This is a genomic window from Stenotrophomonas sp. B1-1 (assembly GCF_010894375.1).
In the GTDB taxonomy this organism is placed as follows: Bacteria; Pseudomonadota; Gammaproteobacteria; order Xanthomonadales; family Xanthomonadaceae; genus Stenotrophomonas.
This window is the reverse complement of the sequence record NZ_JAAIUZ010000029.1, coordinates 57,672-115,342: the sequence shown is the minus strand read 5'-3', so window position 1 is coordinate 115,342 and position 57,671 is coordinate 57,672. Positions and strand designations below refer to the sequence as shown.

The 57,671-nt window shown below is 66.5% G+C and carries 49 protein-coding genes and 3 tRNA genes (2 of these 52 cut by a window edge); 9 read left to right on the top strand and 43 right to left on the bottom strand.

The window, feature by feature from the left end:
• The 5 genes from pheS to thrS all read right to left on the bottom strand — a co-directional run.
• Window positions 1–200: the 5' portion of a phenylalanine--tRNA ligase subunit alpha gene (gene pheS, locus G4G00_RS19415; protein ID WP_108753678.1), read on the bottom strand. 796 nt of this gene lie to the left of the window's left edge; the window shows 200 of its 996 coding nt (coding positions 1–200); it begins with the start codon at window positions 198–200; its stop codon lies beyond the left edge, outside the window.
• A gap of 196 nt (window positions 201–396) precedes the next feature.
• A complete protein-coding gene (rplT, locus tag G4G00_RS19410; RefSeq protein WP_005410435.1) occupies window positions 397–756 on the bottom strand; it encodes a 50S ribosomal protein L20 in 360 nt (119 codons plus the stop codon).
• 11 nt (window positions 757–767) lie between these two features.
• Window positions 768–965 (bottom strand): 50S ribosomal protein L35, encoded by a 198-nt coding sequence (gene rpmI, locus G4G00_RS19405; RefSeq protein WP_002811096.1) that lies wholly within the window; start codon window positions 963–965, stop codon window positions 768–770.
• Between the two features lie 254 nt (window positions 966–1,219).
• Window positions 1,220–1,762 (bottom strand): translation initiation factor IF-3, encoded by a 543-nt coding sequence (gene infC, locus G4G00_RS19400; protein WP_108750197.1) that lies wholly within the window; start codon window positions 1,760–1,762, stop codon window positions 1,220–1,222.
• A gap of 48 nt (window positions 1,763–1,810) precedes the next feature.
• Complete coding sequence (gene thrS, locus G4G00_RS19395; RefSeq protein ID WP_108750198.1) at window positions 1,811–3,712, bottom strand: threonine--tRNA ligase; 1,902 nt, start codon at window positions 3,710–3,712, stop codon at window positions 1,811–1,813.
• Between the two features lie 423 nt (window positions 3,713–4,135).
• On the opposite strand from thrS, the gene G4G00_RS19390 reads away from it, so the two are divergent.
• The 3 genes from G4G00_RS19390 to G4G00_RS19380 are packed head-to-tail and all read left to right on the top strand — an operon-like array spanning window position 4,136 to window position 6,265.
• Window positions 4,136–4,432 (top strand): hypothetical protein, encoded by a 297-nt coding sequence (locus tag G4G00_RS19390; protein ID WP_108750199.1) that lies wholly within the window; start codon window positions 4,136–4,138, stop codon window positions 4,430–4,432.
• Window positions 4,432–4,695 (top strand): hypothetical protein, encoded by a 264-nt coding sequence (locus G4G00_RS19385; protein ID WP_108753679.1) that lies wholly within the window; start codon window positions 4,432–4,434, stop codon window positions 4,693–4,695. The genes G4G00_RS19390 and G4G00_RS19385 overlap by 1 nt, the downstream gene beginning before the upstream one ends.
• Window positions 4,696–4,705: 10 nt before the next feature.
• On the top strand, window positions 4,706–6,265 hold the full coding sequence (locus tag G4G00_RS19380; protein ID WP_108753680.1) for a PepSY-associated TM helix domain-containing protein: 1,560 nt from the start codon (window positions 4,706–4,708) through the stop codon (window positions 6,263–6,265).
• A gap of 179 nt (window positions 6,266–6,444) precedes the next feature.
• Here G4G00_RS19380 and G4G00_RS19375 read toward each other — a convergent pair whose 3' ends face one another.
• Both G4G00_RS19375 and G4G00_RS19370 read right to left on the bottom strand, forming a co-directional pair.
• The gene (locus tag G4G00_RS19375) at window positions 6,445–6,837 is read right to left on the bottom strand and encodes a VOC family protein (RefSeq protein WP_108753681.1); all 393 of its coding nucleotides are present in this window, start codon (window positions 6,835–6,837) and stop codon (window positions 6,445–6,447) included.
• 242 nt (window positions 6,838–7,079) lie between these two features.
• Entirely contained in the window at window positions 7,080–8,270 is a 1,191-nt protein-coding gene (locus tag G4G00_RS19370) for a glycoside hydrolase family 18 protein (RefSeq protein ID WP_164275879.1), read from the bottom strand.
• 199 nt (window positions 8,271–8,469) lie between these two features.
• Between G4G00_RS19370 and G4G00_RS19365 the strand changes: the two genes are divergently transcribed.
• Both G4G00_RS19365 and G4G00_RS19360 read left to right on the top strand, forming a co-directional pair.
• The gene (locus tag G4G00_RS19365; protein WP_164275875.1) at window positions 8,470–9,453 is read left to right on the top strand and encodes an outer membrane protein assembly factor BamD; all 984 of its coding nucleotides are present in this window, start codon (window positions 8,470–8,472) and stop codon (window positions 9,451–9,453) included.
• Window positions 9,454–9,622: 169 nt separating this feature from the next.
• Window positions 9,623–10,675, top strand: a complete 1,053-nt coding sequence (locus tag G4G00_RS19360; protein WP_108753683.1) for a serine hydrolase — start codon at window positions 9,623–9,625, stop codon at window positions 10,673–10,675.
• Here the strand turns inward: G4G00_RS19360 and G4G00_RS19355 are convergent.
• From G4G00_RS19355 to G4G00_RS19220, 28 genes are all read right to left on the bottom strand, one after another.
• Window positions 10,644–12,212: a winged helix-turn-helix transcriptional regulator gene (locus G4G00_RS19355; protein WP_164275872.1), complete on the bottom strand. Its 1,569-nt coding sequence runs from the start codon at window positions 12,210–12,212 to the stop codon at window positions 10,644–10,646. The two genes, G4G00_RS19360 and G4G00_RS19355, sit on opposite strands and share 32 nt — an antisense overlap.
• 179 nt (window positions 12,213–12,391) lie before the next feature.
• Complete coding sequence (pnp, locus tag G4G00_RS19350) at window positions 12,392–14,500, bottom strand: polyribonucleotide nucleotidyltransferase (RefSeq protein ID WP_108750207.1); 2,109 nt, start codon at window positions 14,498–14,500, stop codon at window positions 12,392–12,394.
• 150 nt (window positions 14,501–14,650) lie between these two features.
• A complete protein-coding gene (gene rpsO / locus G4G00_RS19345) occupies window positions 14,651–14,911 on the bottom strand; it encodes a 30S ribosomal protein S15 (protein WP_005410445.1) in 261 nt (86 codons plus the stop codon).
• A gap of 173 nt (window positions 14,912–15,084) precedes the next feature.
• The gene (gene truB / locus G4G00_RS19340) at window positions 15,085–15,993 is read right to left on the bottom strand and encodes a tRNA pseudouridine(55) synthase TruB (RefSeq protein WP_108753685.1); all 909 of its coding nucleotides are present in this window, start codon (window positions 15,991–15,993) and stop codon (window positions 15,085–15,087) included.
• A gap of 107 nt (window positions 15,994–16,100) precedes the next feature.
• The gene (rbfA, locus tag G4G00_RS19335) at window positions 16,101–16,484 is read right to left on the bottom strand and encodes a 30S ribosome-binding factor RbfA (protein ID WP_108750209.1); all 384 of its coding nucleotides are present in this window, start codon (window positions 16,482–16,484) and stop codon (window positions 16,101–16,103) included.
• A 159-nt stretch (window positions 16,485–16,643) separates the two neighbouring features.
• The gene (gene infB, locus G4G00_RS19330; RefSeq protein ID WP_108753686.1) at window positions 16,644–19,289 is read right to left on the bottom strand and encodes a translation initiation factor IF-2; all 2,646 of its coding nucleotides are present in this window, start codon (window positions 19,287–19,289) and stop codon (window positions 16,644–16,646) included.
• A 92-nt stretch (window positions 19,290–19,381) separates the two neighbouring features.
• On the bottom strand, window positions 19,382–20,893 hold the full coding sequence (gene nusA / locus G4G00_RS19325) for a transcription termination factor NusA (RefSeq protein WP_108750211.1): 1,512 nt from the start codon (window positions 20,891–20,893) through the stop codon (window positions 19,382–19,384).
• A 4-nt stretch (window positions 20,894–20,897) separates the two neighbouring features.
• Window positions 20,898–21,488 carry a ribosome maturation factor RimP gene (gene rimP / locus G4G00_RS19320; protein WP_108753687.1) on the bottom strand — a complete coding sequence of 197 codons (591 nt, stop codon included), beginning with the start codon at window positions 21,486–21,488 and terminating at the stop codon, window positions 20,898–20,900.
• A 364-nt stretch (window positions 21,489–21,852) separates the two neighbouring features.
• Window positions 21,853–21,929 (bottom strand) — tRNA-Met (locus G4G00_RS19315).
• Window positions 21,930–22,011: 82 nt separating this feature from the next.
• A tRNA-Met gene (locus tag G4G00_RS19310) sits at window positions 22,012–22,088 on the bottom strand.
• 127 nt (window positions 22,089–22,215) lie between these two features.
• On the bottom strand, window positions 22,216–23,676 hold the full coding sequence (gene nuoN / locus G4G00_RS19305) for an NADH-quinone oxidoreductase subunit NuoN (protein WP_164275869.1): 1,461 nt from the start codon (window positions 23,674–23,676) through the stop codon (window positions 22,216–22,218).
• A gap of 15 nt (window positions 23,677–23,691) precedes the next feature.
• Window positions 23,692–25,200, bottom strand: coding sequence for an NADH-quinone oxidoreductase subunit M (locus G4G00_RS19300; RefSeq protein WP_164275866.1), 1,509 nt, complete (start codon window positions 25,198–25,200; stop codon window positions 23,692–23,694).
• Between the two features lie 23 nt (window positions 25,201–25,223).
• Window positions 25,224–27,401 (bottom strand): NADH-quinone oxidoreductase subunit L, encoded by a 2,178-nt coding sequence (gene nuoL / locus G4G00_RS19295; RefSeq protein WP_164275864.1) that lies wholly within the window; start codon window positions 27,399–27,401, stop codon window positions 25,224–25,226.
• 7 nt (window positions 27,402–27,408) lie between these two features.
• The gene (nuoK, locus tag G4G00_RS19290; protein WP_006381125.1) at window positions 27,409–27,714 is read right to left on the bottom strand and encodes an NADH-quinone oxidoreductase subunit NuoK; all 306 of its coding nucleotides are present in this window, start codon (window positions 27,712–27,714) and stop codon (window positions 27,409–27,411) included.
• Window positions 27,711–28,367, bottom strand: a complete 657-nt coding sequence (locus G4G00_RS19285; protein ID WP_108753690.1) for an NADH-quinone oxidoreductase subunit J — start codon at window positions 28,365–28,367, stop codon at window positions 27,711–27,713. Before G4G00_RS19285 ends, nuoK begins: the two co-directional genes overlap by 4 nt.
• 9 nt (window positions 28,368–28,376) lie before the next feature.
• Window positions 28,377–28,865, bottom strand: a complete 489-nt coding sequence (gene nuoI, locus G4G00_RS19280) for an NADH-quinone oxidoreductase subunit NuoI (RefSeq protein ID WP_108750217.1) — start codon at window positions 28,863–28,865, stop codon at window positions 28,377–28,379.
• Between the two features lie 3 nt (window positions 28,866–28,868).
• Window positions 28,869–29,963: an NADH-quinone oxidoreductase subunit NuoH gene (gene nuoH, locus G4G00_RS19275; RefSeq protein WP_164275861.1), complete on the bottom strand. Its 1,095-nt coding sequence runs from the start codon at window positions 29,961–29,963 to the stop codon at window positions 28,869–28,871.
• A complete protein-coding gene (gene nuoG, locus G4G00_RS19270) occupies window positions 29,960–32,194 on the bottom strand; it encodes an NADH-quinone oxidoreductase subunit NuoG (protein WP_164275858.1) in 2,235 nt (744 codons plus the stop codon). The genes nuoH and nuoG overlap by 4 nt, the downstream gene beginning before the upstream one ends.
• A complete protein-coding gene (nuoF, locus tag G4G00_RS19265; protein WP_108750220.1) occupies window positions 32,191–33,531 on the bottom strand; it encodes an NADH-quinone oxidoreductase subunit NuoF in 1,341 nt (446 codons plus the stop codon). Before nuoF ends, nuoG begins: the two co-directional genes overlap by 4 nt.
• A 4-nt stretch (window positions 33,532–33,535) precedes the next feature.
• On the bottom strand, window positions 33,536–34,063 hold the full coding sequence (gene nuoE, locus G4G00_RS19260) for an NADH-quinone oxidoreductase subunit NuoE (RefSeq protein WP_108750221.1): 528 nt from the start codon (window positions 34,061–34,063) through the stop codon (window positions 33,536–33,538).
• A gap of 97 nt (window positions 34,064–34,160) precedes the next feature.
• Window positions 34,161–35,468 (bottom strand): NADH-quinone oxidoreductase subunit D, encoded by a 1,308-nt coding sequence (locus tag G4G00_RS19255; protein ID WP_108753693.1) that lies wholly within the window; start codon window positions 35,466–35,468, stop codon window positions 34,161–34,163.
• The gene (locus G4G00_RS19250) at window positions 35,465–36,214 is read right to left on the bottom strand and encodes an NADH-quinone oxidoreductase subunit C (protein ID WP_108753694.1); all 750 of its coding nucleotides are present in this window, start codon (window positions 36,212–36,214) and stop codon (window positions 35,465–35,467) included. Before G4G00_RS19250 ends, G4G00_RS19255 begins: the two co-directional genes overlap by 4 nt.
• A gap of 34 nt (window positions 36,215–36,248) precedes the next feature.
• Window positions 36,249–36,803, bottom strand: coding sequence for an NADH-quinone oxidoreductase subunit B (locus G4G00_RS19245; protein ID WP_079222612.1), 555 nt, complete (start codon window positions 36,801–36,803; stop codon window positions 36,249–36,251).
• Window positions 36,794–37,150, bottom strand: coding sequence for an NADH-quinone oxidoreductase subunit A (locus G4G00_RS19240; protein WP_079222613.1), 357 nt, complete (start codon window positions 37,148–37,150; stop codon window positions 36,794–36,796). Before G4G00_RS19240 ends, G4G00_RS19245 begins: the two co-directional genes overlap by 10 nt.
• A gap of 110 nt (window positions 37,151–37,260) precedes the next feature.
• Window positions 37,261–37,345 (bottom strand) — tRNA-Leu (locus G4G00_RS19235).
• A 51-nt stretch (window positions 37,346–37,396) separates the two neighbouring features.
• On the bottom strand, window positions 37,397–37,834 hold the full coding sequence (gene secG / locus G4G00_RS19230) for a preprotein translocase subunit SecG (protein WP_108750224.1): 438 nt from the start codon (window positions 37,832–37,834) through the stop codon (window positions 37,397–37,399).
• Between the two features lie 50 nt (window positions 37,835–37,884).
• Window positions 37,885–38,640 (bottom strand): triose-phosphate isomerase, encoded by a 756-nt coding sequence (gene tpiA / locus G4G00_RS19225; RefSeq protein WP_108753695.1) that lies wholly within the window; start codon window positions 38,638–38,640, stop codon window positions 37,885–37,887.
• Between the two features lie 702 nt (window positions 38,641–39,342).
• Window positions 39,343–40,278 carry a 2-oxoglutarate and iron-dependent oxygenase domain-containing protein gene (locus tag G4G00_RS19220; RefSeq protein WP_108750226.1) on the bottom strand — a complete coding sequence of 312 codons (936 nt, stop codon included), beginning with the start codon at window positions 40,276–40,278 and terminating at the stop codon, window positions 39,343–39,345.
• A gap of 186 nt (window positions 40,279–40,464) precedes the next feature.
• Here G4G00_RS19220 and G4G00_RS19215 point away from each other — a divergent pair, with 186 nt between their 5' ends.
• Genes G4G00_RS19215 through G4G00_RS19205 form a run of 3 tightly spaced genes read left to right on the top strand, consistent with a single transcriptional unit; the run spans window position 40,465 to window position 44,355 of the window.
• A complete protein-coding gene (locus tag G4G00_RS19215; protein WP_164275855.1) occupies window positions 40,465–42,339 on the top strand; it encodes a sulfatase-like hydrolase/transferase in 1,875 nt (624 codons plus the stop codon).
• Between the two features lie 20 nt (window positions 42,340–42,359).
• A complete protein-coding gene (locus G4G00_RS19210; RefSeq protein WP_164275852.1) occupies window positions 42,360–43,505 on the top strand; it encodes a glycosyltransferase family 4 protein in 1,146 nt (381 codons plus the stop codon).
• Entirely contained in the window at window positions 43,498–44,355 is an 858-nt protein-coding gene (locus G4G00_RS19205; protein ID WP_164275848.1) for a polysaccharide deacetylase family protein, read from the top strand. The genes G4G00_RS19210 and G4G00_RS19205 overlap by 8 nt, the downstream gene beginning before the upstream one ends.
• 83 nt (window positions 44,356–44,438) lie before the next feature.
• Here G4G00_RS19205 and glmM read toward each other — a convergent pair whose 3' ends face one another.
• From glmM to trpB, 5 genes are all read right to left on the bottom strand, one after another.
• Window positions 44,439–45,803: a phosphoglucosamine mutase gene (gene glmM / locus G4G00_RS19200; protein ID WP_164275845.1), complete on the bottom strand. Its 1,365-nt coding sequence runs from the start codon at window positions 45,801–45,803 to the stop codon at window positions 44,439–44,441.
• Window positions 45,803–46,678, bottom strand: coding sequence for an acetyl-CoA carboxylase, carboxyltransferase subunit beta (gene accD / locus G4G00_RS19195; protein WP_108750230.1), 876 nt, complete (start codon window positions 46,676–46,678; stop codon window positions 45,803–45,805). Before accD ends, glmM begins: the two co-directional genes overlap by 1 nt.
• A 186-nt stretch (window positions 46,679–46,864) precedes the next feature.
• The gene (gene trpA / locus G4G00_RS19190) at window positions 46,865–47,674 is read right to left on the bottom strand and encodes a tryptophan synthase subunit alpha (protein ID WP_164275842.1); all 810 of its coding nucleotides are present in this window, start codon (window positions 47,672–47,674) and stop codon (window positions 46,865–46,867) included.
• 1 nt (window position 47,675) lies between these two features.
• A complete protein-coding gene (locus G4G00_RS19185; RefSeq protein ID WP_164275839.1) occupies window positions 47,676–48,365 on the bottom strand; it encodes a hypothetical protein in 690 nt (229 codons plus the stop codon).
• Window positions 48,362–49,579, bottom strand: a complete 1,218-nt coding sequence (trpB, locus tag G4G00_RS19180; protein WP_108750233.1) for a tryptophan synthase subunit beta — start codon at window positions 49,577–49,579, stop codon at window positions 48,362–48,364. Before trpB ends, G4G00_RS19185 begins: the two co-directional genes overlap by 4 nt.
• 97 nt (window positions 49,580–49,676) lie before the next feature.
• On the opposite strand from trpB, the gene G4G00_RS19175 reads away from it, so the two are divergent.
• The gene (locus G4G00_RS19175) at window positions 49,677–50,561 is read left to right on the top strand and encodes a LysR family transcriptional regulator (RefSeq protein WP_164275836.1); all 885 of its coding nucleotides are present in this window, start codon (window positions 49,677–49,679) and stop codon (window positions 50,559–50,561) included.
• 143 nt (window positions 50,562–50,704) lie between these two features.
• Here the strand turns inward: G4G00_RS19175 and G4G00_RS19170 are convergent, their stop codons facing one another.
• The 3 genes in view from G4G00_RS19170 to G4G00_RS19160 are tightly spaced (at most 44 nt apart) and all read right to left on the bottom strand, a layout consistent with a single transcriptional unit that may run on beyond the window.
• The gene (locus G4G00_RS19170) at window positions 50,705–51,814 is read right to left on the bottom strand and encodes a toxic anion resistance protein (protein ID WP_108753704.1); all 1,110 of its coding nucleotides are present in this window, start codon (window positions 51,812–51,814) and stop codon (window positions 50,705–50,707) included.
• A 44-nt stretch (window positions 51,815–51,858) separates the two neighbouring features.
• A complete protein-coding gene (locus G4G00_RS19165; RefSeq protein WP_164275834.1) occupies window positions 51,859–52,560 on the bottom strand; it encodes a hypothetical protein in 702 nt (233 codons plus the stop codon).
• Window positions 52,557–57,671 carry the 3' portion of a DNA repair ATPase gene (locus G4G00_RS19160; RefSeq protein ID WP_164275803.1) on the bottom strand. The gene runs 258 nt beyond the window's last position, so only the last 5,115 of its 5,373 coding nucleotides appear in the window; the start codon falls outside the window, past its right edge; its stop codon occupies window positions 52,557–52,559. The genes G4G00_RS19165 and G4G00_RS19160 overlap by 4 nt, the downstream gene beginning before the upstream one ends.

The window sequence follows — 57,671 nt, the reverse complement described above, 5'->3', positions numbered from 1 at the left end:
AGCGCGTCACGGGCCTGGTTGATGGCTTCACCGGCGGCCTTGCGCTCGTCGGCCGGCAGGGTGCCCAGCTGCTTCAGCTGCGCGGTGATGCTGCCGCTCTTGCCGAGCAGGGCCACGCGCAGCTGTTCCAGCACGTCGGGGCTCTGTGCGGCGGCCACGTCGGCCAGCGCCTGGGTGGTGAGGGATTGGATGTCGCTCATGGGGGGCCGGAACTCCAGTCGGTCTGCCATCGCGATGCGCGAAGGGCCGACCCCTGTCGCCACCGCCGGTCCCCGCAACGCGCGCCTGCGGCATTGCCGGAACCCAAAAAAGAATGGGGAAGGACTTGCGCCCTTCCCCATGCATTGCCTCTACCTGACACCGTTCACCGTGAACGGAAACGGCATCGGGAAGGACTTATGCCGCCAGTGCGCCCTTGGCCTTTTCGGCCAGCGCAGCAAAACCGGCTGCGTCGTGCACGGCGATGTCAGCCAGGACCTTGCGGTCCAGGGTGATGCCGGCCTTCAGCAGGCCGTTCATGAAGCGGCTGTAGCTCAGGCCGTTGATGCGGGCAGCCGCATTGATACGGGTGATCCACAGCGAACGGAAGTTGCGCTTCTTCTGCTTACGGCCGATGTAGGCGTACTGCTGTGCCTTGATGACGGCCTGCTTGGCAACGCGGAAGACCTTGCGACGGGCGTTGTAATAGCCCTTGGCCAGATCCAGAATTTTCTTGTGGCGGCGACGCGCCTGTACGCCACGCTTAACTCGTGCCATTTTTCAGTTCCTCAGAGGTAAGGGAGCATACGATCCAGACGGCCGGCGTCTTCTGCACGGACGTGGTTCGTCTGACGCAGGTTACGCTTACGCTTGGTCGCTTTCTTCGTGAGGATGTGGCTACGGTTGGCGTGGCCGCACTTGTACTTGCCCGAGGCGGTCTTGCGGAAACGCTTGGCCGCTGCCCGGTTGGTCTTGATCTTGGGCATTGCAATGTCCTTGATGGGGGTGACCCTGGTTTCTGACTGATCTGGCGGTGGCCATTGCCACTCTTTCCGTCCTGCCATGATCGGCGTACGACCCGTCCTGGGTGGGTCGAGCCGGGCATGATACAGGCAAATCCGCCCCGCCACCAGCCCTTTCAACCGTTTCCGTACATTGCCGCAAAAGCAAAGGGGCGCCCATGGCGCCCCTTCACCCTGAACCATTCAGCCAGGCGCCCCGAAGGGCGGCCTGCCAGGCCTCAGGTCTTCTTCTTCGGCGCGATCATCATCACCATCTGGCGCCCTTCCAGACGCGGACGGCTTTCGATGACGATGTCCTCGCCCAGATCGGCCTCGATGCGGTTGGCCATTTCACGACCCAGTTCCTGGTGGCTCATTTCACGGCCACGGAAACGGATGTTGACCTTGATCTTGTCACCGTCTTCAAGGAAACCACGCATCTTGCGCAGCTTGATCTGGTAGTCGCCCTCGTCCGTGACCGGACGGAACTTCACTTCCTTGATCTCGACCTGCTTGGTCTTCTTCTTGGCCTCGCTGGCCTTCTTCTGCGCTTCGAACTTGAACTTGCCGAAGTCCATGATCTTGCAGACCGGCGGATCGGCCTGCGGCTGGATTTCGACCAGGTCCAGGCCTTCATCTTCGGCCATGGACAGCGCTTCGTCGCGCGACAACACGCCGATCATTTCTCCGTCACTGCCGATCACGCGGACGCGCGGCACACGGATTTCCTGATTCCTGCGGTTCTGTTTGTTGTCAGGGGTGCTGATATTACGTTCTCCCAAGGGTATCGAACCGGCCCGGGTGCCTATGCCCCCGGACCGGACCTTTGCTTACGCGCCCTCGGCCTGCAGCCGTTCGATGAAGGCCTGCAGACTCATGCTGCCCAGGTCTTCGCCAGAACGCGTACGCACCGCCACAGCCCCATTTTCCTTCTCGCGGTCACCGATGACCAGCAGGTAAGGCACGCGCTGCAACGTATGCTCGCGGATTTTATAGCCGATCTTCTCGTTACGCAAATCCGAGCTGACGCGGAAGCCTTGCTCCGCAAGGGTTTGGGTCACGCCCGTGACGTATTCAGCTTGGGCATCGGTGATATTGGCCACCACTACCTGGGTCGGCGCCAGCCAGGCCGGGAACTGGCCGGCGTGGTGCTCGATCAGGATGCCCAGGAAGCGCTCCATCGAACCGACGATGGCCCGGTGCAGCATGACCGGGTGCTTCTTCTGGCTGTTCTCGTCCACGTACTCGGCGCCCAGGCGGCCGGGCATCATGAAATCGACCTGCATGGTGCCCAGCTGCCAGGTGCGGCCGATGGCGTCCTTCAGGTGGTACTCGATCTTCGGGCCGTAGAAGGCGCCCTCGCCCGGCAGCTCCTGCCATTCCACGCCACAGCTGGACAGCGCCGAGCGCAGCGCGCCTTCGGCCTTGTCCCAGGTGGCGTCGTCGCCCAGGCGCGATTCCGGACGCAGCGCGATCTTGATCTGGATCTCGTCGAAGCCGAAGTGCTGGTACACCGCCAGCGCCTGCTGGTGGAACGCGGTCACTTCCGATTCGATCTGGCTTTCGGTGCAGAACACATGGCCGTCGTCCTGGGTGAAACCACGCACGCGCAGGATGCCGTGCAGCGCGCCGGACGGCTCGTTGCGGTGGCAGGAACCGAATTCACCGTAACGGATCGGCAGGTCGCGGTAGCTGTGCAGGCCCTGGTTGAACACCTGCACGTGGCCCGGGCAGTTCATCGGCTTGACCGCGTAGGTGCGCTTCTCAGATTCGGTGAAGAACATGTTGTCCTGGTAGTTGTCCCAGTGGCCGGACTTCTTCCACAGGCTCACGTCCAGGATCTGCGGGCAGCGCACTTCGCCGTAGCCGCTGCTGCGGTAGACCTTGCGCATGTACTGCTCGACCACCTGCCACAGTGCCCAGCCCTTGGGGTGCCAGAACACCAGGCCCGGCGCTTCTTCCTGCAGGTGGAACAGATCCTGCTGCTTGCCGATGCGGCGGTGGTCGCGCATTTCGGCTTCTTCGATGCGCTTGATGTAGGCCTCGAGCTGCTTCTTGTCGGCCCAGGCGGTGCCGTAGATGCGCTGCAGCTGTTCGTTCTGCGCATCGCCGCGCCAGTACGCGCCGGAAATGCGGGTCAGCTTGAAGGCCTTCAGGAACCGCGTGTTCGGCACGTGCGGACCGCGGCACATGTCCACGTATTCCTGGTGGTAGTACATGCCCATGGCCTGGATGTCGTCGGACATGTCCTCGATCAGGCGCAGCTTGTAGTCCTCGCCACGCGCCTTGAAGATCTCGATCACTTCCGCGCGCGGGGTCATCTTCTTGATGACGTCGTAATCCTGGGCGATCAGTTCACCCATGCGCTTTTCGATGGCGGCCATGTCTTCCGGCGTGAACGGGCGCTCGGAATAGATGTCGTAGTAGAAGCCTTCGGCAATGACCGGGCCGATCACCATCTTCACGTCCGGGTACAGCTGCTTGACCGCGTGGCCAACCAGGTGGGCGCAGGAGTGGCGGATGATTTCCACGCCCTCCTCGTCCTTGGCGGTGATGATGCGCAGGCTGGCGTCCTTGGCGATCACGTCGCTGGCATCGACCAGCACGCCATCGACCGAACCGGCGATGGTGGCCTTGGCCAGGCCGGCGCCAATCGACTGGGCGACGTCCATGACGCTGACGGGGTTTTCGAATTCGCGGCGGCTGCCGTCGGGAAGGGTGATGTTGATCATCGATAGGGCTTCGTGCGGGGCCCGCGCTGCGGGCTGGAATGCAGTCCCGGGCGGACACCCGGGCAATAAAAAAGCGCCACGAGGGCGCCTGGAACAGGGCCTTCGGGGGCAGATCAGCGATGGGCGGTGGTAGTGCTCATGTCGCACGCTCGGCCGGCGCACGGGCGCGGGCCACCTTGTTCCAGAGAGTCAGGCACTGATCTTAAACCAGCGCACGACAAAGCCCAAGCGCCTGCGCGCAGGACTGAATGGGACCTGCTGGCGGGGTGAAATAGCAATGATTACCATGTGCGGTCGGCGCAGCCGATGCCCGCCCGCCCCGCTTGCCCAGGATCCCGTGATGCGCCACCCGCCTCGACCGGCCGCCGCCGGCCCCGCCTGTGTCCCGCAGCTGTCGGTCCTGCGCCAGCACGGGAACCGCCGATGATTACCGTGGCTCTGTCCAGCCTGGGCTTCTGCAGCCTCGGCCTGCTGGCGTCGATGTTCTCTGCCGTGGCCTTCTATGCCGCCTCGCCGCACTGCCGCTGGCCGCGCCTGCGCCGCGCCGGGCGCCTGGGCCGGCAGATCGGCCTGGTGGCGGCCGCTGCCGCGCTGTGGCTGTGGATGGCCGAACTGGGCTTCGCCACCGGACTGGTGGTAATGCTGTGCGCGTGGATGCTGACCGCCCTGCTGCTGCCGGCGCTGGCCGCCTGGCACCGGCCCGGCGTGGAGCCGCGCTGATGTGGATGCGCGCCTTCGCCGGCCTGCTGGCCGGATTCCTGCTGGCCGCCGCGGCCACCGGCCTGTTGACCTGGCTGCCACCCGGGCCGTGGACCAGCGCGCTGGTTCCGGGCCTGATCGCCTTCGTGCCCCTGTGGATGCTGGCGGCGTTGTGGGCCTTCAGCTTCCGCTCGCCCACCCGCGCCTGGCTGGTCCTGTCGGCGTGCGCCGCCGCCGGCTTCCTTGCCCTGTGGCTGCTGCGTCTGACCGGCGCGGTGCAGTGAGACTTTCCGCATGAAATTCAGTTCGCAGACCCTGCGCACCTTCACCACGCTGCATACCTGGGTCGGCCTGGTGGCCGGCTTCGGCCTGTTCGTGGCCTTCTACGCTGGCGCGCTGACCCTGTTCCACCACGATCTGCCGCTGTGGCAGACACCGGGCGCCGCCTCGGCCCTGCCGGCCGGGCTGGACGATGCGCAGTACCTGCTCGATGACGTGCTGGCCCAGCACGCCGAGGCCCGGCGCCATGTCGGCATGACCTTCCCCGGTGACGACCACCCGCGGCCGCTGGCCTACTGGCAGGCCGGCGATGGCAGCTGGCGCTACGCCTGGCCGGGCCATACCGGCGGCAGCGCCACGCCGCCGCAGACCGGCCTGGCCGAGCTGGTGAACGAGCTGCATTACAGCCTGGGCCTGCCGGTGGCCGGCCTGTACGTGATGGGCTTCGTCAGCCTGCTGTACGGCATGGCCCTGCTCAGCGGGCTGGTCATCCACCTGCCCAAGCTGCTGGGCGATCTGTTCGCGTTGCGGCCGGGCCGCAACCTGAAGCAGATGTGGCAGGACGCGCACAACGTGATCGGCGTGCTCAGCCTGCCCTTCCATCTGATGTTCGCGGTGACCGGCGCCCTGCTGTGCCTGGTGTTCATCCAGATTGCCCTGCTCAATCCGCTGATCTACGACGGCAAGGCGCTGCAGGCCGTGCCTGCGGCCATGGATACCGCACCAGTGCGCGAGGCCAGCGGCGTGCCGGCCGAACCGGGCAGCCTGCGCCTGCTGCATGCGCGCGCCGTGGAAGCCGCGCGCGCGCAGGGCGTGACCGATTTCGAACCGGCATACCTGAAGCTGGCCAACGGTGGCGACAGCCGGGCCACCATCGAGATCACCGGCGAATCCAGCGGCACGCTGGGCCCATTGGGTTCGGTCGCGCTGGACGTGGCCAGCGGCGAGGTCCTGGCCACCCAGTTGCCCGGGCGTCGCGATGCCAACCACGCCACGCTGAGCGCGGCCTATGCCCTGCACTTCGGCGAGTTCGGCAATGGCGTGGTGGTCTGGCTGTACTTCCTGCTGGGGCTGGGCGGCGCCTTCCTGTTCTATTCGGGCAACCTGCTGTGGATCGAATCGCGGCGCAAGCGGCGCCAGGTCGAGCAGCCGCGTTCGGGGGTGAACATGGCGCGGGCGACGGTGGGCGTGTGCATCGGCCTGTGCGTGGCGATCTCGGTCGCCTTCATCACCGCGCTGGTGCTGGAACGGGTGGCCCCGGCCAGCGTGGACCACGGTATCCGCTGGGCCTGCTTCGGCACGTGGGCGGCGTGCGCACTGTGGGCGGCACTGCGTCGCCCGGCCCAGGCCGCGCGTGAACTGCTGTGGGCCGCGGCGATCAGCACCGCGCTGGTACCGGTGGCGCATGGCGCGCTCAACGGCGATTGGCTGTGGTTGGCCGCCGGGCGTGGGCACTGGCCGCTGTTCTGGATCGACGTGGTGGCCCTGGCCATGGCCGCCGGCTTTGCGCGGTTGGCAGTGGCCAGCCAACGCCGCGCCCGCAGCGGCGACCCCAACAGCGTCTGGGCGAATTGATGGAACCGTCGGGCATGGCCCGGCGCGCTATGCCTCGCCCCGGTAGCGTCGAGCTTGCTCGACTGCTGTTGCTCCGCGCGAAAGGCAGTCGAGCATGGCTCGACTCTACAACGGCGGGTTTGTGGCCCACACGCATTACACGGCATATCGGGTCCGAGGGCGCGGCCCGGCGCTACCGGTCATCCGGCGTCGGGATAACGACTGACTTCGATCAGGTTGCCGTCCGGATCGCGGAAGTACACCGACTCGATCGGCCCCAGCGCGCCGGTCCGTGCAACCGGCCCCTCCTCCACGACAACGGCCTGTGATTGCAGGTGGGCCAGTACATCGGCCGTTGCCGCACGCGTGACCAGGCAGAGGTCGGCACTGCCCGGCATGGGGTGTGCGGCATGTGGCTGCAGTGGCGCACTGGCAGGGTGCAGATTGATCTTCTGCTGGCCGAACTGCAGCGCGGTGCGGCCGGCACCGAAGCGCACGACGTCCATGCCCAGCACGCGCTGGTAGAAATCGCAGCTGCGCTCGATATCGGCAACGGTAATGACCAGATGGTCGAGGCGGTCGATGATGATCATGCCCGCAGCTTAGCGCGACGGCCGCAGGCCCGATGTGCGCGGTTGGGCCGCTGGCCTTGCGCCATTCCGCCGGGCATGGCCCGGCGCGCTACGGCTCGCCCCGGTAGAGTCGAGCTTGCTCGACTGCTGTTGCTCCGCGCCAAGAGCAGTCGAGCAAGCTCGACTCTACAAAGGCGCGTTCGTAGCCCAGAAGCATCAGACGGCACGCCGGGTCCGAGAGCGCGATCACCACAAGCGCGGGCTCAATCGCCGACGCGGGCCTTCTGCCACGGCGCCAGCATGGCATTGAGCAGGCTGGCCTGTTCGTCGTCGCCGGTCAGCTCCCACATGAACACGCCGGCCAGGCCCTGCGCACGCGCGAACTGCGCGCGCAGGCCGATCGAACGCGGGTCTTCGTAGCTGATGAACACCTTCTGTTCGGCGTTGTACAACCAGGGGCTCTGTGCCTGCGGCTGCCAGTGCTTCGCCCACCCGGGCTGGTCCAGATAACGCGCCTTGATCACCCGCCAGTCGCCGGCATCGACCGGTGCGCTGTAGGCCTGGTACAGACCGTCGGCGGCATCGCCGGTGACCTTGAAGCCGCGCCCATAGAACGGCACGCCCAGCACCAGCTTGTGCGCCGGCACGCCGTGTTCGCGGTAGTACTGCACCGCGCCGGCCACGTTGTTCCAGCGCCGCAGTTCCGGTGCCAGCGGGTCGGCCGGCACTTCATGCAACGGCGCATTGAAGGTGGACACCGCCGAGAAGCCCGTGCCCATGTCATAGCTCATCAGGTTGATGAAATCGAACACCGCGGCCAACGCCGGCAGGTCATAGCTCGCCGCCGGGTCGTAGGGCCCATCGGTCTGCAGGCGACCGGCGGCCAGCGCCGCGGTCAGCAGCATCGGCTGCCCTGCCTTGCGGCCGCGCGCATCCAGCGCCACGCGGAAGGCCTGCGCCAGCAGGGTCAGATTGGCGCGATCCTGCGGGCGATGGGCCAGCTCCTTCGGTCCACCGCTGACCGGGAATTCCCAGTCGATGTCCACGCCATCGAAGCTGCCTGCATGGCGTTCGAAGAACAGCGCCATGCATGAATCGACCAGGCGCTTGCGGCTGGCCGCGGTCAGCGCCGCGTCGGAGAACCCGCCTGCACCCCAGCCGCCGATCGAGATCAGCGTGCGCAGGTGCGGATGGGCTTTTTTCAGCTCGGCCAGCGCGGCGAAGTTCTGCGGCGCTTCCGCGCCGACCGTGCAGCGCCCGTCCTCGATGGTGGCGAACGCGTAGAACAGGTGGGTCAGGCGCTCGGCCGGAATGCGCGACACCGGGTAGCGCTCGGCCGAGCCTCCGGGATAGTACGCACCGAGAATGGGCGGCTGTGCCGGTGCGGCCCGTGCAACCGTGGGCAGTGCGCCGGCAATCAGCACGGCAAGGACGGCGACGGACTGGCGGAACATGGGATCTTCCAGATCAATGACGCAGCCACGTTAGCAAACGCTTGGCGCTGCGGCGCGGATGTCCGCTGATGTCGTCCGCTGGACATGCGCGGGTTGCCGCGAGCAGCCAGAGGCGGGGCCGGCCCGCGCAGAAAACCGGTCACTGCAGGACAGCATGCGACCCGTCTGCGCTATGGTGGCGCTGGAATTTCAACGGCGCATGGACATGACCGCAGACCACCCCACGGACGGCGAACTGCTTGACGACGAAACCCTGGAGAAGCTGCAGGCACTGGAAGCGCGTGCCTATGCAGCGTTCGACGACGGCGACCTGCGCGATGCAGCCAGCCTGTTCGGCGAACTCGTCGAACAGACGCCCGAGATTCCCCATCTGCACTACATGCGCGGATTGGCCCACAAATACCTGCGTGACTGGCACGCGTCGCTGCGCGACAACCTGCAGTCGGAACAACGGCGCGATGCGTTTGACGAAGCCACTGCATGGAATGCCGCTATTGCCGCGACCGGCGCCGGCGACTGGGCCGAGGCACGCCGGCAGTGGAACCGCTGTGGCATCACCCTGCCGGAAGGCGAAGGCCCGATCGAAGGCAACTTCGGCGTGGCCTGCGTACGCCTGGCGCCCTGGTCGGACGCCGAAGTGGTGTACATGACGCGCATCGATCCGGTGCGGGCACGCATCGACAACGTTCCACTGCCCGAAAGCGGCTTCCGCTTCGGCGACATCGTGCTGCATGACGGCGCATCGACCGGCCATCGCACCTACGGCGGACAGGACGTGCCGGTGTTCAACGCCATGCAGCGCCTGCAGCGGTCGGACATGGCGACCTTCACCGTGTTCGTGCACTGCGATTCAGCCGATGACGTCGCCGCCCTGGAGGCGATGACCCTGCCTGGCATCGGCATGGTCGAGGACTGGACTGCCAACATCCGCCGGTTGTGCCGCCGCTGCAGTTACGGCACCCCGCACCAGCACGACAACGAGGCCACGCCAGATGATGACGGCAGCTGGAAGCGCGAGCGCGATCTGGGCATCGCCGCCCAGGGCCGGGCTGCGGTGGAGAAGCTGCTGGCAACGTGGACAGCGGCGGGGCCGGGGCGCGTGCTGGAGGTCATCGAACAGCGCGAGCATCCGCTGAGTGATCCCGCGCCGGGCCAGGTCTGGTGGCTGGGCGAGGACGCGTAGCGTCGAGCTTGCTCGACTACTGTTGGCGCAATCTCAAGAGCAGTCGAGCAAGCTCGACGCTACCTGCAGAGGCCCGCCACATCAGGCTTTCAGAATTCTTCAGGCGGATTTCCAGCACTTCAGACGGCGCTCTGGCCGAATCAGGGCTCCCTTCAGCGGAGCCTTGCCGATGCGCACGATCACCCTTCTCATCCTGCTGCTGTGCACCACCCTGCCCTGCACCGCAGCCCCCTTGGATACGGCGCGCCTGAAGGCGCTGGAACAGGCCATCGCCCGCGATGAGCTCAAGCAGGTGCGCAGCGTGCTGCTGCAGGTCGATGGCAAGGTGGTCTACGAGGGCTACTTCAACGGTGCCGACGCGCAGACCCTGCATGACGTGCGTTCGGCCAGCAAGAGCGTGACCGCACTGCTGGTCGGCGCGGCCATCGGCCAGCACCGGCTTCCGGGCGTGCAGGCCCGCGTGTACGACTACTTCCCGGCCTACACCGCCAGCCACAGCGTTGACCCCCGCCTGCGCGCCACCACCGTGCAGGACCTGCTGACCATGAGCAGCCTGTGGGAATGCGACGACGAGAATCCGTTCTCGGCCGGCAACGAGGAGCGCATGTACGTGGGCGAACGCTGGCTGGACTTTGCCCTGGGCCTGCCGGTGAAGGGCTTCGCGCCGTGGATGCAGCGCCCCCAAGACAGCCCGCATGGCCGCGCGTTCGCCTACTGCACCGCCAATTCCTTCGTGCTGGGCGCGGTGCTCGAACGGGCCACCGGGCAGCCGTTGGCCGAATTCGCCGCCACCGCGCTCGAGCGCCCGCTGGGGATCACCGAGCGCCACTGGAACCGTTCGCCGGAAGGCATCGGCATGGGCGGCGGCGGGACCCGCTACCGCAGCCGCGATCTGGCCCGGCTTGGGCAGCTGGTGCTGGACCGGGGCCGTTGGCAGGGCCAGCAGCTGGTACCACAGGACTACATCGAGGCGATGGTGCAGGCGCAGGCGACCACCTCCGATGGCAGCGACTACGGCTACCAGTGGTGGGGCCTGAAACTGGACGCGCAGGGTGCACCGCGCACGGTGTGGGCGATGTCCGGCAACGGCGGCAACTACGTGTTCGTGCTGCCCGAACAACGCGCGGTGGCGGTAGTCACTACCCAAGCGTTCAACCGCAGCTTCGCCCACCCGCAATCGCGGCGCATCCTTACCGAGTTCCTGCTGCCGGCGCTGCACTGAGGCTGGCCAGGTCATCTGGCCGCCAGGCGGCGGCCAGTACCTGCGCGCGCTGGCGGGCGATGTCGGTATCCAGGCGCTGCAGCAGCGCCGGCCAACCGGGTGCGCCGCGCAGGGGCACGAACAGCGGCGTGGTACGCAGCCAGGCCACGTCGCGGAAACCGTCGTCGACGGCCCGCTGTAGTGCCGCCACGGCGTGGTCGGTCTGGCCCAGGGCCTGCAGCAGCAACGCCCGCTCGATGGCGGCATCGGGCCAGCCATCCCCTGCCCCTGCCTGGTCACCCAGCTGCTGCAGGCGCTGGCTGATCCACGCCGCCTGCGCCGGTTGCGCGCCATGCAGGGCCGCCAGGGTCTGGCCGAGCGACTGCTGCGGCCGCAGTTGCCGGCCCAGTTCGAAGGCCTGGGCCGCTGCTGCCGGGTCACCGGCCAACAGGGCCAGTTCCCCCTGCAGGCGGCGCAGCTGCGGGTGCGGCGTGCCACGTGCCAGGGCTTCGTCCAGCGCCTGCCGCGCCTGCTGCGGTGCGCCGGCCAGGTACAGGCTGCGCGGCCAGGCGATGTTCGAAAAGACATTGTCCGGGTACAGCTGGAAGTTGCGCGCGTGACGCTGCCCCGCCGCCTGGGTGAAGCCGAGCAGTTCCAGTTCGCGCGCGACCTGTACGTCACGGAAGCGCACGCGTTCGGGCGCCTTCAACGACAGGTTCTGGCGCAGCGCGGTGGCCAGCTCGCCGCGCTCCTGCTGCAGGTAGGCCAGCGACGCACGGCTGCGTTCGTCGCCAGGGTCCAGTTCGATGGCGTGGCGGTAGCCGGCCATGGCCTGGCGCATGTCACCCAGGCAATCCTGCGCGTAGCCCCAGAGCGCATGCGTGGCGGCCTCTTGCGGCGCCCGCTGGCGCTCCTGCTCTGCCAATGCCAGCGCCTCCCTTATCTGCGCAGGACTGCCATTGAACAGGCAGCCCTGCGCGGACAGAGCGCGTGACAGGCCGCGCCCGGCCGGCGCGGATTCCGGATCGGCCTGCAGGGCCTGCCGGTACAGGCTGATCGCCCGTTCGTTGTTGCTGGCCTGGCCGATGCCGGCGTAATAATCGGCACGCTGCAGCAGCGACTGCGCGGCGCCTGGTGGCGCGGGCCGTGACCAGAAGAACAGCCCTGAAGCGACGGCCAGCAGCGTGGCCGCCGAGGTAACCAGCGCGGTCCAGCGGCGCCAGCGGGCGCGCGGCGTGAGGGAAGTGACCGGCAGCGGCGGTGCACACAGCTGGTAGCCGCGCCCGCGCACCGAGCGGATGTAGCGGGGATTGCGGCCGTCGTCACCGAGCGCCTGGCGGAGCAGCTTCACCCGCTGGCTGATCGCGTCTTCGCCCACCACGGCCGGTGCCCAGACCTGGGCGGCCAAGGTGTCGAAATCCACGACGTCGGTGCCGTGGGCCAGCAGCACGTCCAACAGGGTCCAGCTCAGGCCGCTGACGGGCAATACCTCGCCGTCGCGGCTGACCCGTTGCGACGGGCGATCGATCTCCAGGTCGAGCAGGCGCAGGCTGTCCATGGGCGCAGCATAGCGGCAAGACCGGGGCGGAGCGCAGGCAAAGAAAAAGCGGGCCGAAGCCCGCTTTTTCATGATTGCGATGCCAGCGGTGGGGTGTCAACCAAGATTGACACCTACCCGGGTGGCGGCGGTGGGGTGTCAACCAAGGTTGACACCTACCGTCATCGACCGGAGGTCGATTACTCGGCGCTGGCGCCTTCGCCTTCTTCCACGGCCTTCATCGACAGGCGGATACGGCCCTGCTTGTCGACTTCCAGCACCTTGACCTTGACCACGTCGCCTTCCTTCAGCACGTCGCCGACCTTCTCGACGCGGTCGCTGGAGATCTGCGACACGTGGACCAGACCGTCCTTGCCCGGCAGGATGGTGACGAACGCACCGAAGTCCATGATCTTGGCGACCTTGCCTTCGTAGATGCGGCCCGGCTCGACGTCCGAGGTGATCTGCTCGATGCGGGCCTTGGCGGCCTGGGCAGCGATGGCATTGACCGAGGCGATGACGATGGTGCCGTCGTCCTGGATGTCGATCTGGGTGCCGGTTTCCTTGGTGATGGCCTGGATGGTCGAACCACCCTTGCCGATCACTTCGCGGATCTTGTCCGGGTGGATCTTGATGGTCAGCAGACGCGGCGCGTAGTCCGACAGCTCTTCGCGCGGAGCGGTCAGGCCGTGGGCCATTTCACCCAGGATGTGCAGACGGCCAGCCTTGGCCTGCTGCAGAGCCTGCTTCATGATCTCTTCGGTGATGCCTTCGATCTTGATGTCCATCTGCAGGGCGGAGATGCCCTCAGCGGTACCGGCCACCTTGAAGTCCATGTCACCCAGGTGATCTTCGTCACCCAGGATGTCGGACAGGACGACGAAGCGATCGCCTTCCTTGACCAGGCCCATGGCGATACCGGCCACCGGGGCCTTCACCGGCACGCCGGCGTCCATCAGGGCCAGCGACGAGCCGCAGACCGAGGCCATCGACGAGGAACCGTTCGACTCGGTGATTTCCGAGACGACGCGGATGGTGTACGGGAAGGCTTCCAGCGACGGCATGACAGCCAGCACGCCGCGCTTGGCCAGGCGACCGTGGCCGATTTCGCGGCGCTTCGGGCCCATCATGCGGCCGCACTCACCCACCGAGAACGGAGGGAAGTTGTAGTGGAACAGGAAGTTTTCCTTGTACTCACCGGCAACGGCGTCGATGACCTGGCCGTCACGGGCGGTGCCCAGGGTGATGGTCACGATGGCCTGGGTTTCGCCGCGGGTGAACAGCGAGGAACCGTGGGTACGCGGCAGCACGCCGGTCTTCACGGCGATCGGGCGGACGGTGTCCAGCGCACGGCCGTCGATGCGGACCTTGGTGTCCAGCACCGAGTCACGCATGGTGCGGTATTCCAGCTCGCCGAATTCCTTCGACAGCTCGGCCGGGTTCCAGCCCTCGGCGGCCACGCGGCCAGCCAGGCTTTCGACCACGTCCTTCTTGATCGCCGAGATGGCGTCGCGGCGCTGCAGCTTGTCGCGCACCTGGAAGGCTTCGCCCAGGCGCGGGCCGATGGCTTCCTTCAGGGCGCCGATCAGCACGTCGTTCTTGGCCGGGGCTTCCCAGGTCGACGGCTTGGTGCCGGCTTCGACGGTCAGCTCGTTGATCGCGTTGATGACCTTCTGCATTTCGCGGTGACCGAAGGTCACGGCGCCCAGCATCACTTCTTCGGACAGCAGCGCGGCTTCGGATTCAACCATCAGCACGGCGTTGGAGGTACCGGCGACGACCAGTTCCAGCTGCGAGTCAGCCAGTTCGCTGACGGTCGGGTTCAGGATGTACTCGCCGTTCTTGTAACCGACCTTGGCAGCGCCGATCGGACCCATGAACGGGGTGCCGGCCAGGGCCAGGGCAGCCGAGGCGCCGATCAGGGCCGGGATGTCGCCGTCCACGTCCGGGTTCAGCGACATGACCGTGGCGATGATCTGCACTTCGTTCTTGTAGTCTTCCGGGAAAAGCGGGCGGATCGGACGGTCGATCAGGCGCGAGATCAGGGTTTCCTTCTCGGTCGCACGGCCTTCACGCTTGAAGAAACCACCCGGGATACGGCCGCCGGCGTAGAACTTTTCCTGATAATCGACGGTCAGCGGGAAGAAGTCCTGGCCTTCGCGCGCGCTCTTGGCGGCGACGGCGGTGACCAGCAGTACGGTGTCGTCCATCTTGACGATGACGGCGCCGCTTGCCTGGCGGGCGACTTCGCCGGTCTCAAGCGTGACGGTGTGCTTGCCGTACTGGAAGGTTTTGGTGATTTTTGCCACGGAGGGTGTCCTTGGGGATGCTGTCTGCGAATTGGACCGTCGGCGACCCTTGCCGCCTGCGGGTGGCCGGATCGTTCCGGCCTGAATCGGGGATTGCGGTGCTACAAAACAAAACCGCGGCGCATCGCTGCGCCGCGGGGGATTCGTTGCTTAGCGACGCAGGCCAAGCTTTTCAATCAGGGCCTTGTAACGCTCGACGTCCTTCTTCTTCAGGTAGTCGAGCAGGCTGCGACGGCGGTTGACCATCTGCAGCAGGCCGCGGCGGCTGTGGTGGTCCTTCTTGTGGGTCTTGAAGTGGCCGGTCAGCAGCTCGATGCGGGCGGTCAGCAGGGCGACCTGCACTTCCGGGGAGCCGGTGTCAGCCGAGCTGCGCTTGTTGTCTTCAATGACCTTCTGGGTGTCGATCGACATTTCTTTTTTCTCTGTGATGCGTGGCCGGCAGGAACGCGCTTCGCGCACCGCCAGGCTCGCCGTGGACTACGAGGATGAAACCTGCCGGAGCAGGCTGCCGGAAAACGGCCGCGAAATTGTAACGGTCGGGGCCCGGCGGAACAAGGACCGGGGCTGAATGCGCCCCGCACCGGTTACAGGTTGAAGCGGCGCTGCGGCGCCAGCAGGCCACCGGCATCGACCTGGCCCAGACCCTGCGGGGTGCCGTCGGGCCCGTATACGGCCACCAGGCCCGGGGGCCAGGCGGCATCGCGCTGGCGCTGCCCGACACAGAAGCGGTGGGCCTGTTCGGCATCCAGCTCGACCCGGGGGTACTCGGCCAGGCCGGCCGCCAGCGGCAGCAGCAGCGCCTCCATGCCGGCCTCGTCGCCGGCCTCGACCATGGCGCGCAGCTGGTCCAGGGTCACCATCACCGGATCACGGAACGGTTCGACCCAGAGCCGGCGCAGCGCACTGATATGCGCGCCGCAGCCCAATGCCTCGCCCAGGTCACGGGCCAGGCTGCGGATGTAGGTGCCCGAGCCGCAGGTCACGCGCAGGCGCAGGCGCTCGGCCTGCTGCTCCAGCACCTCGATGGCGTGCACCTGGACCTCGCGCTCCGGCGCCTCGATGGCTTCACCGCGGCGGGCCTTCACATACAACGGCTCGCCGCCCTGCTTCAGCGCCGAATAGATCGGTGCGCGCTGGCGGATGCTGCCGGTCAACGGGGCCAGCGCGGCCTGCAGGGCGTCGGCGCTGATGGCCGGCACCGGGCGCTGCAGCAGCACCTGGCCTTCGGCGTCATCGGTGTCGGTGGTCTGGCCGAGCACGATCTCGGCGTCATAGGCCTTGGCAGACCCCAGCAGCAGGCCGGCGATCTTGGTCGCTTCGCCAAAGCACAGCGGCAGCAAACCGGTGGCCAGCGGGTCCAGGCTGCCGGTGTGGCCCCCCTTCTCGGCACGGAACAGGCGGCGCGCCACCTGCAGGGCGGCGTTGGAGCTCATGCCGGTCGACTTGTCGAGCAGCAGGATGCCATCCAGGCGGCGGAACTGAATTCGGGTCATGACAGCATTTCGTAGAGTCGAGCCATGCTCGACTGCCGCAGCGCGGTCTGCATCAGACATCGCGCAGCTGGAATGCAACAACGCCGGGCATGCCCGGCGTCGCGCGGTTATTCTTCGTCGCTCTTGCGACGCTTCTCGGCGGCCAGCGTATCGGGCAGGTCGCGCAGGATGTTGTCGATGTGCTCACCACGATCGACCGAGTCGTCGTAGTGGAAATGCAGTTCGGGCACGTGGCGCAGCTTCATGGCGCGGGCCAGGTCCATGCGCAGGCGATAGCCCAGCTCGCGCAGGCCCTTCACTGCTTCGGCCGAACGTTCCGGCATCAGCGCGGTGACGAACACCTTGGCATGGGCCATGTCGCGGGTGATTTCCACGTCGGACACGCTCACCGAGGGCAACCCGTGCTCGCGCACAGCGTTGTGCACCAGGGTGCCGAGTTCACGGCGCAGCTGGGCGGAGACACGGTCGGTTCGATGGAAGGTTTTGGGCACGCGGTCAGGCTCTTGATTTGAATGTGACCCGACCAAGGTCGGGCCCTACCAGGGATGGTAACCCGACCAAGGTCGGGCCCTACCAACGGCGGTGACCCGACCGAGGTGGGGCCTTACCGGGGTGGCGGACCGGTCCGTGAGGACCGGCCCCTTGCAGCATTACAGGGTGCGCGGCACTTCGATACGCTCGAAGCACTCGATCTGGTCACCCGGCTTCACGTCGTTGTAGGCCTTCACCGCGATACCGCATTCGGTACCGTTGCGGACTTCCTCGACGTTTTCCTTGAAGCGGCGCAGCGATTCCAGCTCGCCTTCGAAGATGACCACGCTGTCGCGCAGCACGCGGATCGGCTTGTTGCGCTTGACCACGCCCTCGATGACCATCGAGCCGGCAACGGCGCCCAGCTTGGAGCTGCGGAACACGTCGCGGACTTCGGCGATACCGATGATCTCTTCGCGGATTTCCACGCCCAGCAGACCGGAGGCCACCTGCTTCACCTGGTCGATCACGTCATAGATGATCGAGAAGTAACGCAGGTCCACGCCGTTGGATTCGATGATGCGACGGGCCGAAGCATCCGCACGCACGTTGAAGCCGATGACGGTGGCCTTCGAAGCAGCCGCCGAGTTGGCGTCCGATTCGGTGATGCCGCCCACGCCGGAGTGGATCACGTTGATGCGGATGTCTTCGTTGGACAGCGCGACCAGTGCCTGGCTCAGCGCCTGCACCGAACCCTGCACGTCGGCCTTGATGACCAGGTTGAGGACCTGCTGGCCCTCGCCCTTGCCCAGGGTCGCCATGATGTCTTCCATGCGGCTGCCAGCGGTGGCCACCAGGCGCGATTCACGGCGCTTGGTCTCACGCTGCTGGGCAACGTCCTTGGCCAGGCGCTCGTCCTCGACCACCACGAAGTCATCACCGGCTTCCGGCACGCCGGACAGGCCCAGGACCTGCACCGGGATGGACGGCCCGGCGAATTCCGGCTGCTTGCCGGTTTCGTCGAACAGCGCACGCACGCGGCCGTACTGGATGCCGCACACCAGGTAGTCGCCCTTCTTCAGGCGGCCCTGCTGCACCAGCACGGTAGCGACCGGGCCACGGCCCTTGTCCAGCGACGATTCGATCACCACGCCCGAGGCGCGGCCTTCGTCGACAGCCTTCAGTTCCAGCAGTTCGGCCTGCACGGACACGGCGTCCAGCAGGTCATCGATGCCCAGGCCGGTCTTGGCCGAGATCTCCACCATCTGGATGTCACCGCCGAACTCTTCGGCCACGACCTGCTCGGACAGCAGCTCGTTCTTGACACGCATCGGGTCGGCGCCGGACTTGTCGATCTTGTTGATCGCCACGATCAGCGGCACACCGGCCGAGCGGGCGTGCTGGATCGCTTCCTTGGTCTGCGGCATGACGCCGTCGTCGGCCGCCACCACCAGCACCACGATGTCGGTCAGCTTGGCACCGCGGGCACGCATCGAGGTGAACGCGGCGTGGCCCGGGGTATCCAGGAAGCTGATGACGCCCTTGGGCGTATCAACGTGGTACGCACCGATGTGCTGGGTGATGCCGCCGGCTTCGCCGTGGGCAACCTTGGTACGACGGATGTAATCCAGCAGCGAGGTCTTGCCGTGGTCGACGTGGCCCATGATGGTGACCACCGGCGGACGCTGCACGGCTTCGCCCTGGTTTTCACCGGTCGAGGCCAGCAGTGCGTCTTCGGCGTCGTTGTCATTGGCACGGATCGCCTTGTGGCCGAGTTCTTCGGTCACCAGCGCAGCGGTATCGTGGTCGATGGACTGGGTGATGGTGGCCATCACGCCCATCTTGAACAGCGCCTTCACCACCTCGCCGCCCTTCAGCGCGAGCTTCTGCGCCAGGTCGGCCACGGTGATGGTCTCGCCGATCGCCACTTCACGCACGACCGGTGCGGTCGGACGCTCGAAGGCGTGCGGACCGGCGTTGTTGCCGCCACGCGACATGTCACGACGGCCGCCGCTCTGGTTGCGACCACCCGGACGACCACGGTTGTTGCTGTTGTTGCTGTTGCCACGACGCGCACGGTCGGCCGCCGACAGATGCATCTGGCCGGCAAAGCGATCGCCCGGGCCACGCTCGTTGCGCGGCGCGCTGCGGTTGTTGCGGTCGTCGCTGCGCGGCGGCGGCGGCGCACTGCGCGGCGCAGCCGGAGCGGCGGCCGGCGTGCGCGGCGGACGCGGCGCGGTTTCATCGATCGGTGCGCGCTTGGGCTTGGTGGCGGCAGCCGCCTCGGCAGCCTTGGCGGCAGCCGCGGCTTCTTCGGCAGCCTTCTTTTCGGCCTCTGCGCGTTCCTTGGCCGCAATCTCTTCCTCACGGGCACGGACGATGGCTTCGTCGCGCAGACGATCCTTCTCGGCCAGGGCCTGCTGTTCGGCAAGGTTGCGGGCGCGCGACTCTTCCAGCTTGCGCAGGATGTCGGCGCGCTCTTCGTCCGGTGTCATCGGGCGAGCACCATCCTTGACGTAGGTACGCTTCTGGCGCACCTCGACATTCACGGTCGTCTTGCTGCGACCGGAATTGACCGTCACTTCCTGCTGTTTCCGGCGGTTGAGGGTGATCTTCTTTGCAGACTGATCGGTCTCTTCCGGGGCCTGCTCGGGCTTGCCGTGCGAACGACGAAGGAAGCCCAGGAGCTTCACCTTCTCGGTGCTGGTCACGACCTGGTCGGGACCGCTGAACTTCATGCCGGCACCGGCCAGCTGTTCCAGCAGTTTCTCGACCGGTGTGTTGACCAGTTCGGCAAGCTTGCGGATGGTGGTTTGCTGCGACATTCGGATCCTATGATCTTGTGGGCGCCCCCCCGCAGATGGAGGTGGCGCGGATTCTACGCCCTGATCGGCTCAGGGCCCTGTTCATTGCCGGCTCATTCGCCGCGTTCCAGTCGGGCGATCTCCTCGGCACGCGCGGCCAGGATCAGCGCCGCGGCGCGCTCCTGGTCCAGCCCTTCAATGCCGAAGTCCATGACCTCGTCGGCGGCCAGGTCGGAAAGCTCCTCGCTGGTACGCACGCCGTGGCCGGCCAGCGCATACGCGGTGGCTTCGTCCATGCCCTTCAGGGACAGCAGGTCCTGCGCCGGCTGGCCGTCTTCAAGGCCTTCTTCGACTGCCAGGGCCTCATTGAGCAGCGCATCGCGGGCACGAGCGCGCAGCTCTTCGACGATGTCTTCGTCGAAACCTTCCACGGCCAGCAGTTCGCCGACCGGGACATATGCAATTTCTTCGACCGTGCCGAAGCCTTCGGTCACCAGGATGCCGGCGATTTCCTCGTCCACTTCCAGCTTGTCCATGAACAGCTGGCGGGCCGAAGCCTGCTCGGCTTCCGACTTGGCGGTGACCTGGTCCTGGGTCATCACGTTCAGCTGCCAACCGGTCAGGCGGCTGGCCAGGCGCACGTTCTGGCCACCCTTGCCGATGGCCTGGGCCAGACGGTCCTCGGCCACGGCCAGGTCCATCGAGTGCTTGTCTTCATCGACGATGATCGACTGCACTTCGGCAGGCGCCATGGCGTTGATGACGAAGTTGGCCGGGCTTTCGTTCCACAGCACGATGTCCACGCGCTCGCCATTGAGCTCGTTGGACACGGCCTGCACGCGCGAACCGCGCATGCCGATGCAGGCACCGATCGGATCGGTACGGGTATCGTGGGCCAGCACGGCGATCTTGGCGCGGTCGCCCGGATCGCGGGCACAGGCCTTGATTTCCACCAGGCCCTGGCCGACTTCCGGCACTTCCAGCTTGAACAGCTCGATCATGAATTCCGGAGCGGCGCGGCTGATGAACAGCTGCGGGCCACGGGGTTCCGAACGCACTTCGGCCAGGTAACCGCGCACGCGGTCGCCGGCGCGCAGCACGTCGCGCGGAATGCCCTTGTCCTTCGGAATGAAGCCTTCGGCGTTACCGCCCAGGTCCACGTAGATGTTGCCGCGCTCGGCGCGCTTGACCACACCGGTGATCAGCTCACCCACGCGGTCCTTCCACGCATCGACCACCTGCTGGCGCTCGGCTTCGCGCACGCGCTGCACGATCACCTGCTTGGCGGCCTGGGCGGCGATGCGGCCGAAATCGGGGTTTTCGATCTGCTCTTCGATGTAGTCGCCGACGTCCACGCCTTCGGCTTCGTCGACGGCGTCCATCAGGCGGATCTGCCGGTCCGGCGACTCCATGACCACGTCATCGGCCACCACTTCCCAGCGGCGGTAGGTTTCGTAGCTGCCATCCTTGTGGTCGATGACCACGCGGGTCAGCACTTCCTCGTCGGGATAGCGCTTCTTCGCTGCCGAGGCCAGGGCGGCCTCGATGGCATCGAAGATCACTTCACGCGGCACGCCCTTTTCGTTGGCGACCGCGTCCACTACCAGCAACAGTTCCTTGCTCATTGGCTCACTCCGCGCGCGGCTTCTTTGCCGCCGGCTCGTTGGAAGAAGAATTCTTGTCCGTCTTCGGACGCTTCGGCGCCGGGCCGGTCGGCTTGCTCGGGGCCAGGCCCAGGGCAACCCAGTCCGGCATGATCCGGGCCTTGTCGATGTTGTCTGCCGAGACCACCACTTCCGTCTTGTCGACGATGAAGGTGATGGTGTCTGCGGCCTCGTCGGTCGCCTCGATGCGGCCCTGCAGGCGACGACGGTTGTCCTGCGGCAGCTTCAGCACGACCTTGGCCATTTCGCCCAGGTGACGGCCGAACTGTTCCAGGTTGAACAGCGGGCGATCAACGCCCGGCGAAGACACTTCCAGCGTGTAGTTGCCGCTGATCGGGTCTTCCACGTCCATCTGTGCGGACACTTCGCGGCTGACGCGCTCGCAGTCGTCCACGTTGATGATGCGCTCGGGCTGCTCAGCCAGCGGCACGTCGATGTAAAGACGCAGGGTTGCACCGCCGGGGGCCGGCAGATATTCAACGCCCAGCAGCTCCAGGCCCAGCGACACAACGGTCGGGGCGAGCAGATTCGCGATGTCGGTTGCCTTGTCGCTCACAGCCTGCCTTGATCTCTTGGTTGGGTGCCGGCCACGGCCGGCGGGAAAACATGACGCCCCGGAAACGACAAAGGGCCCGCAGGGCCCCTTTTCCGGAAAGACTCCGGTGACTGGATTCCGGTTGCAGCGCCGTGTGTCAGCGCGCTGCGGCCCTCCTTCCGGGTCCGGACTCCCGATGGGAGACCGCCTTCAGGGGTAGTGCTAGGCCGCTGATGATAGCGGTTGCACCGCGCTGGTGCAAGGTACGGGCCAGGGGTCAGATCCCTTTTCCGCACCGGCAGTCGAGCATGGCTCGACGCTACAAGTACGCGGCCCCCAAAGAAAAACGCCCTCGAAGCAGGACTTCGAAGGCGCTCTCTTTACTTGGTAGCGGGGGCAGGATTTGAACCTGCGACCTTCGGGTTATGAGCCCGACGAGCTGCCAGACTGCTCCACCCCGCATCAGAAGCGGAATTATGAGCGATGGCTTCAAAACATGCAAGCCTTCCCTCATTCATCAAACCGGTTGGCGCCGATATGAAGTTGGTAGCGGGGGCAGGATTTGAACCTGCGACCTTCGGGTTATGAGCCCGACGAGCTGCCAGACTGCTCCACCCCGCACCGGAAGTGTTTGAACTGCTGCCCTGCTCTTTCGAGGAGGGCTACCGCAACGATGTTCTGGCTGAACCGCTGCAGTGACAACTCAGGCTGCGCATATTACACGAATCGCGCAGCTTTGTGTCAACTTTTATGCAAGATGCGCAAAAGCCTTCTGGCACCACAGCATGATCGGGTTCCAGGACAGGCCCAGGGCCAGCAGTGCCAGCGCGTTCACGCCCAGCACCACGCCCAGCACGCGGTCGTTGCTGCGCGGCATGGCCTCGCCCACCGGCTCATCGAAGTACATGACCTTGATGACACGCAGGTAGTAGAAGCAGCCCACCACGGCGCACAGCACGCCCAGGATGGCCAGCCACAGCAGGCCACCGTTGATGGCAGCGCCCAGCACGGCCAGCTTGGTCCAGAAGCCCAGGAACGGCGGAATGCCGGCCAGCGACGCCATGATGCACAGCACCAGGCCGGCCATCCACGGGTTGCGGGCGTTCAGGCCCTTGAAGTCTTCGATGTTCTCGGCTTCAAAGCCCGCGCGCGACAGCGCGATGATCGCACCGAACGCGGCGGTGGACATGATGGCGTAGGCCAGTGCGTAGAACAGCGCGGCGGCATAGCCCTGCGCGCCGCCACCGGCGATACCCATCAGCAGGAAGCCGATGTGCGACACGGTGGAGAAGGCCAGCATGCGCTTCAGGTTGCTCTGCGCGATAGCCATCAGGTTGCCCAGCACCAGCGACACCGCGGCCAGGCCGCCGATCAGCAGCTGCAGCTCGGTGGACAGCGGGCCCACGCCCATTTCCAGCAGGCGGTAGGCCATGCCGAACGCGGCCAGCTTCGGCGCCGAGCTGATGAACAGCGCGATCGGTGCCGGGGCACCCTGGTACACGTCGGGCAGCCACATGTGGAACGGCGCGGCACCGAGCTTGAAGGCGACGCCAGCGATCATGAACACCGCACCGGTGATCAGCAGCACGCGCTCTTCCGAGTGCGGGATGGCGTCACGGATGACGTCCAGGTGCAGGCTGCCGGTGGCGCCGTAGATCAGCGACATGCCGTACAGCAGCAGGCCCGAAGCCAGCGAACCGAGCACGATGTACTTCATCGCCGCTTCCGAGGCCAGGCCGTTGTCGCGGTTGCTGGCCACCAGGGCGTAGGAGCACAGGGCCAGCAGTTCCAGGCCCAGGTAGACCATCAGCAGGCTGCCGGCCGAGACCAGGATCATCATGCCGGCGGTGCCGAACAGGATCAGCACCGGGATCTCGCCCTGGAACAGGTTGCGGTCACGCAGGTAGCGCCAGCCGTAGACCAGGGTCAGGCCGCTGAGCAGCACGATGCCGGTCTTCATGACGTCGGCGGCCGTGTCGCGCACGAACATGCCGTGGAAGACCTCGCCCTGCCCGCCCACGCCGGTAGCCAGCATGAACAGCACCACGGCCAGCGCCGCGAGCGAGAACAGATGGGTGACGATCTTGTTCCGGTTGCTGACGAACAGGTCGAGGATCATCAGGGCGAAAGCGCTGCCGATCAGCACCAGCTCGGGGGCGAGCGGTGGCAGGTCAGCGGCGGTCAATGGCAGCAGCGGCGAGGTGGTCATCATCAAATCCTGGAATTACAGCAGCTTGCTGGATGCGATCTGCATGGCCAGCTTGGCGATCGAGGGCTCCATCAGGTCGGTCAGCGGCTTGGGGTAGATGCCCAGAGCCAGCACGCCGACGGCGAACACGCCCAGCACCAGCCATTCGCGGCCGTTGATGTCCTTCAGTTCGGCCACGTGGCTGTTGGCCACTTCACCGAAGAAGATGCGCTTGTACAGCCACAGGGTGTAAGCCGCACCGATGATCAGGGTGGTGGCCGCGCCCAGGGCAATCCACGGGTTCCGCTGGAACGCCGACAGGATGACCATGAATTCACCGACGAAACCGCTGGTGCCCGGCAGGCCGGCATTGGCCATGAAGAACAGCATGGCGAAGGTGGCGAACCAGGGCATGACATTCACCACGCCGCCGTAATCGGCGATGCGGCGGCTGTGCATGCGGTCGTACAGCACGCCCACGCAGGAGAACATCGCACCGGACACGAAGCCGTGCGAGATCATCTGCACCATCGCACCCTGCAGGCCCAGGCGGGCGGCGTCGGCGTTGCCGGCCTCACGCACCAGCCACAGGGCAATGAAGGTGCCCAGGGTGACAAAGCCCATGTGCGCGATCGACGAATAGGCGATCAGCTTCTTCATGTCGTCCTGCACCAGGGCAACCAGGCCGACGTAGATCACCGCGATCAGGGACAGGGCGATGACCAGCCAGGCCCACTCGTTGGACGCGTCCGGCACGATCGGCAGGTTGAAGCGCAGGAAGCCGTAGCCACCGATCTTCAGGGCGATGGCGGCCAGGATGACCGAACCGGCGGTCGGCGCTTCCACGTGCGCGTCCGGCAGCCAGGTGTGCACCGGGAACATCGGCACCTTCACCGCGAAGGCGATCAGGAAGGCGAAGAAGATCCACGCCTGCTCGGTGGCCGACAGCTGCAGCGCGTACAGGTCGGCCAGCTGGAAGCTGCCGCCCTTCATGTACAGGTAGATCAGCGCCACCAGCATCAGCACCGAGCCGAGGAAGGTGTACAGGAAGAACTTCAGCGCTGCGTAGATGCGGCGCGGGCCGCCCCAGACACCGATGATCAGGAACATCGGGATCAGCATTGCTTCGAAGAACACGTAGAACAGCATCGCGTCGGTGGCAGCGAAGATGCCGACGGTGACGCCTTCCAGGATCAGGAAGGCCGCCACGTACTGGTTCACGCGCTTGTTGATCGCGCTCCAGGCACCGATCAGCGCGAGCACGCTGACCAGGGTGGTCAGCAGGATCAGCGCCACGGCAATGCCGTCCACGCCCAGGTTGTAGCCGATGTTGTACGCCGGGATCCACGCGTGGGTCTCGACGAACTGCAGGGCATCGATGCCCGGATCGTAGCCGGCCAGCAGCGGCAGGCTTGCCGCGAAGGTCAGCAGCGCGATGCCCAGCGACGCCCAGCGGGCGGTCTGCGCATCACGGATCGCAAGAATCAGGGCACCGCCGATGATCGGCAGCCAGATGAGGACACTGAGTAGGGGCCAGTTCGACACGTCTTCTTATTCCGTACAGGTCATCAACGCAGGTAATGCATCAGCACGCCCAGCAGGGCAATCAGGCCGATGATCATCGCGAAGGCGTAGTGATAGAGGAAACCGGATTGGGTACGACGCAGCACGCCGGCTGCGACGTCCACAACACGTGCCGAGAGATTGACCACGCCATCGACGATGTTGCTGTCGATCCAGCGCGACACCTTGCCGAGCTTGACGCTGCCGCCGGCAAAGCCATCGATCCACAGCTTGTCGAAGCCGTACTTGTTTTCCAGCACCGACACCAGCGGGGCGAAGGTCTTGCGTGCCTTGCCCGACAGGTCCGGCTTCCACAGATAGAACAGCGCGGCCAGCAGGAAGCCCGCCAGGGTCAGCCAGAACGGCGGAAGCATCATGCCGTGCAGCGCGAACGCCACCGGGCCATGGAACTCTTCACCCAGGAAGGCCACGGTGTTCTTGGCCGGATCGTAGAAATCGACGATGCCGGTGAAGAACGTGTTGACCTGGCCCTTGATGGCCGCGTGCGCGTGGTGGCCGGCCCAGTCGGTGCCATGCAGCATCGGACCGATGCTGAAGAAACCGATGGCGATGGACGGAATGGCCAGCAGGATCAGCGGCAGGGTCACCACCCACGGGGTTTCGTGCGGCTCATGCGGGCCGTGGCCATGGCCGTGGTCGTCATGGGCATCGCCGTGGTGCGCATCGGCATGACGGGCATCGGCGGCGTGGTGATCGTCATGGCCGTGGCCATGGTCGTCGTGGTGCGCGTCACGGAAGCGCTCCGGACCGTGGAAGGTCAGGAACAGCAGGCGGAAGCTGTAGAAGCTGGTGACCAGCACGCCACCCAGCACTGCCCAGTAGCCGTAGGTGGCCACCCAGGTGTGCTGCATGTGGGCGTGGATCTCGGCCGCCTCGATGATGGTGTCCTTCGAGTAGAAGCCGGAGAAGAACGGCGTACCGACCAGGGCCAGCGTACCGATCCACATGGTGATGAAGGTGATCGGCATGTACTTGCGCAGGCCGCCCATCTTGCGCATGTCCTGCTCGTGGTGCATGGCGATGATGACCGAACCGGCACCCAGGAACAGCAGCGCCTTGAAGAAGGCGTGGGTCATCAGGTGGAACACGGCGGCCGAATAAGCCGACACGCCCAGTGCCACGGTCATGTAGCCCAGCTGCGACAGGGTCGAGTACGCGACCACGCGCTTGATGTCGTTCTGCACGATACCGATCAGGCCGGTGAAGAAGGCCGTGGTGGCACCGATGAACAGGATGAAGTTCAGCGCGGTCTGCGACAGCTCGAACAGCGGCGACATGCGGGTGACCATGAAGATACCCGCGGTGACCATGGTCGCGGCGTGGATCAGTGCCGAGATCGGGGTCGGGCCTTCCATCGAATCGGGCAGCCACACGTGCAGCGGAACCTGGGCCGACTTGCCCATGGCACCGATGAACAGGCTGATGCAGATGACGGTGGCGATCGACCAGACCACCGGCGCGCTCAGCAGCTGCATGCCGAACAGGGTGCCGTCCCAGATCTGCATCTTGGCTTCAGGGCTGGCCAGCACGCCGGCCTGCGAGAACACCTGCGAATAATCCAGGGTGCCGAACACCCACAGCACGCCGGCGATACCCAGCAGGAAGCCGAAGTCACCGACGCGGTTGACCAGGAACGCCTTCATGTTGGCGAAGATCGCGGTCGGGCGCTTGAACCAGAAACCGATCAGCAGGTACGACACCAGGCCCACCGCTTCCCAGCCGAAGAACAGCTGCAGGAAGTTGTTGCTCATCACCAGGGTGAGCATCGAGAAGGTGAACAGCGAGATGTAGCTGAAGAAGCGCTGGTAGCCCGGGTCTTCTTCCATGTAGCCAATGGTGTAGATGTGCACCAGCAGCGACACGAAGGTGACCACCACCATCATCATGGCGGTGAGCTTGTCGACCATGAAACCGACGTGGGCCGAGTACTGGCCGACTTCGAAGAAGGTGTACAGGTTCTGGTTGAACGGCTGCGCGCCGCCCCACAGCAGCTGGTACAGCGTGTACATCGACAGGGCGCAGCTGATGGCCACGCCGAGGATGGTGACGGTCTGCGCGCCGAAGCGCTTGACCTGGCGACCGAACAGGCCGGCGATGATGCTGCCGAACAGCGGTGCAAGCACCACTGCGATCAACAGACTCTTGGAGAGAGTGATTTCCATCTGTGGATCAGCCCTTCAACGAATCGACTTCGCCGACATTGATCGTGCGGCGGGTACGGAACAGGGTCACCAGGATCGCCAGGCCGATGGCGGCCTCGGCAGCGGCGACGGTCAGGATGAAGAACACGAACAGCTGGCCGGACGGATCACCCAGCTGGCGGGAGAACGCAACGAAGTTCACGTTCACCGACAGCAGCATCAGTTCGATCGACATCAGCAGCACGATGACGTTCTTCCGGTTCAGGAAGATGCCGGCCAGGCTGATGGCGAACAGCACCGCGCCCAGCGCAAGCATGTGGCCAAGGGTAATCACGGCTGGGTCTCCTCGCCGGCGGCCGGCTTGCTGTTGCTGTGCACGACCGGCTGCTCTGCGCCCATCTTGACCATGCGCAGGCGGTTGCCGGCCTTGACCATGGTCTGGTCGCCCGGGTTCTGGCTCTTCACGCCGGTACGGCGGCGCAGGGTCAGCATGACAGCGGCCACCACGGCCACGGTCAGGATGACGGCGGCGAACTCGAACGGCAGCAGATATTCGGTGAACAGCGTGCGTGCCAGCCAGGTGATGTTGGAGCTGTCAGCCGCCAGCGCGGCGGCGTTGTCGGCCGGGAAGGCGTTGACCGCCCTGCCCTTCACGCCGATCAGGATGAGCATCTGCACCAGCATGGCCACGGCAACCACCAGGCCCACCGGCAGGTAACGCACCCAGCCTTCGCGCATCTTGGTGGGGTCGATGTCCAGCATCATCACCACGAACAGGAACAACACCATCACCGCACCCACGTAGACCAGCACCAGCGCCACGCCGAGGAATTCGGCGCCCACCAGCAGCCACACGCAGGCAATGGAGAAGAAGGTCAACACCAGGCAGAGCACGGCGTGAACCGGGTTGCGCACGCTGATCACCGCACCGGCCGAAACCGTTGCCGCGATGGCGAACACCCAGAAAGCGATATTTACCCAATCCATCTCTCGACCTCAGCGGTAAGCGGCATCGGCGGCACGACGCTCGGCGATCTCGGTTTCGAGACGGTCGCCCAGGGCCAGCAGCTGCGGCTTGGTAACGATGTTTTCGCCACGCTTCTCGAAGTGGTACTCGAGGATGTGGGTTTCGACGATCGAGTCCACCGGGCAGCTTTCTTCGCAGAAGCCGCAGAAGATGCACTTGAACAGATCGATGTCGTAGCGGGTGGTACGGCGGGTGCCGTCTTCGCGCTTGGCCGAGTCGATGGTGATGGCCAGCGCCGGGCAGACCGCCTCACACAGCTTGCAGGCGATGCAGCGCTCTTCGCCGTTGGGGTAACGGCGCAGCGCGTGCAGGCCGCGGAAGCGCGGCGACTGCGGGAACTTCTCCATCGGGTACATCATCGTGTACTTCGGCTTGAAGCTGTACTTCAGCGTCAGCCAAAGACCGGCCAGCAGTTCGAGCAGCAGCAGGCTCTTGAAGTAATGGGTAATCCTGTTCATCACTTAGACGCCCTTTTGAATCACGCCGAAGAACACCATGACGGCGGTAACCGCGATCCACAGAATGGCCAGCGGAATGAAGACCTTCCAGCCCAGGCGCATGATCTGGTCATAGCGGAAGCGCGGGAAGCTGGCACGGAACCAGATGTAGGCACTGGCGAAGAAGAACACCTTGACGAACAGCCACGGTGCACCGCCCTTCCAGATCCAGTCGACCAGCGGCGAGATGTTGCCCAGGTCGACCCAGCCCTGGATCGGGCTCAGCCAGCCGCCGAGGAAGAAGATCGAGATCAGGAAGCTGATCAGGATCATGTTCGCGTATTCGGCCAGGAAGAACAGCGCGAAGGCGCCGCCGGAGTATTCGACCATGTGGCCGGCCACGATTTCCGATTCGCCTTCCACCACGTCGAACGGCGCGCGGTTGGTTTCAGCCACGCCCGACACCCAGTAGATGACGAACAGCGGGAACAGCGGCAGAAGGAACCAGTCGAAGAAGCCGGAGCTGCCGGCCTGCGCCATCACGATGTTGCTCAGGTTCAGGCTGCCCGCCGCGATCATCACGCCGACCAGGGCGAAGCCCATGGCGATTTCGTAGCTGATCATCTGCGCCGAGGCGCGCATGGCACCCAGGAAGGCGTACTTCGAGTTGGATGCCCAACCGGCCAGGATGATGCCGTAGATGCCCAGCGAGGTCATCGCCAGCAGGTACAGCAGGCCGGCATTGGCGTTGGACAGCACGATCTGCGAATCGAAGGGCACCACCGACCAGGCCGCGAAGGCCGGGGCCAGGGTGATCAGCGGCGCCAGCAGGAAGATCGCCTTGTTGGCGTTGCTCGGCTGCAGCACTTCCTTGAACAGCAGTTTGAAGACGTCGGCGAAGGCCTGGAAGATGCCCATGCCCACGTACATCGGGCCGTGGCGGACGTGCATCCAGCCGATCAGCTTGCGTTCCCAGACCACGTAGAAGGCCACCGAGACGATCACCGGCACGGCGATCACCAGGATCTTCAGGATGATCCAGATCAGCGCGCCGATGTCACCCAGGGCAAGCAGCCACTGGTGCAGCGGGTCGACCGCGTTCAACAGCAATTCGTTCATGCAGCCACCACCGATACGCGAGCGGCACCCAGCGGCGCGGTCGCGCCGTGGCCCGATTCAATCCAGACCGAACCCGCAGCGACGCGGGCGTCGACCACCACCGGCAGGGTGGCCTTGCCGGCATCGGTGCCGACCTTGGCCATCTGCCCTTCCTGCAGCTGCAGGCGCGCGGCATCGTCAGCGTTCAGCACGATGCGCGGGGCGTTGTTCAGCGGGTGCGACTGCAGCGCCGGCGCGCGGCGGACCACCGCATCGGTGCGGTAGATCGCAGCGGTCGAAGCCACTTCCAGGCCTTCGCCGGCAACGGCCGGCTGGGCCGAAGCGGCCACGGCGACCGACACCGGGGCCAGGCTGGCGCGCAGGCCGGCCAGGTCGGTGAAGTCGAAACCGGCCAGGGCCATGTCACCGCCCAGCGCACGCAGCACGCGCCAGCCTTCACGGGCCTCGCCCGGCAGCTTGCCGCCGGCACGGGCCGACTGCTCGCGACCATCGAGGTTGGTCAGGGTGGCGTCGATTTCCGGCAGCGCACCGATCGGCAGGATGACGTCGGCAACGTCGCGGGTGGAAACACAGGCGAACTGGCTGAAAGCCACCACCTTGGCACCGACCAGCGCCTTGCGCGCGGCCGGGGCGTCGGCGAAGTCCAAGCCCGGTTCCAGGCCGTACACCACGTAGGCCTGGCGCGGCTGCGCCAGCATGGCGGCCACGTCCTTGCCGGCCGGCAGCACGCCGGCGCGGGTCAGGCCCACGGCATTGGCGCCCTGCGGGATGCGGCACAGCTTGGCACCGGTGGCGGCAGCGAAATCACGCGCAGCGGCGCGGATCGCGGCGGCCTGCGGGTGGTTTTCGGCTATGCCACCGACGATCAGCACGGTGTTGGTACCGCCCTGCACTGCCGAACGCAGTTCTTCGCTGGCCAGCGCTTCGACAAACTTCGACGGTGCCACGATCTGCTTGCCGGCGATGCCGAAGGCGAAGTCGAAATCAACCGGGTTGATGACGTGGATCTTCGCGCCCTTGGTGGTCTGCGCCTTGCGCAGGCGGGCGTGCAGCAGCGGCAGTTCGTGGCGGATGTTGCTGCCCAGAACGACGATGCGGTCGGCGCCTTCGATTTCAGTCAGCGGCAGGCCGAAGACTTCGGCGGTGGCGGCGTCGGAGAAGTCGCGGTTGTTGATGCGGTGATCGATGTTGTTCGAGCCCAGGCCCTTGGCCAGGCGGGCCAGCAGCGCGCCTTCCTCGTTGGAGGTGGACGGATGCACCAGCACGCCCAGGTGGTCACCCTGGTGCGCCTTGAGGATCTCGGCGGCTGCGGCCAGGCCTTCAGCCCAGCTCACTTCCTTCCACTCGCCATTGACCTTGCGCAGCGGCTTGACCGCACGGTCTTCGCTGTACAGGCCCTGGTGCGAATAGCGGTCGCGGTCGGACAGCCAGCACTCGTTCACCGCTTCGTTGTCGCGCGGCACGGTGCGCAGCACTTCGCCGCGACGCACGTGCAGGAACAGGTTCGAACCCATCGCGTCGTGGTAGCCCAGCGATTCGCGTGCGGTCAGTTCCCACGGACGGGCGCGGAACTGGAACACCTTGTTGGTCAGCGCGCCGACCGGGCAGACGTCAACCACGTTGCCGGACAGTTCGGTGGTCAGCGGCTTGCCGTCGTAGGTACCGATCTGCAGGTTCTCGCCGCGGTACATGCCACCCAGTTCATAGGTGCCTGCCACGTCGGCGGTGAAGCGCACGCAGCGGGTGCACTGGATGCAGCGGGTCATTTCGGTGGCGACCAGCGGACCCATGTCCTCGTCGGGCACCACGCGCTTGCGCTCGTTGAAGCGGCTGACCGAACGGCCATAGCCCAGCGAAACGTCCTGCAGCTCGCACTCGCCGCCCTGGTCGCAGATCGGGCAGTCCAGCGGGTGGTTGATGAGCAGGAACTCCATCACCGAACGCTGGAACTTGAGCGCCTTCTCACTGCGGGTGGCGACCTTCATGCCGTCCATCACCGGGGTGGCGCAGGCCGGCGCCGGCTTCGGCGACTTCTCCACGTCCACCAGGCACATGCGGCAGTTGGCGGCGATCGGCAGCTTCTCGTGGTAGCAGAAGCGCGGAATGGAGATGCCGGCCTTGTCGGCGGCCTGGATGATCATCGAGCCCTTGGGCACGACCAGCGACTTGCCATCGATCTCGATGGTGACGTGATCGGGTGGGACGCTCGGATTTACGGGTTGCGCGCTCATGCAGCGGCTGCCTCCACCTTCTTGCCGTCAACCATCGAATGACCGTTGACGATGTAGTACTCGAACTCGTCCCAGAACTGGCGCAGGAAGCCCTGGATGGGCCACGCAGCCGCTTCGCCGAACGCACAGATGGTGTGGCCTTCGATCTGGCCGGCCACTGCCTTCAGCTGGTGCAGGTCTTCCATCGTGGCCTTGCCGGCGACGATGCGCTCCAGCACGCGGTGCATCCAGCCGGTACCTTCGCGGCACGGGGTGCACTGGCCACAGGATTCCTTGTGGAAGAACTGGCTGATGCGGCAGGCGAACTTGACGCAGCACACGCTGTCATCCAGCACCACGACGGCGCCCGAACCCAGGCCGGAGCCCAGCGCACGGATGGTGTCGTAGTCCATCGGCAGGCCCTTCAGCTCGGCCGCGGTCAGCACCGGCATGGACACGCCGCCCGGAATCGCGCCCTTCAGGGTGCGGCCCGGACGCAGGCCACCGGCCATTTCCAGCAGGTCGTCGAAGGTGGTGCCCAGCGGCACTTCGAAGTTGCCGCCGTTCTGCACGCAACCAGACACCGAGAAGCACTTCGGGCCGCCGTTGCCGGTCAGGCTCAGACCCTTGAACCACTCCGGGCCGTTGCGGATGATCGCCGGCACCGAACCGTAGGTTTCGGTGTTGTTGATGGTGGACGGCTTGCCGTACAGGCCGAAGTTCGCCGGGAACGGCGGCTTGTAGCGCGGCTGGCCCTTCTTGCCTTCCAGCGATTCCATCAGCGCGGTTTCTTCGCCGCAGATGTACGCGCCGGCGCCCAGGGCACCGTAGATGTCGATGTCCACGCCCGAGCCCATCACGTTCTTGCCCAGCCAGCCATTTGCATAGGCGTCGGCCAGGGCCTGTTCGAAGTGCTCGAACGGCTCGTGGTGGAACTCACCGCGCAGGTAGTTGTAGCCCACGGTCGAGCCGGTGGCGTAGCAGGCGATCGCCATGCCTTCCACCACCGAATGCGGGTTGTAGCGCAGGATGTCGCGGTCCTTGCAGGTGCCCGGCTCGGATTCGTCCGAATTGCAGAGGATGTACTTCTGCATGTTGCCCTTGGGCATGAAGGACCACTTCAGGCCGGTCGGGAAACCAGCGCCACCGCGGCCACGCAGGCCGGAGGCCTTGACCATCTCGATGACCTGCTCCGGCGGGATCTTCTCTTCGAGGATCTTGCGCAGGGCGGCGTAGCCACCGGTCTTCAGGTAGCTTTCGTACGACCACGGGGTGTCGTAATGCAGGGTGGTGTAGACCACCTGGTGCGGCAGCGGCGCGGGGCCGACCGGACCCTTGGATTCGTGGTGATGTGCCATGCCCTTACTCCAGCCCGTCCAGCAGCTCGTCGACCTTTTCCAGGGTCAGACGCTCATGGTAGTGACCGTTGATGACCATCATCGGTGCGCCACCGCAGCCCGCCAGGCACTCTTCCTCGCGCTTGAGGTAGACGCGGCCGTCCGGGGTGGACTGGCCGTGCTTGATGCCCAGCTTCTTCTCGCAATGGCGCACGATGTCTTCGGCGCCATTGAGCCAGCAGCTGATGTTGGTGCAGATGGCCACGTTGTTGCGGCCCACCTTCTCGGTCTCGAACATCGAGTAGAAACTGGCCACTTCGTAGGCCCACACCGGCGGCAGGTCCAGGTACTTGGCCACGCCGGCGATCAGCTCGTCGGTCAGCCAGCCCTCGTTCTGCTCCTGGGCCGCATGCAGGCCCTGCAGCACGGCAGAGCGCTTGCGGTCCGGCGGGAACTTGGACAGCCAGTGATCGATGTGAGCGCGGGTCTTGTCGCTCAGCACCACCATCGGGTCGACGTCGCGCGCCGCCTCGAAATTACCTGTCGCCTTCATCGGCCGACCTCAGCGAAATGCATAACGTGAAATTCCAGAGACTGCGGCGCCGGCTTGCGCCGGCTGCCTGCAGCGGGCGTTGGCGTGGCGGACGGCATTACCGGTCAACCTCGCCGAACACCAGATCGTAGGTACCGATCATGGCCACCACGTCGGCCAGCATGTGGCCGCGCACGATCGAATCGATCGAGGACAGGTGGGCGAAGCCGGGGGCACGCAGGTGCACGCGGAAGGGCTTGTTGGCGCCGTCGGAGACCAGGTAGCAGCCGAACTCACCCTTCGGCGCTTCCACCGCCGAATAGGTTTCACCGGCCGGCACGCAATAGCCTTCGCTGAACAGCTTGAAGTGGTGGATCAGCGCTTCCATGTCGTCCTTCATGTCCTCGCGCTTGGGCGGAGCGACCTTGAAGTTCTTCACCATCACCGGGCCCGGGTTGGCCTTCAGCCACGCCACGCACTGCTTGATGATGCGGTTGGATTCGCGCATTTCGGCAACGCGGACCAGGTAACGGTCGTAGCAGTCGCCTTCCTTGCCCAGCGGGATGTCGAAATCGACGGCATCGTACTTGGCGTACGGACGCTTCTTGCGCAGGTCCCAGGCAACGCCCGAGCCGCGCAGCATCACGCCGGTCATGCCCCACTGGTGGGCCAGTTCCGGGCTGACCACGCCGATGCCGACCGTACGCTGCTTCCAGATACGGTTGTCGGTCAGCAGGGTTTCGTATTCGTCAACGCGACCCGGGAACTCGTTGGTGAAGTTCTCCAGGAAGTCCAGCAGCGAGCCTTCACGCGAAGCATTGAGCTGCTTCAGCGCCTTGCCCTTGTGCCAGCGCGATTCCTTGTACTTCGGCATGTGGTCCGGCAGGTCGCGGTAGACACCGCCCGGACGGTAGTACGCCGCGTGCATGCGCGCGCCGGAGACAGCTTCGTAGCAGTCCATCAGCTCTTCGCGTTCGCGGAAGGCGTACAGCATGACCGCCATGGCGCCCAGATCGAGCGCGTTCGAGCCCAGCCACATCAGGTGGTTCAGGATGCGGGTGATTTCGTCGTACATGGTACGGATGTACTGCGCACGCTCGGGCGCTTCGATACCCATCAGGGTTTCGATCGCGCGCACGTAGGCGTGCTCGTTGCACATCATCGACACGTAATCCAGGCGATCCATGTAGCCGATCGACTGGTTGAACGGCTTGGACTCGGCCAGCTTTTCGGTACCACGGTGCAGCAGGCCCACGTGGGGGTCGGCACGCATGATGGTTTCGCCGTCCATTTCCAGGATCAGGCGCAGCACACCGTGGGCGGCCGGATGCTGCGGGCCGAAGTTCATGGTGTAGTTGCGGATTTCCTGCCGGCTTTCGGCGGGGTTGCTGGCGAAGGCTTCGCCAGCCTGGTGTACGTGGCTCACTTCACTGCCTCCTGCGCGCGCTCACCTTCTGCGGTCTGCAGACGGGCGTCGTCGCGGATCACGCGCGGCACGCCGACACGCGGCTCCACCGATGTGACCGGTTCGTAGATCACGCGCTTCTTTTCTTCGTCGTAGCGGACTTCGACGTTGCCGATCAGCGGGAAGTCCTTGCGGAACGGATGGCCGACGAAACCGTAGTCGGTCAGGATCCGGCGCAGGTCCGGGTGACCTTCGAAGATCACGCCGTACAGGTCGAACGCTTCGCGCTCGAACCAGTTCAGGCCCGGCCAGATGCCGGTCAGCGAGGACACCACCGGCAGTGCTTCGTCAGGGGCGAAGCAGCGCAGGTGCAACATCAGGTTGTGCTGGTACGAGCGCAGCTGGGCGACCACGGCGAAACGCTGGGTCGGCATGTGCTGCGGGCGGGCGCCATCGGCACCGTTCTCTTCGCTGGGGAACTCGCCCCAGGCGAAGCGGCCCTGCGCCTTGCCTTCCACGCCACGGCTGAAGCCCTGCGAGGAAACGTCGGCGGTGTCCCATTCGTCCGAGCCGTAGCCCAGGTAATCGACGCCGCACAGGTCCACGGCCTGCTCGAAACCAAACTCGTCACGCAGCGCCAGGGCAGTGGCGTGCCACTGAGCCGCAGGCACCTCCAGCGTCACTTCGCCGCGGGGTTCGACCACGATGACCTTCGCACCAGCGAAACGTGCGGAGAGTCGGTCGATGAAGGATGCTTGCTCTGCCATGGGGGCTTGGCGCGCTCTTGTCAGGTGAAAAGGGTCAGCGGGCGATGGTCTGTGTACGCCAGATCTTCTTCTGCAGCTGCAGGATCCCGTACACCAGCGCCTCGGCGGTCGGCGGGCAGCCCGGGACATAGACGTCCACCGGCACCACGCGATCACAGCCGCGCACGACAGAATAGGAGTAATGGTAGTAGCCGCCGCCATTGGCGCAGCTGCCCATCGAGATGACCCACTTCGGGTCCGGCATCTGGTCGTAGACCTTGCGCAGCGCCGGGGCCATCTTGTTGACCAGGGTACCGGCCACGATCATCACGTCGGACTGACGCGGCGACGGGCGGAACACCACGCCGTAGCGGTCAAGGTCCAGACGCGCCGCACCGGCGTGCATCATTTCCACCGCACAGCAGGCCAGACCGAAGGTCATGGGCCACATGGAGCCGGTGCGCGCCCAGTTCAGCAGGGCATCGACACTGGTGGTGACAAAGCCCTTTTCCAGCAGGGGGTTGTCGCCTTCCGGCCGCAGGATGTCATCCACCCGCCCTTCCGGGACCGGGTTGTTCATGAGGCCATCGAGAGTCTGAATCACTCCCATTCCAGCGCTCCCTTCTTCCAGACGTAAATGAAACCGAGGAACAGCATGCCGACGAACAGGCCCATGGTGACGAGCGAACGGGCGCCCAGCTCCATGAAGACCTGGGTCCACGGCACGATGAAGATGATTTCCAGGTCGAAGACGATGAACTGGATCGCGATCAGGTAGTAGCGCACGTCGAACTTCATGCGCGCGTCTTCGAAGGCCTCGAAGCCGCATTCGTACGGCGACAGCTTTTCCAGATCGGGGCGGCGGGGGCCGAGGAATCGACCAATCAGCATCAGCGTGATGCCGATACCGGTGGCGACGATCAGAAACAGCAGAGACGGCAAATATTCGGCCAGCACAGCGATTCTCTCTTGCCTCTGCCGCCGCGCCTGCAGGCGCTTTGGCATGGGGGAGTGGACGGGAAACGGCTGGCGCATTGCGCGCCAGGAGAACCCGCTTTACTTACAAATGGTGCCCAAGAGGGGACTCGAACCCCTACGACCTAAGTCGCTACCACCTCAAGGTAGTGCGTCTACCAATTCCGCCACCTGGGCAAACGATCACATCAGACCAACATCCCGATGCGCCGCGTATTGTAACCGGCTTCAGTCTTTCTGGGAGCCTTCGGACGGCTTTTCTTCACCAGAAGTGGAAGTTTCCGCCTGAGCCGGCACAGTGGCGGCCGGAACCGGCGCCGCCGGGACCTCCGCAGCCTTCGGCGCAGCCGGCAGTTCACCCGCCGGGACGGCCGGGGCGCTGGCCGCCGGGGCGGACATCAGGCCCAGGTCCTGGTCGGCCGCCGGACGGGTGCCATGGCCGGCATACCAGGCCATGAACAGGCTGATGCCGAAGAACACCACGGCCAGCCACTTGGTGGACTTGGACAGGAAGTTGGACGCACCGCGCGCGCCGAACACAGTCCCCGAGGCGCCGGCACCAAAGCCCGAGCCCGCTGCCGCGCCCGAGCCACGCTGCATCAGGATCAGCGCGATCATGGCTACGGCCACCAGCACGTAGACGACATTGAGGATCAACATCAGCATTGGAAATCCGCCCTCGGACTGTTAGGCCGACGCTGAGCCGGCTGTCTTGACTAAATGTGTGCCGCCGCCTGCGCGATGGCCAGGAAATCTGCGGCCACCAGCGAGGCGCCGCCGACCAGCCCACCATCGACATCCGGCTGCGCGAACAGTTCCCCGGCATTGTCGGGTTTCACGCTACCGCCGTAAAGAATGGGCAGTGAATCGGCGATTCTAGCATCCATGCGCGCGACTTCGCCACGAATGAAGGCATGCACCTGCTGGGCCTGCTCCTTGCTGGCGGTCCTGCCGGTACCGATGGCCCAGACCGGCTCGTAGGCCACCACGGCGTTGGCAAACCCCTCGGCGCCGACAAGCGCCAGCACCGGTGCCAGCTGGCTGGCGATGACCGCCTCGGTCTGCCCGGCTTCGCGTTGTTCCAGGGTTTCACCCACGCACAGCACGGGCACCAGGCCGGCATGCAGGGCCGCGGCGAACTTGCGGGCGACCAGCTCGCTGCTCTCCTGGTGGTACTGGCGGCGCTCGGAGTGGCCGACCAGGCCGTAGCGGGCGCCGACCTCGTGCAGCATGGCGGCGCAGACTTCGCCCGTGTAGGCGCCCTTTTCATTGCTGCTGACGTCCTGGGCACCAAACACCAGGCCGGTCTCGCCGAAGTCCTCGACCAGCTCGCCCAGGTACGGCAGGGGCGGCAGGATGACCACCTCCACCCCGGCCTTGGGCAGCCCGGCGGCCACCTGGCCGAGCAGCTCGGTGGCGAATTGACGGCTGCCGTGCAGCTTCCAGTTTCCGGCGACGATCTTGCGGCGCATGGCGGTGGCTCCTGTATGAACTCAGCCGCCCATGATACCCGCTATGGCAAAAATCCGTTTCCGTGTAAGCGGTTACATGGATTTTCAGCCAACGGCGCAGCCCCTCGTGGCGGGGCGGTTGGGTTGGTCGCGAACGGCCCGGTTGGATTCGGTGGCTTGGCCGGGCGAGTGGGCTGCGCAGGGGACGCCGTGAATCCGTCCTTTGAGGCTCGGTCGCCGCATCCATGCGGCTCACGCCCCTGCGCACCCCACCCGCCCGGCCTCTGACACATCCCGGCGGCTCCGGCCGCCACGGAAAGAAAAATGAAGAGCAGGAGCAAGAGCAGAAGCGGCATTCCGGGTGGGTTCCGGGGTCAGTTCCTTTTCCGCAGGAAAAGGGATCTGACCCCCACTCCGCTCGACCCCTCCCCCGTTCGCCCCCTCACAGATTTCATCCACGCATGGCGTGGATCTACCGGAAACGGGGTTTGCCCACCGTCACCGGGAAACTGTCGGGGGTGGGGCGGTGTGGGTGGGCAGGACCGCAGGCGCCATGGATGGCGCCTACGAGCCTACAGGGACGTACTTGCGGCGTGTCCTGCCCACCCACACCGCCCCACCCAACCAGCAGAAAACCAGAGCCGCTCTGGCTCTGGCTTTGGCCTCTGCGGGTGCAGGGTGCAACCCTGCAAAGAAAAAGGCCGCCTTTCGGCGGCCTTCTCATTACTTCAGCTTGATCTCGCGCAGGCGCTCTTCCAGGAAGCCGTGGGCGGTGATCGGCTCCGGGTAGCGGCTGGGGTTTTCCGGGGTGATGCACGAGGGCAGCACGTCGATCAGGAAGTCCGGGTTCGGGTGCAGGAAGAACGGCACCGAGTAGCGCGGCTGGCGGGCCAGCTCGCCCGGGGGGTTCACCACGCGGTGGATGGTGGACGGGTACACGTGGTTGGTCAGGCGCTGCAACATGTCGCCGATGTTGACCACGATGGTGTCGGCGTCCGAGGTGAACGGCACCCACTGGCCATCATGCGACTGCACTTCCAGACCCGCGGCACTGGCACCGACCAGCAGGGTGATGAAGTTGATGTCGCCATGGGCACCGGCACGCACGTTCGGAATGTCGTCGGTGGTGATCGGCGGGTAATGGATCGGGCGCAGGATCGAATTGCCGAAATTGGTCTTGTCGGCGAAGAAGTCCTCCGGCAGGCCAATGTGCAGGGCCAGCGCCGACAACACGCGCGAACCCAGGTTGTCCAGCGCCTGGTACAGGCCGTAGCCGCGCTCGCGGAAGCCCTCGACCTCGGTCGGCCACAGGTTCGGCGCCATCACATCACGGTACTTGGAGTCATCGGCGATCTCGCGACCGATGTGCCAGAACTCCTTCAGGTCGAAGTGCTTGGAGCCCTTGGCGGTTTCCACGCCGAACGGGGTGTAGCCGCGGGCGCCGCCGCTGCCAGCCACGTGGTACTTGCGCTTGACCTCGTCCGGCAGGGCGAAGAAGGCCTTGAAGACATCGTAGGCCGCGTCGATGTCGGCCTGCGGGATGCCGTGGTTACGGATGCCCGCGAATCCCCATTGGCGGTAGGCCGCGCCCAGCTCGGCCACGAAGGCCTCGCGGTCGCTGTCGAAACGGGTGATGTCGAGGGTCGGGATCTGGCTCACAGCGGTTCCTGGCTTGTCGTGGGTCTGTTCGGCCCGACAGCTGTCTGTGGGCCACCTGAACATTGTGACAGATCGGCCCAATTCCCACACCGATACATTGAAACAAACCGATACAATGCGCCGCCCTTCGCGTCTTGACGCCCTCGTCACACGCGCCCTCCCTCGCACGCCTACCCCGTCGCCGCCATGGATGCTGCTTCCTTCAACACTCCCGCCCCGGGCGCCGAACGCCGCTGGCAGCGGCTGGCCTGGTGGTCGTTGTTCATTGCCGGCAATGCCGTGCTGGCGGCGCTGATCGCACTGGGCAACATTCCCGTGCGCGACAACCCCGGCGGCGCACTGGGCCTGACCTACCTATCGGTCGCCCTGCCCGGCCACCTGCTGGCGCTGGGCGCGCTGGCCGGCCTGCTGCCGTTGGCGCTGGGCCTGTGGCCGCGGCGCGCGCGCGTTCTGACGGTTTCGGCCATCGTGATGCAGGGCCTGTGGCTGTGCCTGTTGCTGGTGGATGCCAAGGTCTTCGCCCTGTACCGCTTCCACCTCAATGCCATGGTCGCCAACATGGTGTTCGGCGGCGCCCTGCACGACCAGGTGAGCCTGTCCTGGAAGACCTGGCTGCAGGCGATCGCGATGATCAGCGCCCTGTTCGGCGCGCAGGCCCTGCTGGCCTGGGCCTGCTGGAAGCTGCTGCCGGCGGCGCGACTGCAGCGCCGGGTGCTGCAGGCCTGGGCGCTGGTGGCGATGTTGATGGCCGGCGGCCAGGTGGCCACGGCCTACTACGACGCGCTGGGCGAACGTGCGGTCATCAGCCAGTGGAACTACCTGCCCTGGGCCCAGCCGATCACCGCCAAGAGCTTCATGCGGCGGCTGGGCGTGGTCAGCCAGCCGCAGGCCGGCCTGCCCGACCCGCGCCATGCGCAGCTGAACTACCCGCTGCAGCCGCTGCGCTGCCAGAGCCACCAGCGCCCGAACGTGCTGATGGTGGTGCTGGAATCGCTGCGCAAGGACGCACTGACCCCGCAGTTCATGCCCAATACGGCTGCGCTGGCGCAGTCTTCGCGCGTGTACCAACAGCACTTCAGCACCGGCAATGCCACCCGCTACGGGCTGTTCGGCCTGATGTACGGGCTGCCCGGCGGCTACTGGCCCACCATGCTGGCCGAACAGCGCGGCTCGCAGCTGTTCAAGGTGCTGCAGCAGCAGGGTTACGACCTGCACCTGTACGGCAGTGCGCCGCTGTACAGCCCCGAATTCGACCGCACCGTGTTTTCCGATGTGCGCAGCCAGCTGCACCAGGGCCCGCGTGATCGCGATTCGGCCGGGCGTGACCGCGCCATCGTCGAATCGCTGCAGCAGGACATCGTGGCCAGCCAGTCGGGCAAGCGCCCGTGGTTCGGCTTCGTCTTCCTCGATTCCACCCATGCGCCGTACCACATGCCCGCCGACTACCCGGCGGTCGCCCAGCCCATGGCCGAGGACATCGACTTCCTGAAGTTCGGCCCGGACCACGACCCGACCCCCGAATTGAACCGCTACCACACCGCCGTGCACTACGCCGACAGCCTGGTCGGGCGGCTGCTGGAAACGCTGCGTGCGCAGGGGCTGGACGAGGACACCATCGTGCTGGTCACCGGTGACCACGCCGAAGAGTTCAACGACCTGGGCCTGAACTACTGGGGCCACAACGGCAACTTCTCCGACTACCAGCTGCAGGTGCCGTTCGTGCTGCACTGGCCTGGGCAGGCGGCCGCGCAGGACGCCCGCACCAGCTCGCACGAAGACTGGGTGCCGACGCTGATGCGCCACGGTCTGGGCTGCGAGAACGCGCTGGCCGACTACAGCACCGGCCAGGACCTGCTGGCCGAGCCGCAGGGCACCCGTTCGCTGGTGGTGGAAAGCTGGTCGCAGCGCGCGGTGCGCCACGGCGATGCGATCCACGTGTTCGACAAGTTCGGCAACGCCACCACGCTGGACCGCCGCTACCACCCCTTGCCGCAGCAGGCGCCGGACCCGGCCAGCCTGCGCGCGGCCTGGGAAGCGCTCACCCGCTTCCGCAATCGTTGAACCACAGGACGGCTTCAACCATGACTCGCCCGCTGCGCATCCTGCACACCGAGGCCGCCACCGGAATGGGCGGCCAGGAGATCTACATTTTCCGCCACATGCAGGCCATGCGTGCGCGCGGCCACGAGGTGGCACTGCTGTGCCAGCCCGGGGCGCGCCTGGCCGGCCTGGCCCGCGATGCGGGATTCACCGTGCATACCCTGCGCATGGGCGGCCTGGCGCGCCTGCTGCGCGGCATCTGGTCGGTGGCACGCCTGGTGCGTCGTGAACGCTACGACGTGGTCAACACCACCAGCCGTCGCGATGCGTTGATCGCCGCCGCCGGCGCACGCCTGGGCGGCACGCCGCTGGTGGTGCGCTCGCGCCACCTGATGAGCCCGGTCAATTCATTGCTGACCTACACCAGGCTGCCGCACCGGGTGCTGACCGTCAGCAGCTTCGTCAAGCAGCTGCTGGCCGAACGCGGCGTGCCCGCGGCCCGCATCGGCATCGTGCCGCCGATCGCGGTGCCGCCGCAGTGGAGCGATGTCCGCAAGCCGGACCCGTGGCAGTGCCTGCAGGACGTGCGCGCCGAGGTGCGTGCCGAGCTGGGCTTCAGCGCCGACGATATCGTGGTGGGCTGCGTGGCCGTGCTGCGCGAACCCAAGGGCCATGCCGACCTGCTGCAGGCCATTGCACCGCTGTGCCAGGCCAACCGCAACCTGCACCTGGTGGTGGTGGGTGATGGCGAACCGGTGATGGCCCGCCTGCAGGCCCTGCGCGATGCACTGGGCCTGCAGCAGCAGGTCCACCTGCTGGGCTACCGCGATGGTGCCTGCCGGCTGATGGCCGGCTTCGACGTCTTCGCGCTGGCGTCGCACAAGGAAGCGGCCGGCACGGTGTTCCTGGAAGCGGCATTCGTGGGCGTGCCGATCGTGGCCACGCGCGTGGGCGGTGTTCCGGAAATGGTGGTCGATGGCAGCAACGCGCTGCTGACGCGGCTGGGCGACCGCGCCGCATTGACCGCCGCGCTGCGCCTGCTGGTGGACGACCCCGAACGCCGCCGCCTGATGGGCCGTGCCGGCTGGGACTGGATGCGCAGCGCGCACCGGTTCACCCCGGCCGGCCACGGCGAAACCACCGAATACTATTATCACCAGTGGCTGAAGGAGCTGGGACATGGCTGACGCACGAACCGTACCGGTGCTGATGCACCATCACGTAAGCCCGTCGCCGGGCATGATCACCGTGTCGCCGGAAAATTTCGAGAGCCAGATTGCCTGGCTCGCACGCGAAGGCTGGACGTCGCTGACGCTGGACCAGTACGCCGGCTTCCTGGCCGGCAAGCCGGTGCCACGCAAATCGATCGTGATCACCTTCGATGACGGTTACCTGGACAACTGGGTGTATGCCCACCCGATCCTGCAGAAGTACGGCATGCACGCGGTGGTGTTCGTGGTGACCGGCTGGATGGGCGAAGGCCCGGTGCGCGCGCATGCCGGCGTGGCCGGCGCCGTGCTGCCGCCGACGCCGGACCACCGTGGCTGCGAGACGGCGATCTTCCAGGACAACCGCTGCGACGATGTGATGATGCGCTGGAGCGAAGCACGCGCCGCCATCGAGGCCGGCACCTTCGAGGTGCACTGCCATACCCACACCCATACCCGCTGGCTGCAGCGGCAGGACCTGGACCGCGCGCAGCGCCGCGATGGCATCGACCAGGACCTGGCGCGGGCGCGGCAGGTCCTGCAGGCGCAGCTGGGCGAAGTGTCCGACACCCTGTGCTGGCCGTATGGCGATTTCGACCAGGACCATATCGAGGTCGCCCGCGCGCACGGGTTCCGCTACCTGCACACCACCCATCCGTTCGGCCGCAACGTGGTTGGTGGCGATCCGGAACGCATCTATCGCTTCGCGATCCGCAACCGCCCGGCCAGCTGGCTGCGCAAGCGCATCGCGCAGAGTTACCACCCGCTGCTGGCGCCGCTGTTCAATGGCTTCAAGGCACGCCAGAAGAAAATGGTGCCTGGGCCCTAGGCATTGCCTGCGTTTGTGCGCGGTGGAAACGAAAACGCCCCGGTTTCCCGGGGCGTTCCGCATTCTGCAGGCTGAGCCGAAGGTCAGGCGGTTGCGGCGGACTTCACCGCGGCCGACAGCCGGTCCAGGGTGTCCTGCATCAGGGTCGCGTCGTCGGCTTCCACGGTGACGCGCACCACCGGCTCGGTGCCGGAGGGACGCAGGAACGCACGGCCACGGCCACTGACGGCCTGCTGTGCTTGCACCAGTGCCGACTGCACGCTGTCGGCCTGCACGGTGGCCTTGGCCGAGACATCGCCCAGGCGCACGTTGACGGTCTTCTGCGGCACCTTCGACAACGGCTGCAGCGCCTGGCGCAGGGTCTGCCCGCTGCGCTTGAGCGCCACCAGCACCTGCAGCGCACTGACGATGCCATCGCCGGTGGTGGCGCGGTCCAGGCACAGCAGGTGGCCGGAGGCTTCGCCGCCGAGCACGCCATTGCCTTCGATCAGCGCCTGGTGCACGTAGCGGTCGCCCACGTTGCTGCGCTGGAACGGAATCTGCAGCTTGGCCAGCGCCTTTTCCAGGCCGTAGTTGCTCATCAGGGTACCGACCACCGGGCCACGCAGGCGGCCTTCGGCCTGCCACGCGCGCGCCAGGATGTAGAGCAGGTCGTCACCGTCGACCGGGGTGCCCTGGTCGTCGGCCATCAGCACGCGGTCGCCGTCGCCGTCGAAGGCGATGCCCAGGTCGGCGCCGGTCTCGCGCACCTTGGCGGCAAGGTTGTCGATGTGGGTCGAGCCCACGCCGTCGTTGATGTTCACGCCGTTGGGTTCGGCACCGATGCCGATGACATCGGCGCCCAACTCGCGGAACAGCAGCGGCGCGATCTGGTAGGTGGCGCCGTGTGCGCAGTCCAGCACCAGGCGCACGCCACGCAGATCGAACGAACGCGGCACGCTGGCCTTGCAGAACTCGATATAGCGGCCCACCGCTTCACGCGCACGCGCGGCCTTGCCCAGCTGCTCCGATTCGGCGGTGGTGAACGGCACGTCCAGCGCTGCTTCCAGCGCCAGTTCGGTGGCGTCATCCAGCTTCTCGCCCTGGGCGGAGAAGAACTTGATGCCGTTGTCGTAATGCGGGTTGTGCGAGGCACTGATGACGATGCCGGCATCCACGCCCAGGGTGCGGGTGAGGAAGGCCACGGCCGGGGTGGGCATCGGGCCCAGCAGCTGCACGTCCGCACCGGCGGCGACCAGGCCGGCTTCCAGCGCGGCTTCGAACATGTAACCGGAAATGCGGGTGTCCTTGCCGATCACCACGATCGGGCGACGCCCATGCGCGCCACGCTGGGCCACCAGCACGCGGCCCAGGGCATTGCCCAGGCGCAGCACGAAATCGGCCGAAATCGGGCTCTGGCCGACGCGCCCGCGGATGCCGTCGGTACCGAAGTACTTGCGGCCTCCCATCAAGCCACCTCCGGCCGCGGCTGACGGCCGAGCATGGCCAGCAGGTCGGCCAGGCGGTCACGCATTTCGCGGCGGTCGCAGATCTGGTCGATGGCGCCGTGTTCGAGCAGGAACTCCGAACGCTGGAAGCCTTCGGGCAGCTTTTCGCGCACGGTCTGTTCGATCACGCGCGGGCCGGCGAAGCCGATCAGGGCCTGCGGTTCGGCGATGTTGATGTCGCCCAGCATTGCAAACGAGGCCGACACGCCACCGGTGGTCGGGTGGGTCAGCACCGAGATGTACGGCAGGCCGGCCTCGCGCAGCTTGCCCAGCGCGGCCGAGGTCTTGGCCATCTGCATCAGCGAGAACAGGCCTTCCTGCATGCGCGCGCCGCCACTGGCGGAGAAGCACACGTAGGGGGCGCCGATTTCCAGCGCGGTTTCGGCAGCCAGCGCGAAGCGCTCACCCACCACCGAGCCCATCGAACCGCCCATGAAGGCGAAATCGAACGAGGACGCCACCAGCGGACGGCCCTTGAGCAGGCCGCGCATGGCAATCAGCGCGTCGTACTCGCCGGTGTTCTTCTGCGCGATCTTGATGCGCTCGCTGTACTTCTTCTGGTCCTTGAACTTCAGCAGGTCGGTCGGCCCCAGGCGCGCCGCGATCTCGGTGGTGCTGTCCGCGTCAAACAGCGCGGCCAGACGCGCGCGCGCGCGGATCGCCATGTGGTGGCCGCACTTCGGGCAGACCTCCAGGTTTTCTTCCAGCTCGGGGCGGTACAGCGCGCTGCCGCAGCTGCTGCACTTTTCCCACAGGCCCTCGGGGACGCTGCGCTTCTTGCTGGGGGTGTTGTCGGTGCGGATGCCGGACGGCATCAACTTGCTGAGCCAACTCATGCGGGAGGACACTTCCGTTCAGGGCGGCCCGAAGGCCGCAAAGGCCGACAGTCTAGCGCCGCTCCCCCTGCCCGTGCACCCCCGCGTGATTGCCGGGGGTTCGGGAAAAAACCATGCTGTGACGTACGTTTAGCGCGACAAGGTCGCGCGGGCAGCGCCAGGCACGCCCCAGCACCAGCGCCAGCGTCAGGCGTCCAGGGCCTGGCGCAGGGGCGCCAGGAATGCGTGCGCCTGCTGCGCCGCCTGTTCCGGCGAGGCGGCATCGGCCAACGCTGCCACCAGGGCACTGCCGACCACCACGCCGTCGGCCTGCACGGCCATGGCCGCGGCACTGGCGGCATCCTTGATGCCGAAGCCGGCCACCACCGGCACCGTCGCCCCGGCGCGCAGGGCCTGCAGGCGCGCGCTTGCGGCCTGGCTGTCCAGACGTTCGGAGGCGCCGGTAACGCCGGCGAAGCTGACGTAATACAGATAGCCGCGTGCCAGCGACAGCAGGGTCTGCGCACGCGCATCGCTGGTGGTGGGCGAGGCCAGCAGCACCAGCGCCAGCCCGGCCGCATCGAAGGCCTGCTTCGCCTCGCCGGCCTCTTCCGGCGGCAGGTCGACCAGCAGCACGCCATCCACGCCGGCCTGCACGGCCGCCTGCGCGAACGCCGCGTAACCGTGGATCTCAACCGGGTTCAGGTAGCCCATCAGCACCACCGGCGTCTGCGTGTCACGCTGGCGGAACTCGGCCACCGCCTGCAGTACGTAGCGGCTGCCTGCGCCGCGCGCCAGCGCGCGTTCGGAACTGCGCTGGATGGTCGGGCCGTCGGCCATCGGGTCGGAGAACGGCACGCCCAGTTCGATCACATCGGCACCGGCCTCGACCAGCGCATGCATGACCGGCACGGTGGCCTCCAGCGACGGGTCGCCGGCGGTAATGAAGGGAATGAGGGCCTTGCGGCCGGAGGCACCCAGGCGGGCAAAGCAGGCATCGATACGTTCAACGGACATTTCAGCTACATCCTTCAATCAATTCAACGGCGCCACTGGCGCCCCAGTACATCCTCGATACCACGCCATCGACGATCTCCACCCGGATCGCCAGGTCCGACCCCGGGTCCTGCCAGAGCAGGCTTTCGCCGGTTTCCGCATCGGCCCCGTGAGGCTGGGAGCTGGTGCCGGCGGGCAGCCGCTGCAGGGCCTGCGCACGGGGCATGTCCAGGTGCAGCCCGAACGGACCGGGCTGCAGCACCACCTGGCCGGAATCATCGATGGGCGCCAGGTCGAAGCGCACCACATCGTCGTCCTGCACCAGCATCGACACACCTTCGGGCAACAGACCGCGCTCGTAGTACTCGCAGCGCCCCTGGGTGGCTTCGTGCAGGCCGGCGGAGTGCCATTCGCTCTCCCCCTGCAGTTCGCTGAAGCGCTGGCCGACCAGCACATCGCCGGCATGGTCCAGCGCTACGGACACCACCGCAGGTGCTTCGTCTGCGGCCGGCGCGGCGGCGGGTGCAGGAGCGGGGGCGTCATCGATGGGGCGATGCGCCAGGTCGTCATCGTTGCTGGCCGGGTGCTGCGCGTCGGCGATCGCCGCCGGGGTGGCCGCTGCCGGCGCCAGCACCGGCGGCTCGGGTGGCGCGCAGCCGCCCAGGCCGACGGCCAGCGCCAGCACGCCGCCATGGCGCAGCACGCCGTTCACAGCACCAGACCCTCGCGCGCGGCGATGGTGTGCACATCCTTGTCGCCACGACCGGACAGATTGCACAGCACAATCTGGTCGCGCGGGCGCTCGCGCGCCAGCTTGATCGCCTGCGCCAGGGCATGGCTGGATTCCAGTGCCGGCAGGATGCCTTCGGTGTGCGCCAGCAGGTGGAAGGCCTGCAGCGCTTCCTCATCGGTGATGCCCAGGTAGCGTGCGCGGCCGCTGTCGGCCAGGAACGCGTGCTCCGGACCGACGCCGGGGTAATCCAGGCCGGCCGACACCGAATGGGTTTCGATGATCTGGCCATCGTCGTCGCACAGCACATAGGTGCGGTTGCCGTGCAGCACGCCCGGGCGGCCGGCAGCGATGGAGGCGGCGTGGCGGCCGGTATGGATGCCGTCGCCGGCGGCTTCGGCGCCGACGATCTCGACCTGGCGATCGTTGAGGAACGCATGGAACAGGCCGATGGCATTGCTGCCGCCACCCACGCAGGCGGTGATCGCGTCCGGCAGGCGGCCGTACTCGGCCAGCATCTGCTCGCGCGCCTCGCGGCCGACGATGGCGTTGAAGTCACGCACCATGCGCGGGTACGGATCGGGGCCGGCCACGGTGCCGATGATGTAGAAGGTGTCCTGCACGTTGGTCACCCAGTCGCGCATGGCTTCGTTGAGTGCATCCTTCAGCGTGGCCGAGCCGGAGGTGACCGGCACCACGGTGGCGCCCAGCAGCTTCATGCGGTAGACGTTGATCTTCTGCCGCTCGATGTCGGTGGCACCCATGTAGACCACGCATTCCAGGCCCAGGCGCGCGGCGACGGTGGCACTGGCCACGCCGTGCTGGCCGGCACCGGTCTCGGCAATGATGCGCTTCTTGCCCATGCGCGCGGCCAGCAGCGCCTGGCCGATGGTGTTGTTGATCTTGTGCGCGCCGGTGTGGTTCAGGTCTTCGCGCTTGAGCAGGATCTGCGCACCGCCGACGTGGTCGCTCAGGCGCTGGGCGTGGTAGATCGGGCTGGGCCGGCCCACGTAATGGGCCAGATCGCGGTCGTAGGCACGCTGGAATTCCGGGTCCTGGCGGGCCTGATCGTAGGCCTGGGCCAGTTCCTGCAGCGGGCCGACCAGGGTTTCGGCAACGAAACTGCCGCCGTAGCGGCCGAAGTGGCCCTGGGCATCCGGGAAGGCGTGGTAGTCGGCAATGGGGGAGGCAGACATGGAAGCGACCGCTGGTTCGAGACAGGTGGATACTCTAGCGCACGGATCCTGACCGGAATATCGATATTATCTGGCATGTATTGTCAGGAAATCTCACATGAGCACCTCCCTGCTGCCGCCGCTCAACGCCCTGCGCGCCTTCGAAGCCACCGCCCGCCTGGGCGGGGTGGGCCGCGCTGCGCAGGCCCTGCATGTGACCCATGGTGCGGTGAGCCGGCAGTTGAAACTGCTGGAAGACCACCTGGGTCTGGCGCTGTTCCAGCGCTCCGGGCGCGGCCTGCGCCTGACCGACGCCGGTCAGCGCCTGCAGGCGGCGTGCGGCGAGGCATTTGCCGGCATCGAGCGCTGCGTGCGCGAACTGCGCCGGCCCGCCGCCTCCCCTGCCCTGGTACTCGGCTGCAGCGGCAGCGTGCTGGCACGCTGGATGATTCCGCGGCTGCCCGCGCTGCAGGCGGCGCTGCCCGGGGTGAACCTGCAATGGTCGGCACTGGATGGAGCCTTCACCGAGGCGCAGGCGGCACTGGACGCGGTGCTGCTGCTGGCCGAAGGGCCCTGGCCGCGCGGCTGGCAGGTACGCGAACTGGCACCGGAACGGGTGGGCGTGGTGGTGGCGCCTTCACACCCGGCCGCGCAGCGCCTGCGCCACGCCGCGCCGTCGGCCCTGCTGCTCGAACGCGTGCTGCACACCCATTCGCGCCCGCAGGCGTGGCCGGGCTGGGCGCAGTCACATGGGCTGGATGCAGACCATCTGCAGTTCGGCACCGGCTTCGAACATCTGTACTACCTGCTGGAAGCAGCGGTGGCTGGGCTGGGCCCGGCGATCGCGCCGGAACCGCTGGTGGCCGAAGACCTGGCCGCCGGGCGACTGATTGCCCCGTGGGGGTTCTCAGCGACCGGCGGGTTCTGGGTGCTGGCCTGGCCGGATGGGCCGGTTGACCCGCGCGTGGAAGCGCTGGCCGAGTGGGCCATGGCACAACTGTAGAGTCGAGCTTGCTCGACTGCTCCAGATCGTAGAGTCGAGCTTGCTCGACTGGACCCAAGGCAGTCGAGCAAGCTCGACTCTACGGCGACGGCAGTCGAACGAGTTCGACGGTAGAGCGCGGTTGCTGTCGAGCAAGCTCGACGTCAGGGCGCGGTCGGCGCCGCCAGGCGCTGCTGCAGATCTTCGCGCAGGCGCGACAGTTCCACTTCGGCCTGCTGGCGCTGCTGCATGCCTTCGCGATGGATGCTGCGCACTTCTTCCACGGTGGCGATCAACTGGTCGTGCACGTGGCGCAGGGTGGCCACATCGATCACCCCACGCTGGTTGCTGCGCGCGGTATCCACCGAGGCCTGGCGCAGCAGATCGGCATTGCGGCGCATCAGCTCGTTGGTGGCATCGTCGATCGAGGTGGCCAGTTCGGCCGCGTTCTTCTGTTCGCCCAGCGAGAGCTGGATCGCGAACTGGCGCTTCCACGAAGGAATGGTGATCTCGCGCACCGTGTTGAACTTCTCGATCAGCTGCAGCGCGTTGGCCTGGATCAGGCGGATCATCGGCAGCGACTGGTCGGCGGCATGCTGCATCAGCAGCAGGTCGGACACGCGCTTTTCGATCAGGCGGATCGCGTTGTCGATCTCGCTCTGGCGGATGCGCTGCTGCGGGTCGTCAGTGCCCTGCCCGGCCAGCTGTTCGGCCTGCAGTTCGGCCAGCCGCTGCTTGCCGGCGGCGGCGTACAGGCCCAGCGCATGGCGTTCTTCGCGCACGATGTCGTGCATGCGGTCGAACTCGCCCACGCGCTTGCCCATCAGCGTCTGCTGCGCGCCGACATCGCCCAGCAGTTGTTCAATCTGCGCGTTGGTGTCGCTGAACTTCTGCACCAGCTCGCCCTTGGACGCACGCAGGCGGTCGATCAGGCCGCCGATGATCGGCACCTTCGATCGCTGGGCAAAGCCGTCCAGCTTCAGGCTGCGCGCGATGCGCACGACTTCGCCCAGTTTCTCGCCACTGGCGTCCAGATCGCGGTTGCGCACCTGGTCCAGCAGCTGGCTGGAGAACGCGGCGGTGCGGGTGGCGGCTTCACGACCGAACACCTGCAGGTTGCCGGGGCGCAGGTCGTCCAGTTCCTGGCGGATCTGCGCGATGCGCGGCAGGTCGTCCGCCACCAGGCCCAGGGCCTGCAGCGTGCTTTCATCGATCGTGGCGGGGGTGGCGGCGCTCGGCACGAGGCCGCCGTTGATGTGGCTGTCCTGGGTCATCGGGCAGTCTCCTTGCAGATGGGTAAGCGGCAGCGGCGGCCGGCTCAGCGCAGTCTAGCCTGAGCGGCGGCCACTACGTGGTCGATCTGGGCCTGCAGGTCGGCGGCCTGTGCGGCCTGCGCGGCACGGGCCTGGGCCTGGCCGGCCAATGCGGCCTGCCGCCAGGCCGGCAGCAGGGTGTCGTGGATGTGGGCAAATCGCTGCAGCAGCGCCTGGTCCTGCTCGTTCAACAGTTGCCATTGCCCTGCATCCAGCGCGCGCAGGGCCGACAGGCGCTGCAGGTGGTCCACGCGCGCGGCCAGCCCGGCCTGCGCGTGTGCGGGCAGCGTCGCCAGCAATGGCTGCGCGGCATCGGCCCAGTGCTGCAGTGCCTGTGCAGCGGTCTGGGCGTAGGCGATGGCGGCCTGGCGCTGCTGCAGGTGCCCCTGCAGGCGCTGCGCCTGTTCGCGCGCCTGCAGCACCAGCACCCCCAATTGCGACTGCAGTGCCTGCGCCTGCGCCTGGCGGGTGACGTCGCGGCCCAGCAACCTGCCCCACCAGCTTTCCTGGCGCCGCAGCCGCGCCGGATCGGCGCCCTGTACTGCCAGAGCGATGCGCGCCAGCGCCTGCACCAGGGCGTGTGCATCACCGACGACAGGTGTCGGCTCGCCGGCCTGCAGCGCACGCAGCAGCGGCGCGCCATAGTCGGCCAGCGCCGTGGCATCGGCGCTGGCCGGCAACTGCGGCGTGGGCAGGGGCTGGCTCACGGCAGCGGCGGTGGCCGCGGCGAATCATCGGCGCCGCTTTCCGGTGGCAGCGACTCACCATAGAAGTGGCGCATCAGGGCTTCGTCCAACGCGCGTTCTTCCGGCGTGGACGCGCGGCGTACGCGCGGGCGCCGGCGCAGGTCGGCCACCGGTTCGGGCTGCACCTGCTGCCGCGCCCAGCCGGCAAAGGCCGCCAGCGTCTGCGACAGCTGCACCTGCTGCTCCTGCGAGGACACCAGCACCTGCAGCAGCGGTGCCAGGCCCGCCTGCAGGTCTTCGGCCAGCGGTGCGGCCTGCACCACGGCCGGCGCGGTGGTTGGCGCAGGCGCGGGGCGCGCCTCGGCCAGGCGGTGCAGCGCCTCCAGCAGCGCCGGCCACGGTGCCGGATCGGCGGGCGGTGCCGGGGCCTGCGCGGGCGCTGGAGGCGGCAGCTGCAGCGCGCTGGCGATGTCGGCCAACTGCGCCACCACCCGCCCACCCACATCCCCATCGTCGGCGCCCATGGCCTTGTTGCGCAGGAAATCGCGCTTGATCTGCACCCAGCGCTGCGCCTGCGCGTCATCCAACACGCCACGCAGTTCGGCCAGCTTCAACAGGTTCTCTTCGGCACCGGTGGTCAGCAGCTGCGCCTCGCCCAGGTAATGGTCGGAAACCAACTGCTGCAGCTCGTCCTCGTTCATCACCGGCGAAATCTTCTCGGCCAGCTTGTTCATGTTTCGGTAGCTGCCCTGCAGCCGGAACGGCGGCTCGGTGCGGTAGCGATCGTCCTGCGCGGCACTGGCGATGTACTGCTGGTTGACCCGGTAGACCACGTCGCGCACCCGCAGCATGCGCTGCAGGGTGGCGGTGATCTCGTTCACCTCGGCCCCGCTGTAGGCATGGCTGAGACCGTTGGTGGACACGTCCTTGCCCATCGCCCGATCAACCAGCAGGTACAGATCGGCCATGTCGCGGGTGGCCAGCGGCGCCAGCACCGGGTTGGAGGTGAGGCTGTTCTCGATGTAGCTGAGGGTGAACGCCGCTTCCATGCCGCCCAGCACATCGCCCAGGTTGTAGATGTCGGCGCGGTTGGCCAGCATGTCCGGAATCTTGAACACTTCGCCGGACTCGGTGTACGGGTTGCCGGCCATCACCACGCAGAACTTCTTGCCGCGCATGTCATAGGTGCGCGTCCTGCCACGCCACACGCCTTCGATGCGGCGCGTGCCATCGCACAGTGAAATGAACTTCTGCAGGAACTCGGGATGGGTGTGCTGGATGTCATCGACATACAGCATGGTGTTGTTGCCCATTTCCAGCGCCAGGTTCAGCTTTTCCAGCTCCTGCCGCGAGGTGGCGTCGGGCGCCTGCTGCGGGTCCAGCGAACGCACCTCATGGCCCAGCGCCGGCCCGTTGATCTTCATGAAGACCAGGCCCAGGCGGTGCGCCACGTATTCCATCAACGTGGTCTTGCCGTAGCCGGGGGGCGAAATCATCATCAGCAGGCCCATCAGGTCGCTGCGCTTGTTCTCGCCCACCGTGCCCATCTGCTTGGCCAGGTTGTCGCCGATCACGCCCAGGTAGACATCGTTGATGAGCTTGTTGCGCACGAACGAGGACAGCGGCCGCGGCTTGAATTCGGACAGGCGCAGGGTGTCGCGTTCGCGGGTGATGATGCCCTGGCGCACGCTCTGGTAGGCGTGGAAGGACGGCACGAAGCGCTGCAGGTGGTGTTGCAGGCGCGACTGGAAATCGTCCAGGGTCAGCACCAGGGTGCCGCCGTGGATGCGCGGATGCTCGCCCAGCAGCCCCTTCACTTCGGCGCGCAGGATGGCCTCGCTGGCACGCGTGCGCAGTTGCCGCTGTACCAGCAGCAGTGCCGCGGCCTCGTCGACGTAACCGGCATGGGAGGCCTGCGCCGGCAGCCCGGCCAAGGCACGCAGCCACTGCCCGGCCAATGCCCAACGCGTGGCCAGCGGGTCCTGGCTGCGTTGCAGCGCGCGCTCGAACGCATCGCGCTGGCCGGCCTGCTCCAACTGTTGGGACAACGCGTCCAGCAGGGCCTGGGCGTGGCGGCTGATGCTGAATACCGGATCGCCATCGTGCAGCTCATCGGCCAGGTAGGCCGCGGCATCGGCGGCCATGTCGGCGTCGAACGCAAGGCCGTGTGCCTGTGCGTGGTCATGCAGCGCCTGCGCCATTTCCGCGCGCAGCGCCTGCCGCCCTTCGTCCGAACCGAACAGACGGGCAATGGTGTCGGCGCCGGCCTGGCGGCTGGGCCACTGCGCCACGGCATCCTCGCGCTGCTGCGCGGCCCAGAACAACAGGGCCAGCGCGCGCACGCGCGGCGCATGCCGCAGCGGCCCGGCGGCCTGCTGCAGCGGCAGCAGCGCACGCAGGATCAGCGCGGCGTCGTGGTCGTGGATGCCGCGTTCGTAGCCCTCGCGGTAGCGCGGTGCGGCGAACGCGCGCACACGCTGGTCCAGCGCATCCGGTTCGGCGGCATCGTGCAGCAGCTGCGGCAGGTCCAGCCCGTCGCGCCCTGCTTCTGCCGCGCGCAGCAGGCAGCCGGCCAGGTACTCGCCGCGATAGATGGCTTCGGATTCCGAGTCCAGCGTGACCGGCCAGAACGGCTTCAGCGCGTCCAGTTCCGGGTCTTGCAGGGTTTCCAGGAAGTCGGTGCCGGTGAGGTGGATGGCCAGGGTGTCGCCACGCGGCAGCAGGGTCAGGTCGAGTGCCTGGGTGTTCACGCTGAAGCGATGGCGCGGCCCCAACCGCACCACATTGCCGCCGGCTTCGTACAGATCGCTGCGGTCACGCAACTGGCGCACGGCCTGGTCGCGCACGCCCTTCAGGCGCGCCTCGATATCGTCGGCCTTCACGTTGTCGCGCAGCGCGCGCAGGCGCTCGGCCAGTTCGCGCAGCTTGAGGATCAGCGGATCGCCGGCGAAGAAGGCATTCAGTTCGTCGGCGCTGGCGAAGCGTTCGGTGCGCTTGGCCAGGCCGTCGAGGATGCGGTTGGCCGCATCGAGCACCGAGCGCGCCTTGCGCTGGCGGTCATCCAGCAGCGCCTGCTTGTGCGTGTCGAACGCTTCCACCAGCTCTTCGCGCTTGCTGAGGATGTCGCCGACGAACTGCTCGTGCTCGCCGAACTGGCTTTCCAGTTCTTCCAGCTGCACCAGCAGGCGCGACAGCTGGTCGTCGGCCTTTTCCGGATCGCTGGCCATGGCCAGCGCACTGGTGATCGACTGCGAAAACAGTGCGAACTGCGCGGCAAACTGCGCCACCGATTCGGCGCTGCCCAGGGTCTTCCTGCGCTGTTCGGCACGCGCGCGGGCCTGGTTCAAGCGGCCATACAGGGTGGAAATGGCTTCCACCACGCGCGTGCGCGCGGTGGCGTCGTCCACCTTCAGGCCCGCCATCAGCTGCGACAGCATGTCCAGGTCGGCGGCCATGTCACGCAGCCCCTGCAGCTGTTCGTCCAGCTGGCGCGCACTGGCGGCCTGCTGGGCCGCTTCATCCAGCGCCTGCAGGCGCGCGGCCAGCGGTGCCAGGGCTGCATCGCCGGCCAGGAAGCTGCCGGTGGCCGCACCCACCCGCTCGTGGGCCTGCACCAGTTCGGCGCCCATCGCTTCGATGCGGTCGGTGTCGATGTAGCGCAGTTCGCGCAGGGTCAGCAGCCGCCCGCGCAACGCGGTGATCGCGTTCAGCGCCTCGACGAAGGCCTGCACCTCGTTCCAGTTCTCCGGCTGCAGGCGGCCCAGCAGCGTCTTGTAGGCGGCTTCCGACTCGGCCATGGCCTGCGCCGACTGCTGGCGGATCGACTGCACTTTCTCGTATTCGTCCAACACCGATTCGCCGGTGGCGCTGATCTGCCGCAGCAGGGCCTCGGCGCCGTCGCAGGCCTCATCTCCCAGCCAGTGGTGGGCGTCGAACAGGCGGCGGGTATCGGCCACCAGGCGCTGGTAGCGCTGCACCGACACATCCTGGCCGTCGATCTCGCGGGCCAGGTTGAACAGGTTGGAGATGCCGCGCACCAGTTCGGCGTTGCCGATGCGGCCCATGAAGGTGTTGCCCGGCGGTCGGCTGGCAGCGAATTCGTCACTGCTGAACGGCGTCTGCCAGACCTGCATCGGGTGGATGCGGGTGGGTTCGGTGCCTTCGGCGTTGAACAGCACCATGCGCCCATCCTGCATGAACGCGTAGCCGTGGCCGAACACCGGGTTCTGCAGCACGCGCTGGATGGTGTTGTACACGAACAGCGCCGAGCGGCCGCCTTCGCGCTCATAGAAGATGTACAGCACGTCCTCGCCGTTGGGCGAACGGATGCTGCGCTTGAACTGCATGCCGGCCATGGAGGCATCGAAGGCCTTGTGCTCGCCGCCCTGCAGGTAATAACCACCGGGGAAGATCACGCCGTGGTCTTCGGGCAGCTGCACGCAGGCCTGCACGATGGCATCGTTGCGCACGATGGCGCCGGTGAGCGTGTTGTAGATCAGGCCGCGCCAGATGGTTTCGCGATACGGCAGCACCTTCAGCAGCAGCAGCGAGCCGACCCGGGCGAACTCGAACTGCGCATCGTCCAGCGACTGGGTGCTGTCTTCCACCGGCTCGCTGTAGATGCCCTGCCCGGTCTCGGTGTTGTTTTCCACCTTGATGGTCAGGTCGCCACCGGTGGTTTCCACGAACAGGGTGTCGAGGATGTTCAGGTGCGAATGGCGGCCGTTCACCGCCAGGTCGCGGGTGGCCTTGGTCCATTCGAAATCGAACGGCGGTGGCAGGGCGATGTCACGCTCGCCGCGCGCATCCAGGTAGGTCAGTTCGCCATCGCGCGACAGCGCCCAGCGGAACACGCGCACATCGCTGCTGCGTTCGCCGATCTGGAACGAGGCCAGCAGCTTGTCGCCCACCACGATCAGCTGCAGCAGGCGCGCGTGCTTGTAGTAGGCATAGAGTTCGTTGAAGTCGTGCACGAAGCCGGGCTGGTCGAGGAAGCTGCCCTTCAGCTCCAGCGCAGCCACGTCGTAGCCATCGGGGCCCTGCACCAGGCGGTACAGACCGAACACATCTTCGATGCGGGTCTGGGTCTTCAGTCCGATGAACACGTTGTAGCCGAACAGCAGGCGATCGGG

Bases quoted from the DNA above. Each gene is read 5' to 3' on its own strand.
- G4G00_RS19245 (WP_079222612.1), bottom strand. From the start codon at position 36,803: ATGGGAGTGATTCAGACTCTCGATGGCCTCATGAACAACCCGGTCCCG.
- G4G00_RS19380 (WP_108753680.1), top strand. From the start codon at position 4,706: ATGAAATTCAGTTCGCAGACCCTGCGCACCTTCACCACGCTGCATACC.
- G4G00_RS19385 (WP_108753679.1), top strand. From the start codon at position 4,432: ATGTGGATGCGCGCCTTCGCCGGCCTGCTGGCCGGATTCCTGCTGGCC.
- G4G00_RS19205 (WP_164275848.1), top strand. From the start codon at position 43,498: ATGGCTGACGCACGAACCGTACCGGTGCTGATGCACCATCACGTAAGC.
- rpsO (WP_005410445.1), bottom strand. From the start codon at position 14,911: ATGTCGATCGACACCCAGAAGGTCATTGAAGACAACAAGCGCAGCTCG.
- infB (WP_108753686.1), bottom strand. From the start codon at position 19,289: ATGTCGCAGCAAACCACCATCCGCAAGCTTGCCGAACTGGTCAACACA.
- G4G00_RS19375 (WP_108753681.1), bottom strand. From the start codon at position 6,837: ATGATCATCATCGACCGCCTCGACCATCTGGTCATTACCGTTGCCGAT.
- nusA (WP_108750211.1), bottom strand. From the start codon at position 20,893: ATGAGCAAGGAACTGTTGCTGGTAGTGGACGCGGTCGCCAACGAAAAG.
- G4G00_RS19250 (WP_108753694.1), bottom strand. From the start codon at position 36,214: ATGGCAGAGCAAGCATCCTTCATCGACCGACTCTCCGCACGTTTCGCT.
- secG (WP_108750224.1), bottom strand. From the start codon at position 37,834: ATGCTGATGTTGATCCTCAATGTCGTCTACGTGCTGGTGGCCGTAGCC.
- accD (WP_108750230.1), bottom strand. From the start codon at position 46,678: ATGAGTTGGCTCAGCAAGTTGATGCCGTCCGGCATCCGCACCGACAAC.
- rplT (WP_005410435.1), bottom strand. From the start codon at position 756: ATGGCACGAGTTAAGCGTGGCGTACAGGCGCGTCGCCGCCACAAGAAA.
- nuoG (WP_164275858.1), bottom strand. From the start codon at position 32,194: ATGAGCGCGCAACCCGTAAATCCGAGCGTCCCACCCGATCACGTCACC.
- G4G00_RS19215 (WP_164275855.1), top strand. From the start codon at position 40,465: ATGGATGCTGCTTCCTTCAACACTCCCGCCCCGGGCGCCGAACGCCGC.
- G4G00_RS19360 (WP_108753683.1), top strand. From the start codon at position 9,623: ATGCGCACGATCACCCTTCTCATCCTGCTGCTGTGCACCACCCTGCCC.
- G4G00_RS19285 (WP_108753690.1), bottom strand. From the start codon at position 28,367: ATGGATTGGGTAAATATCGCTTTCTGGGTGTTCGCCATCGCGGCAACG.
- tpiA (WP_108753695.1), bottom strand. From the start codon at position 38,640: ATGCGCCGCAAGATCGTCGCCGGAAACTGGAAGCTGCACGGCAGCCGT.
- truB (WP_108753685.1), bottom strand. From the start codon at position 15,993: ATGACCCGAATTCAGTTCCGCCGCCTGGATGGCATCCTGCTGCTCGAC.
- nuoN (WP_164275869.1), bottom strand. From the start codon at position 23,676: ATGACCACCTCGCCGCTGCTGCCATTGACCGCCGCTGACCTGCCACCG.
- trpA (WP_164275842.1), bottom strand. From the start codon at position 47,674: ATGTCCGTTGAACGTATCGATGCCTGCTTTGCCCGCCTGGGTGCCTCC.
- G4G00_RS19170 (WP_108753704.1), bottom strand. From the start codon at position 51,814: ATGACCCAGGACAGCCACATCAACGGCGGCCTCGTGCCGAGCGCCGCC.
- nuoL (WP_164275864.1), bottom strand. From the start codon at position 27,401: ATGGAAATCACTCTCTCCAAGAGTCTGTTGATCGCAGTGGTGCTTGCA.
- nuoF (WP_108750220.1), bottom strand. From the start codon at position 33,531: ATGGCACATCACCACGAATCCAAGGGTCCGGTCGGCCCCGCGCCGCTG.
- G4G00_RS19370 (WP_164275879.1), bottom strand. From the start codon at position 8,270: ATGTTCCGCCAGTCCGTCGCCGTCCTTGCCGTGCTGATTGCCGGCGCA.
- nuoI (WP_108750217.1), bottom strand. From the start codon at position 28,865: ATGAACAGGATTACCCATTACTTCAAGAGCCTGCTGCTGCTCGAACTG.
- thrS (WP_108750198.1), bottom strand. From the start codon at position 3,712: ATGATCAACATCACCCTTCCCGACGGCAGCCGCCGCGAATTCGAAAAC.
- nuoE (WP_108750221.1), bottom strand. From the start codon at position 34,063: ATGAAGGCGACAGGTAATTTCGAGGCGGCGCGCGACGTCGACCCGATG.
- rpmI (WP_002811096.1), bottom strand. From the start codon at position 965: ATGCCCAAGATCAAGACCAACCGGGCAGCGGCCAAGCGTTTCCGCAAG.
- G4G00_RS19365 (WP_164275875.1), top strand. From the start codon at position 8,470: ATGGACATGACCGCAGACCACCCCACGGACGGCGAACTGCTTGACGAC.
- glmM (WP_164275845.1), bottom strand. From the start codon at position 45,803: ATGGGAGGCCGCAAGTACTTCGGTACCGACGGCATCCGCGGGCGCGTC.
- G4G00_RS19175 (WP_164275836.1), top strand. From the start codon at position 49,677: ATGAGCACCTCCCTGCTGCCGCCGCTCAACGCCCTGCGCGCCTTCGAA.
- G4G00_RS19355 (WP_164275872.1), bottom strand. From the start codon at position 12,212: ATGGACAGCCTGCGCCTGCTCGACCTGGAGATCGATCGCCCGTCGCAA.
- G4G00_RS19390 (WP_108750199.1), top strand. From the start codon at position 4,136: ATGATTACCGTGGCTCTGTCCAGCCTGGGCTTCTGCAGCCTCGGCCTG.
- trpB (WP_108750233.1), bottom strand. From the start codon at position 49,579: ATGTCTGCCTCCCCCATTGCCGACTACCACGCCTTCCCGGATGCCCAG.
- G4G00_RS19210 (WP_164275852.1), top strand. From the start codon at position 42,360: ATGACTCGCCCGCTGCGCATCCTGCACACCGAGGCCGCCACCGGAATG.
- nuoH (WP_164275861.1), bottom strand. From the start codon at position 29,963: ATGAACGAATTGCTGTTGAACGCGGTCGACCCGCTGCACCAGTGGCTG.